Source organism: Allobosea spartocytisi (assembly GCF_014764685.1).
In the GTDB taxonomy this organism is placed as follows: Bacteria; Pseudomonadota; Alphaproteobacteria; order Rhizobiales; family Beijerinckiaceae; genus Allobosea; species Allobosea spartocytisi.
In genome coordinates this window covers 222,461-280,131 of record NZ_JACXWY010000006.1, presented here as the reverse complement: position 1 = coordinate 280,131, position 57,671 = coordinate 222,461, and the positions used below count along the sequence as shown (strand labels likewise).

Below are 57,671 nucleotides of genomic sequence, written 5' to 3'. Positions count from 1 at the left end.
TCAACATCCCGGCGCTGATCGCCGCCTGCGAGATCACCGGCGCCGACGCCGTCCATCCCGGCTACGGCTTCCTGTCCGAGAACGCCCGCTTCGCCGAGATCCTGGATCGTCACAACATCACCTTCATCGGCCCGAAGGCGGAGCATATCCGCAGCATGGGCGACAAGATCGAGGCCAAGCGCACGGCCAAGCGCCTCGGCATCCCCTGCGTGCCGGGCTCAGAGGGCGGCGTCTCCGACGATGCCGAGGCCCTGCGCATCATCCGCGAGATCGGCCTGCCCGTGATCATCAAGGCCGCGTCCGGCGGCGGCGGCAAGGGCATGAAGGTCGTGCGCAACGAGGACGAGCTCTCCGTCCTGCTCTCGACCGCCCGCAGCGAGGCGAAGGCGAATTTCGGCGACGATGCCGTCTATATCGAGAAATATCTCGAGAAGCCGCGCCATATCGAGATCCAGGTGCTCGGCGACGGTCGCGGCCACGCCATCCATCTCGGCGAGCGCGACTGCTCGCTTCAGCGCCGCCACCAGAAGGTCTGGGAGGAAGGCCCCTCGCCCGCCCTCAACGCCGGCGAGCGCGACCGCATCGGCGAGATCTGCGCCAAGGCGATGCGCGAGCTCCAGTACCGCGGCGCCGGCACGATCGAATTCCTCTACGAGGACGGCGAGTTCTACTTCATCGAGATGAACACCCGCATCCAGGTCGAGCATCCCGTGACCGAGATGATCACCGGGATCGACCTCGTCAACGAGCAGATCCGGATCGCGGCCGGCGCACCGCTCTCGCTCAAGCAGTCGGACATCGTCCTCGAGGGCCATGCCATCGAATGCCGGGTCAATGCCGAGCACCCGGCAACCTTCCGCCCCTCGCCCGGCAAGCTCGCCTCGTTCCATACGCCGGGTGGCCTCGGCGTGCGCGTCGATTCGGCGGCTTACCAAGGCTATACGATCCCGCCGCATTACGATTCGCTGGTCGGCAAGCTCATCGTGCATGGCCGCAACCGCGACGAATGCCTGATGCGGCTGCGCCGCTCGCTCGACGAGTTCGTCGTCGACGGCATCGATACGACGCTGCCCCTGTTCCGCACGCTGGTGCGCAACCCGGACATTCTCAACGGCGACTACAACATCCACTGGCTGGAGAAATTCCTCGCGGCCGGCGGCATGGGTGAGCCCGAGGCCTGAGAGTTCCGGTCACCGGAAACGGAAAAGCCCCTCGCAATGCGAGGGGCTTTTTGTTTTCCGGTGACTGCGACCTCGCTTCGCCCGTCATCCCGGGCGGAGCGAAGCGCAGACCCGGGATCCATGCCGGAGCCGGGATGACACCGATGGTTCCTCAAAGGGCCTTTCGTCAGGCGGGCAGACCTCAGATCGTCTCCAGCAGGCCCTTCATCAGCGCGCGGCGCGGCGCGATCGAAGAGATCAGCGCGTATTCCTGCAGCGTGTGAGCACCGTCGCCGTCGATGCCGAGGCCGTCGAGCGTCGGCACGCCGAGCGCGGCGGTGAAGTTGCCGTCGGAACCGCCGCCCGTCATCGGGCAATCCTGCAGGTCGAGCCCGATCCCGGCCGCGACGCCGCGCGCCGTCTCGAACAGCTCCGCCACGGCGGCGGATTTCTCGTAAGGCGGGCGGTTCATGCCGCCGGTGATGCGGATCGTCACCTCCGGATCATGAGCCTTCAGGCCGAGGATGCGTTGCTCCATCATCGCCCCGTCGGCAAGCGTCGTGACGCGGCAGTCGACGCTGAACCAGGCATGCTGCGGAATGACGTTCGCCGCCGTGCCGCCGCCGATCAGCGCGACGCTGGTGGTGATGCCGCGGGCATAGTCGGTCATGGCCTCGATGGCGAGGATCTGGTGCGCCGCCTCGCGTATGGCGCTGCGCCCGTCGGCGTGGCGCGAGCCGGAATGGGCCGGCCGGCCCTCCAAGCGGACCTCGAAGCGGCCGACGCCCTTGCGCGCCGTCACGATCCTGCCGCCCTGCCGCGCTGGCTCCGTGACCAGCACAGCCGCCGATCCCCGGCCGATCTCCTCGATCAGCCCCCGGCTCGTCGGAGAGCCTATCTCCTCGTCCGGCGTGAACAGGAACATCATCGGCCGCTTCGCGGAACCGGCCCTCGCCACGTCCTTGAAGGCTTGCAGGGCGAGCCAGGCCCCACCCTTCATGTCGTAGACGCCCGGCCCATAGAGCCTGTCGCCCTCGATGCGAACCGGCAGGTCCTTGCTGCTCGTCCCGACCGGATGCACCGTATCGAGATGCGACATCACCGCGACGGCCGGCTGGCCGTTGTCGAGCCCCGCCCGCAGCATCACCATGTCGCCGAGCCCGTCGCGGCCGGCGATCCGTTCGACCGCGATCGGCAGGCCAGCGACCTCCTTCGCGACCAGATCCATCATGCCGTTCACGCCGGCGGGATGACTGGTGGGACTCTCGAGCGCAACCCAGACGGAGAGCGCGGCGGCGGCATCGGCATGTGTCATGCCCGATCTATCGCCAAGAGGCCGGAACGGGACAAGTGAATTCGCAAGCGCGCCGCCGAGCCATGAGCGCATGACGGAACCCAGGCCCGGTTTCGACCCCTGCCCGCTCCCTGAGCTTGCTCAGGGGCAGGCCATTGACGGGCGCCGGAACGGAAGGTCCGGCCCCCCTCGACGCGGCGCTTATCGCCCCGTCTTCTGACGCCAGGCCGCGAAATCGATCTTCGACTGCTCGTCGGTCGGCGGATAGAGCCCGAGGATCGAGCGGCCCTCCAGCACCTTCTCCGTGACGAAATCCTCGAAGGCCGTCATCTCGATAGCCTCCTCCGCGATCTCGTCGGCGAGATGCGCCGGGATGACGACGACGCCCTCCCCGTCCCCGACGACGATGTCACCCGGAAAGACCGGCGCGTCGCCGCAGCCGATCGGCCCGTTGATCTCGATCGCCTGATGCGAGGTCAGGTTGGTCGGCGCCGAGGGGCGCTGGTGATAGGCGGGAATCGCGAGCTCCGCGATCTCCGGGCTGTCGCGGAAGCCGCCATCGGTCACGATGCCGGCAACACCGCGCACCATCAATCGCGACACCAGGATCGAGCCGGCGGACGCGGCGCGCGCATTCTGGCGGCTGTCGACGACGAAGACGGCGCCGGGCGGGCATTCCTCGACCGCCTTGCGCTGCGGATGCGACCTGTCCTGGAAGACGCTGAGCTGGTTCAGGTCTTCCCGCGCCGGGATGTAGCGCAGGGTGAAGGCCGGCCCGACCATGTTCTCGCCCTTGAAGCCGAGCGGGTGCACGTTCTGGATGAACTGGTTGCGCAAGCCGCGCTTGAACAGCGCCGTACAAAGCGTCGCGGTGCTGACGCGCTTCAGCTTCTCGCGCGTTTCGGTGGAAAGCATGATCATCGCTCCGGTCTAGAAAATAACGGGCTCGGGAACCGGCGCCCCGAAATCGGTGCGCAGGAAATCGAAGTCGCAGCCTTCGTCGGCCTGGCCGATATGGCGCGAGAACATCCAGCCATAGCCGCGCTCGTAGCGTGCAGGCTCGGGCTTCAGCGCGGCCTTGCGCCGTGCCAGTTCCTCGTCGGAAACCTCCATCGAAATCCTGCGGTTAGGCACATCGACAGTGATGATGTCCCCCGTCTTCACCAGCGCCAGCGGCCCGCCGACATAGGATTCCGGCGAGACATGCAGGATGCAGGCGCCGTAGGAGGTGCCGCTCATGCGCGCATCCGAGATGCGCACCATGTCGCGCACGCCCTGCTTCACCAGCTTCTTGGGGATCGGCAGCATGCCCCATTCCGGCATGCCGGGGCCGCCGAGCGGGCCGGCATTGCGCAGCACCAGAACGGTATCGGCTGTCACGTCGAGATCATCGCGGTCGATATTCGCCTTCAGCATCGGATAATCGTCGAAGACGAGCGCCGGCCCGGAATGCGTCAGCAGTTTCGGCGAGGCGGCGGAAGGCTTCATCACGCAGCCGCGCGGCGCGAGATTGCCCTTGAGCAGCGCGATCGCACCCTCGGCATAGATCGGGTTGTCGAGCGGGCGGATGACGTCGTCATTGTAGATCTCGGCCCCGACGAGGCTCTCGCGCCAGCTCTTGCCGGAGGCGTTGATCTGGTCGAGGTCGAGGAAGGGCGTCAACCGCGTCAGCAGGCCGAGCAGCCCGCCAGCATAGTAGAAATCTTCCATCAGATATGTGTCGCCGCTCGGCCGGACATTGGCGATGACCGGCACCTTGCGGCTCGCCGCGTCGAAATCCTCGAGCCCGATGGCATGGCCGGCGCGGCGCGCCATGGCGACGACATGGATCACCGCATTGGTCGAGCAGCCCATCGCCATGGCCACGTTGATCACATTGCGGAAGGCGGCTTCGGTCTGGATCTTCTCCGGCGTCAGCCCTTCCCAGACCATCTCGACAATGCGCCGCCCGGTCGCGGTCGCCATGCGGATATGGTTCGAATCGGCGGCGGGGATCGAGGAGGCGCCGGGCAGCGTCATGCCGAGCGTGTCGGCCAGCGCCGTCATGGTCGAGGCCGTGCCCATGGTCATGCAGACGCCGTAGGAGCGCGCGATGCCGACCTCCATCTCCGACCAGTCCTTGTCGGAGATGTTGCCGGCCCGGCGCTCATCCCAGTACTTGAAGGCGTCCGAGCCGGAGCCCAGCACCTTGCCGTGCCAGTTGCCGCGCAGCATCGGCCCGGCCGGTACGAAGATCGCCGGCACGCCCGCGCTGGTCGCGCCGAGCAACAGGCCGGGCGTGGTCTTGTCGCACCCCCCCATCAGCACGGCACCGTCGACCGGGTGGGAGCGGATCAGCTCTTCGGTCTCCATCGCCAGGAAGTTGCGATAGAGCATGGTCGTGGGCTTCACCTTGCTCTCGGAAAGCGAGATCGCCGGCAATTCGACCGGGAAGCCGCCGGCCTGCAGGATGCCGCGCTTCACATCCTCCGCACGCTGCCTGAAATGCGCATGGCACTGGTTGAGGTCGGACCAGGTGTTGATGATCGCGATCACCGGCTTGCCGCGATACTCCTCCGGCGCGTAGCCCATCTGGCTCATCCGCGAGCGGTGGCCGAAGGAGCGGAAATCATCCGGCTCGAAATAGCGCGCGCTGCGCAGGTTTTCCGGTGTCTTCGTCATTGTCAGCTTTCGCTTCCGCAGTGTCGCCAGGGTGTCACCGATCTTCGCCCGATCAGGTCAGCGGCGTAAATCCGCACCAGAACATCGGCCCCTTCGCCGTGTCCACCGCCCGCTCTGCGGTAAAGCTCAGCTTGCCATCGGCTCCGATCGCGAAGGCGGTGAGCTTGGCCGGGACGGTCGAGACGGTGCCGCCCGAGGCGACGTCCATCGGAGCGACACTCGCGGCGAGGAGTGTCTTGCCCGAGGGATCGATGGCGAAGGTACGGACATGGCAGCTGCGCGTGTCGACGGCCTGGATCAGGTTGGGCTCACCCGTCTTCGGGTCGACCGCGAACACGGCGATGCTGTTCTCGCCGCCGACGAAGACCTTCCTGCCATCCAGCTCGGTCTTGCCGTCGGCACGGTTGGAGACATAGACGAAGCGGCCGTCGCGCGAAACATGGATCGCGCCGACCACCTGTCCCGGGCGGACCTTGCCGGGCTCGGCCAGCGTGGTCTTCACGAAGGCGGGCGCGGGGCCGATGCGATCTTCGGCTCCGAGCGTGAACATCTGGAGTTGGTTTTCCCGCTCCATCGTCACATAGAACCAGGGCCTGGTCGGGTGAAAATCGGCATGACGCGGGCCGAACCCGTAGCCGCTGCCTGGCGCAACCGACTGCTTCTCGGCGAGCTTGCCCTGGTTGAAGGAGAAGACCTTCAGCGCGCCCGGATCTTCCGGCTTGCCGCCGGCCGGATCGTTGCCGCGCGTCACCAGAAGGACGGTGCGATTGGACGGCAGCATCCGCACCTGATGCGCATAGATGCCGGCATCGAGCTTGCCGTCCTGCTTGATCGCTTCGCCGACGCTGCCGTCGGCCGCGATCGGGTGGACGGTCAGCGAGGCCGGGTCGTTATAGGCGACCAGGAGGAAGCGCCCGTCACGGTCGGTCGAGATGTTGATCGGCCGCGACGTCAACAGCCGTGGGGCTCCGATCAGGCTCAGCTTGCCCGAGCCCGGTGCCATGGCGAAGGCGCTGAGGTGGTGAAGATCGGCCGGCTTTGCCGCGAAGCGATCGCTCGACGCGACATAGGCGATCGGCTTGCCCGGATGCTGCCAGACATATTGGATCGGTGCCGGAACGCTTACCATGCTGCCGGGCACGGGGCTGATCGTCGTCCCGTCGACCGCATATTGCGTCAGCTCCGGGCCGACCGCGACATAAGCGGTCGAGACGTTGGCGGCCGTGGTCGTGCCGGTCTCGGCCGTGCGGGTCTTGGCGGATTGCGCCATCGCTTCGGTTCCTCCGGACCAGGGTGACGCAGCGATGCCCGCCAGGGTCATCGCCCCGAACTGCCTTCTGCTCCACTTTGCCATGTCAATCCCCTCGCGCCATCGTGGTCGATCTGCCGGCCGGATTAATGCTGGAGGCCCCATTTCAGGACGGTCCGGGCCTCGATGGTCCGGAAGATCAGGTTCTCGACGACGAGCCCGATCAGGATGACCGTCAGCAGGCCGGCGAAGACCGCCGGGATTTCGAGCAAATTGCGGTTCTCGAAGATGAACCAGCCGAGACCGCCCTGCCCCGACGAGACGCCGAAGACGAGCTCGGCCGCAACCAGCGTGCGCCAGGCGAAGGCCCAGCCGATCTTGAGGCCGGTCAGGATCGAGGGAAAGGCCGCCGGGATCAGGATCTTGCGGATGTAGCGGAAGCCACGGAGATCGTAGTTCCGCCCGACCATGCGCAGCGTCTCCGAGACCGCTCGGAAGCCGGAATGCGTGTTGAGCGCAACCGGCCACAGCACCGAATGGATCAGGATGAAGACGAGGCTGCCATTGCCGAGCCCGAACCAGATCAGCGCCAGCGGCAGGAGCGCGATCGCCGGCAGCGGGCTCAGCATCGCCGTGACGGTCTCGAGGAAATCGGAGCCGATGCGCGTGTTGATCGCCACGATCGTCAGCACGCCGGCAAAGGCGACGCCGACGACATAGCCCATCAGCAAAACCTTGAGCGAGGCCCAGGCGCGGGCCGGCAGCACGCCGCTGGCGATGTTCTCGGAGAGCGAGCGCAGCGTCTCGGTCAGGCTCGGGAACAGCAGGGGATTATCGAGATAGGCGCCATAGGCCTGCCAGATCGCGGCGAGGACGAGGATGATCGCCGTCTTGCGGACGGCACCGACATCCCAGAGCGCCTCGATGAGGCCGACCTTTCGCTCCACCTCGGCGCTGGCCGGGCCGGACGAGGGACGCATCTCGATGCGGGCGGTCGAAGACGATGTTTCTGGGGCCATGACCATCGTCCCGGTTCTAATGCGCCGCCACGCCGTCATCGGCGAAGAGCAGGTCGTGGATCTCACGCTCCAGGCGGCCGGCGCTGCCGTCGGCGACCGAGGTGGTGTCCACATCGACGACCTCGGCCTTGACGCGGCCGGGATGCGGCGAGAGCAGCAGGATGCGGTTGCCGATCCTGATCGCCTCGGCGATGGAATGCGTGACGAACATCACCGTGAAGCGCGTATCCTCCCAGAGCTGGATCAGCTCGTCCTGACAGGTGCGGCGCGTCAGCGCGTCGAGCGCAGCGAAAGGCTCGTCCATCAGCAGGATGTCGGGCTCCATCGCCATGCCGCGCGCGATCGCGACGCGCTGCTTCATGCCGCCCGAGAGCGTATGCGGATAGGAATCGAGCGCCCGCGTCAGGTTGACCTTCTCGATATAGAGCTTGGCCTTCTCGGCCGCCTCCTTGCGCGACAGGCCGCGCGCCTCCACCAGCGGGAACATCACGTTCTCCAGAACGGTCTTCCAGGGCAGGAGCTGGTCGAATTCCTGGAAGACCATCATGCGGTCGGGCCCGGGCGCCGTCACGGTGCGGCCTTTGATCGTCATGCTGCCTTCGCTCGGCTTCAGATAGCCGCCGACCGCCTTGAGCAGGGTCGACTTGCCGCAGCCCGACGGCCCCAGCAGCACGAAGCGGTCGGAGGTGTTGACCTGGAAGGAGACGCGCTCCGTCGCCGTGATCACCCGTCCCGGCAGCTTGTAGCGCAAGGTGACCGAGGACACGTCGAGCAAGGGCTCGGCCACGGCCGCAACCTGCGACGTCGGCACGTCCGTGACCGGCACGGGCGGGCGCGGCGAAGCCAACTCAGCTCCCTGAGAGGTCATGCGCCACCGGCAGATAATAGTCCTTCCACGAGGCCGGAGTCGTCTTGACGCCGCCGGTGCGGACGAGGTGCTCGGCGAACTTCATCGTGCCTTGCGGGTAGATGTTCCACTCCATCATGCCGGGCTGCTTCAGCATCGTCAGGATCTGGTCGGAGGGGGTCTTGTCGCCCGTGACCTCGCGATAGATCTCGACGGCCTCCGGCGTCTTCGTCTCGATGAAGCCCTTCGCCTCCTCGGCCGCATTGCGCAGCGCCTGGACGATCTTCGGATTGGCCTCCGCGAAGCCCGTCGTCGTCATGAACTGGCCCTGGCTCAGCGGCGAGCCCATGATGTCGGCGGAGCTGGCGACGACCCGCACCTCCGGAATCTGCTGCTGTTCGTAGAACTGGAAGGGCGGCGCCGCGAAATGGCTCTTCACCTCGTGGCTCGGGTTCTTCATCGCAATCAGCGCATCGGGATGGCCAAGCTGCACCGTCATCGCATCGAAATGGTTCCATTTATCGGGGCCGAACAGGTCGGAGGCCGCGATCTGGAGCAGGATCGCCTGCGTCGAGACGCGGATGGTCGGCACCGCGATCTTGTCGCCTTCCTTGTAGTCCTTGAGCGTCTTGATCCGCGGGTCGCGCGTCAGCAGCAGCGCGGGCTGGGCGGAACTGGCGCAGATCCCCTTCACCCGGCCGCGCGATTTGTCCCAGAGCACCAGCAGCGGCCCGGTGCCGGTGTTGATGATGTCGACGCTGCCGGAGAGCAACGCGTCCTGCTGCGCCCCGCCATTCGAGAAGTTCACCCATTTCGTGGTGACGCCGGCAACGCCGAGCTTCTCGGCATGTTTCTCGATCAGCTTCTGCTTCTCGATGACATGGGTCGGCATGTAGAGGATGCCGGGCTGGCGGCTCAGCGAGATCTCGGTCTTCGCCTGCGCCCTTGCGCCGGAATGAGCGCCGATTGCCGCCGCCGCACCGAGCGCGAGCGTTTGCCTGCGTGTGAGCATGAGGTCCCTCCCTGATGATTCTTGTTCGCGTCCTTGGCCGATGGCCATGCGCCTTGATTGGCATCAGTCAAACCACTAATGCATTAGTGCGTCAACCCTTCGGCCATGCTAAAATCCGAACGGCACAACGGCGGTCCAGCCCGTGGGCATCGGCGCTTGCTAAAATGCGAAACACGGCAAGGAGCTGTCACGCCGCGCCGAATGCGGTATTCGGTCCGGTGCGGTAGAGGCGAACAGGATGAGCGACCTTCTCGAAAGATTTGCGGCAGCGCCCAAGCCGGCGACCAAGGGCGGTGCCGGCATCGTCTTCGACCTGTTGCGCGAGGAGATCATCTCGATGGCGCTGGCGCCGGGCACGATGCTGTCGCGGCAGGAATTGCAGGAGCGCTTCGGCTTCTCCTCGACGCCGATCCGCGACGCGCTGATGAAGCTGCAGGAAGAGCGGCTGGTCGATGTCTTCCCCCAGCACGCCACCGTCGTCAGCGCGATCGACCTCGATCTCGCCCGGCAAGGCCAGTTCCTGCGCCGCTCGGTGGAGCTCGAGCTGGTGCGGGCGCTTGCGCTCGCGCCGCAGCCGACGGTGCTGGCGAGAATGCGAAGCCTCGTCCGGCAGCAGACGGCCTTTGCCGATCTCGGCGAGCATGAGGCCTTCGCCGCCGCCGACCACGCCTTCCATCGCTGCTTGTACGATGCGGCGCATATGGCGGTTCTCTGGGAGCTTGTCCGGCGCCAGAGCGGCCATATCGACCGGCTGCGGCGCCTGCATCTGCCCAAGGAAGGCAAGATGCGCGAGATCCTGGCGGCGCACACCGCCATCCTCGATGCGGTCGAGGCGGAAGATCCGGCCGCGGCCCAGGACGCGCTGCGCGATCACCTCTCCCGCTCACTCGACTTCGTGCCCTCGCTGCGCGAGCTGCACCCGACCTATTTCAGGAACTGACGCGCCGAAAGTGCCGGGAATCGGAACGATGCCCGTTGAATCGGAGTCTCAGCCTCAGAATGCCGCCTTTCAGAGCGAAGCGCCGCCGCAGACGACGATCTGCTGCCCGGTGATGCTCGCGGCCCCTTCCGAGAGCAGGAAAGCGGCAGTCGCGGCGACCTCCTCCGGCTTCACCAGCCGGCCCATCGGCGGCATCTTGGGCGCGACGGAGGCCCGGTTCGGGTCCCTCAGCATCGGCGTATCGGTCGCGCCCGGCGCCACCACGTTCACCGTGATCCGACGCGGCGCGAGCTCGATCGCGAAGGAGCGGGCCATGCCGACGAGCGCAGCCTTCGTCGCGGCATATTGCGCGCGTCCGGCCGAGCCCGCCGCCGTGCGGCTGCCGATGAAGACGATGCGCGCGCCCTCCGGCAGCGATGCGGCCAGCGCCTCGACGATCTGCTCAGCCGCGTCCACATGCAGCCGCCACATCTCCTGACCATTCGCGGGGTCGAGCGAGCCGAGCATGCCGACGCGCAGGATGCCGGCGGCGTGGACGATGGCGTCGACGCCGGCCAGACCCGCAAGCGCCCCGCCCAGCGCGGCCCGGTCGGCGATGTCGACCGGCACATGGGCGAGCCGCTCATGCGAGAAGGCCGGAGCGCTGCGGCTGAAGCCGGTCACGGCCCAGCCCTCGCCGAGCAGTTGCTGCGCGATCGCTGCGCCGATGCCCGAGCTGACGCCGGTGACGAGCGCATGTTTCACGCGCCCGTCGGTTTCGGAGAAGGCCTCGTTCATCCGGTATAGGCGCGCGCCTGCGCCCGGATCTTCTCGGCATCGAAATTGTTGATCTCGCCGATCAGATCATTGGTGTAGATCTTGGAGAAGTCCTTGATGTCCCAGTCGTTCATCTTGGCTTCCGTGACGAATTCGTCGACCCGGATCGAGCCCATCTTGGCGCCCTGATAGGGCGGCTCGTAGAGCTTGATGCGCCGGCTGATCGCCTCCAGCACCGACTTCACCGCCTGCTCCTCGGTGGAGCCGCGCGGGGCGGTTTCCGGATAGAGCTTGAGGAAGGCCTTGGCGCCGGCCGTCGGGTTTTCGAGGATGAACTGCGAAGCCTTGGCCGTCGAGCGGCCGAAACCGACGAAGGTGGCGCGCTCGGCCTGGATGCGCGGCCGCAGACCCATCAGGAACTGGCCGCCGATCATCGGCAGATTGTCGGGTCGCTTCACCAATTCGAGCGGGATGCCCGCGCCATCGATGATGCCGAAGCCCGTATCGTAATAGGCGAGTGCATCGATCGCGCCGCGCTGGAGTGCGACGCCGGCCGGCACGCCGGCGCCGACCGCCGTCCACTTCACGTCCTTGTCGGGGTCGATGCCGAGCGACTTCAGCACGTTGCGGGTGACGGGATATTCGGTGCCGCCGAAATCGGAGACGCCGATATTCTTGCCCTTCAGGTCGGCATAGGCCTTCACCGCCGAGCCCGGCTTCACCGCCACGTCCCATTTATAGGGATAGGTGTACTGGTAGAACCATTGCGACTGGCCCCATTCGCCCCGGGCGAGGATGGGCAGGGCGTAGGATGGCACGCCGATACCGACATCGACATCGCCCTTGTCGGTCGCGACCTGGACGTTGGCGTTGCCGCCGAGCGCCAGCCCCTGCACCTTGAAGCCTTCCTCGGCATTGTAGCCCAGCGCCTCGCCGACCAGCAGGTTGATGACGCTGGCGTTGATCGATTTGAGGCCGACACCGACCTTCACCGTCTTGGCCGGCTGCGCGAAAGCGGAGCGCGGGCCAAGCGCCAGCGCGGTTGCGAAGACGCTGCTGGCCTGGAGCCATTGTCTGCGGGTGATCATGACGTTCTCCCTTGCTTGCTTATGGTTGTGGTCGTTTCACTTGCGGCCGCGATCGCCCCAATGGACGATGCGTGCCTCCAGCCCGCGGACGATGCCGTGGAGCAGGATTCCCATCGCGCCCAGGATGACGAGCGCGGCGAAGACGCCGGCGACGTCGGTCACCGCCTGGGCCTGCGTGATGACGACGCCCATGCCCTGCTGGGCGCCGAGGAACTCGGCGACGATGGTGCCGAGCAGCGCGTAGACCACCGCCATGTCGAGCCCGGCGAAGATATAGGGAGCGGCGTTGGGCAGCTTGACGATGCGATAGGTCTCGAAGCGCGAGGCCGAGAGCGAGCGCATCAGGTCGATGCGCTCCGGCTCGACGGCGCGCAGGCCGGTGAAGCTGTTGATCAGCATCGGGAAGAAGGCGAGCAACGCCGAGATCGCGATCTTCGAGCCGTCGCCGAAGCCGAACCAGATCACGACCAGCGGCGCGATCGCCACCTTCGGCAGCGATTGCAGCGCGAAGGCATAGGGCATCACCAGCTTCTCGATCAGCCGGCTCTCGGCCATCAGCGAGCCGAGCGTGAGGCCTAGGCCCGAACCGATGGCAAGCCCGATTGCGGCGTTCTTCAGCGTGCCCCAGAGCGGCAGGTAATAGCCGAGCGGGCTCGACGGGCTGACCGCGAGTCCCGACCAGAGCGCCTTCCACACCGCGAGCGGCGTCGGCAGGATGTAGGACGGGACGTCGAGATACTTCACCGCCGCCGCCCAGCCGGCGAAGAGGATGACGAGGCCGACGAGCGTGATCGCGGTGCCGTTGACGCCCTTCTTCCGCTGGCGCCTGCCGGCGGCGGCCTTGGGCCGGGGCGCGGCGTTCTCGATCGCGGCGGAATCGGCGATGATGGTGGTCTGTGCCTGGCTCATCATTCGTCTCCCTGGGCGTTGAGCAGGCCCCGGATTTCCTTGGCGAGCGCCGGATAGGCCGGGTGGCTGATGATGCTGTCGTTGGAGCGCGGGCGCGGGATCGGCACCTCGAGTTCGCGGATGACGCGGCCGGGGCGCGCCGACATCACCACGACGCGGTCGGCGAGGAAGATCGCTTCCGAGATCGAATGCGTGATCAGCATCACGGTCTTGCGGCTCGCCTGCCAGATGCGCTGGAGTTCGAGGTTCATCCGCTCGCGGGTCAGCGCGTCGAGCGCGCCGAAGGGCTCGTCCATCAGCAGGACGCGGGGGCTGCGCACGAGCGCCCGGCAGATGCCGGCGCGCTGCTGCATGCCGCCCGAAAGCTCATAGGGGTAGCGGTGCCCGAAATCCTTGAGGCCGGTGACATCGAGCAGCCGGTCGACATCCTCCGCCTGCCCCACCTGCTTGCCGCCGACCCGCAAGGGCAGCGCGACATTCTCGCGCACGGTGAGCCAGGGCAGCAGGTTCGCCGCCTGGAAGACGACGCCGACATCGCGCGACGGGCCGGTGATGGCCTTCCCGTCAAGCGCGGCCTCGCCGCTGTCGTAATCGTCGAGCCCGGCGAGGATGCGCAGCAAGGTCGACTTGCCGCAGCCCGAAGGGCCGACGACGCAGACGAACTCGCCGTCCTTGATGCTGAGATCGATGTTCGACAGCGCGTGGACCGAGCCGTCGGCATAGGTCTTTTCGAGCCCGCTGATCCGGATGAGGTCGCGCGGCATCTGGGCCTTTGCCTCCGAGATGGGGTGGACTTGAGCGAGGGCGGCCATGGGCGTCTCCCTGTTCGTGCTTCTTCTGATGTCGCTCAGCCGCGTTCCGCCCAGGCGGGCGTGACACGGACATGCTTGATGGCGCGGCGCCAATAGGTGAAGGCGATCTGGAGCTCGCCGTCCGGCGTCTGCGTGATCGAGGGATAGGAGAATTCGCGGTTCAGCCCGTCCTTCGAGTTGTTGGTCATGCAGTAGCCGTCGCCCTCTTCCAGATTGCGCTGCACCGGCCAGGTCCGGCCGCCATCAGCGGAGATCGCGAGTGTCATCGGCGCGCGCGGCGCGCCCCAGAAGGCGGTGCGCCCGGAGGCCGAGAGTGCGGGCGCCTCGGCGGCCGCGACGACCGGCTCGCTTTCGTCCTCGATGTCGTCATAGAGGCCGGTGCGGCGATCGGTGGCGTCGAGCCGGCTCGCCTTGTTGAAGACCAGCGCGATGCGCCCATCGGCCAGCACCGTCGCCTGCACGGAGGAGTTGTTGTTGGGCAGTTCGGTCGGCTCCGGGGCGGACCAGTCGCGACCGTCGGCCGAACGGCTGATATAGACATGGTCGGCCCAGCGGCTGCGATAGAGCGCGACGAGCCCCTCTTTCGTCTTCAGCACGTTCATATGCACGCAGCCGAGCGAGCCCGGTACGACATGTTCGCTCCAGCTCTTGCCTTCGTCGGTCGAGACCCGCACGGCGCTGACGTCGCGGTCGCCGACCCATTTCCGGCCGGGCACGCTGACGCAGTGGAAGACCGGGATCACCCAGGCGCCGTCGTCGAGCACCACCGGCGGCTGGCGCACGAACAGCCCATGGCCCTCGGGCGCCTCGAACAGCGTCTCGATCGGCCCCCACGTCACGCCGTGATCGCGCGAGACGCGCTTGCGGACGAGCGAGGTGTCCTGATTGCCCGAGATTTGCGCGGTCCAGATCAGCCAGAGCTCGCCCTTCGGCGTGGTGAACAGGACGGGGTTCTGCTCGGAGCGGCCGGGATCATCGGAGAGCTTCTCCGGCGCGCTCCAGCGCGAGCTTCCCTTCGTCAGCCGCGAGACATACACCGAGATGTCCGGAATGCCCTCCTGCGTGCCGCCGAACCAGACGCAGGCGAGATCGCCATTGCCGAGCACGGCGAGATTGGCGGCATGGTTCTGTACGCAAGGGCTCGGCAGATAAGCCTCGACGCGGGCGGCATCGCCCTCGCGCGGATGCAAGGCTCCACTGCGCTCGGCGAGGCCGGCCGGCTCGATGACGGTAGAATGAGCGCCCATCAATAGGCCTCCTGATAGATCGCGAGGATCTCCTCGCAGCTGATGTCGCGGGGGTTGTTGTCGAGCAGGCGGCGGATGGCGTGGGCCTCGCTCGCCATGGCCGGCAGGTCGTCGCGCGGCACCTTCAGCGCGGAGAGCGTCATCTCGCAGCCGAGATCGGCGCAGTAGCGATGCGCAGCCGCAAAGACGTCCTCCTCGCGTGCGCCTCCCTTCAGGCCGAGCGCAGCGAGGATCGCCGCCGTCTTCTCCGGCACGGCCGGGGTGTTGAAGGCGAGCGTGTGCGGGAAGATCAGCGCATTGGCCGCGCCATGGGCGATATGGTGGCGCGTGCCGAGCGGATAGGCGACCGCATGGCCGGCGGCCGTGTTGACCGGACCGAGGCAGAAGCCGCCATAGAGCGAGGCGAGCGAGAGCCCTGCCCGCGCCTCGACATCCGAGCCGTCCGCGATCGCCCGCGCCAGGAAGCGGCCGACCAGCGCCACGCCCTCCAGAGCATACATGTCGATCAGCGGGTGGGCCTTCTTGCTGGTGAAGGCCTCGACGCAATGGGCCATCGCATCGACGCCGGTCGCCGCGGTCACCGCCGGCGGCAGGGTCAGCGTCAACACGGGGTCGATGATGGCGATGTCGGCGAGCATATGCAGGCTCTGCACCGCGAGCTTGTTCTGCGTCGCCGGATCGGTGACGAGCGCGCGCGTCCCGGCTTCCGAGCCGGTGCCGGAGGTCGTCGGCACCTGCATCAGCGCCGCGCCCTTCCGCGCAACCTTCTCGGGACCGACGACCTCGTGCAGCGTCTGGCCGGAACCGGGCAAGACCGCGATGAGCTTGGCGAGGTCCATGGCGCTGCCCCCGCCGAAGCCGATGACGAGATCGGGCTTCACCTGACCGGCCAGCGCCAGGGCGGCTTCGAGGTTGGGCACATCGGGCTCGGGACGGACATCGCCGAAGATCGTGACCTCGCCCTGCAGCTCCAGCACGCCGACGCGGTTCGCGTTGAAGGCGTCGGCGACGACGAGAATGCGCGTGAAGCCTTGCGCGGCGGCCCAGCGGCCGGCCAGCGGCGCGGTCCCGGCGCCGAATTCGATGATGTGCGGACGCTGGATCGTGATCGGCGTCGCCAGGCTCATGGTCGCCAGCGGCCTGGGGCTGTGGATGTTCATGGGAGCCTCCCTCACGCTGCTGTGTCGACGGTGTTCGTCGGGGCGGCGGTGCTGCGCGCCGCAGCCAGTTTCTCGGCGTATTCAATGGCCTCGATCAGGCTGAGCTGGTTGGCGATGCCCTTGCCGGCGATGTCGAAGGCCGTGCCGTGATCGACCGAGACGCGCACGATCGGCAGGCCGAGCGTGATGTTGACGCCCGACAGCGCATCCCATGTCCCGGTCTCGGGATTGACGTTGAAGCCGAGCAGCTTGACCGGGATGTGCCCCTGATCGTGATACATCGCGACCACGGCGTCGTACTGCCCGGCGCGCAGCTTCACGAAGACGGTGTCGCCCGGCACGGGGCCGACCACGTCGAAACCGTCCGCCACCGCCCTGGCGATGGTCGGGGCCGAGACCTCGTCGTCCTCCTTGCCGAACAGGCCGCCCTCGCCCGCATGGGGGTTGAGCGCGGCGACGGCGATCTTGCGCCGTCCGAGGTCGAGCGCCCTGAGCGCCTCGTCGGTGCGCTCGATGACATAGCGCAGCCGCTCCGGCGTGAGCTTGCCCGGCACATCCTTGAGCGCGACATGGGTGGTGACGTGGCTGACGCGCATATTGCCATGGGCGAGCATCATCACCGAGCCTTTCGAGGCGGTCAGGCTCGCCAGCATGTCCGTATGGCCCGCGAATTTGTAGCCGGCCTTGTTCAGCGCCTCCTTGTTCAGCGGCGCCGTGACGATGCCCTGGATGCGGCCCGCCTGCGCCAGGCGCACCCCCGTCTCGACGGCGAGATAAGCGAAGCGCCCGCCATCGGCGCTGAGTACGCCGGGCTTGATCGGCTCGCCCTCCGGCCCCGCCTGGAGGCAGGCGAGGTTCGGCCATGCATCGGTCTCGTTGACCTCGGGAATCGCGATCTCGGCGCCGAGCATCTCGCGCGCTGCGTGAAGCGCCGGATTGCTGCCGATGACGAGCAGGCGCAGATCGCCCCTGGCGATCCGCTCCTTCAGCTCGAGACAGGCCTTGACGATGATCTCGGGGCCGATGCCGGCCGGATCGCCCATGGTGATGGCGAGATGGGGTTTCATGCTGCCGCTCCGGCCAGTGCCGCGGATCTGCCCGCGAAGATATCGTTGAGAAGATCGGGACCGCCGAAGGCCCCGGATTTCGAGACGACCGTGACACCGTCCCAGCGCCCGCCACGCAGGATCGAGCGTGGCACACCCGGCGCGACCTCGCCGACGGCGTCGAGACGCTCGGCGCCCAGCGCCTCGCAGAGACCGCGCAGCGTCTCGCCACCGGCGGCGAAGAGCGTGCCCGGCCGGTCGAGTTCCGCCAAGAGCGCGCCGAACCGGGCCTCGATCGCCCTTGCAGCCTCGTCCCGGGAGATGCCTGCAGGAAGGTCGACGCTGGCGAGGACGACACCGTCGGCAGCCAGCCGCCGGCCGATCTCGGCAGCCTCTCCGCACATCTGTGCGGAGAGGCGCAAATGCCGCGCCCCTATCGCCGCGAGCTGGGTGCGCATCGTCTCGTGCTCCGAGCCGACGAAGCCAACGACCGGCGCCGGCAAAGCCGCGGCCCGCCCCTCGCCCTGGAAACCCATCGCCCGCGCCAGCGCCGAGGCCAGGCCGGCGCTGCCGATCCAGAGAATCTCCTCGGCCCCACGAGCCGCCGCGACGATCGCGTCGAGATCGGCATCGCTCTCGGCGTCCCACAGGCTCAACCCCGCTGGAACCGCGTCGCCCGGCCGGGCCCGCATGACCTCATGGCCGGCCCGCCGCAGCTCGTCGCCGAGATCGGCCGGCACAGGCCGCGCCGCGCCCTCGATCAGCACGCATTGACGGCCCCCGCGCGTGATGCGCCCCTGCGCCGGGAAGGCTGGCGCGACGACGCAACGCGAAGGCTTCAGCACCTCGAGGATTGCCGCGATCTCGGCCCCCTGCGGCCCGCGCAGCAGGCTGTCGATCTTCTTGAAGGCCAGGCCGGAGCCGGGAGAGAACAGCCGCCCCGCCACGGCCGCGACAGCGGCGCACGCCTCCTCGGCCGAGGCTTCGCGCGTCCGGCTGTCGAGCGCGACGGCGCCAGCCGTCGGCACTGCCTCGCGCCAGCAGACCGGAACCGGCTCGGACGGCGACGCGAAGGCGGCGGCCGCGTCGAGCGCGCCCGTCAGGTCGTCGGCGAGCAGGCGCAGGGGCTGCCGGCGTATCGCCATCTCAGCCGCCCTTGACCGCGGAAAGCAGCGAGCGGGCGCCGCGCGCGACGATGGTGGTGTCATTGGCGACGCCGACGAAGTCGATGCCCTGAGCGACGCGGCGCACGGCCTCGCCTTCATTGTTGGTGAGATAGCCGGCGGGCTTACCGATCGCCTTCAGGCGCCTGAAGCCGTCATCGATCGCAGCCTGCACCGCGGGCGCCTGCGTGTTGCCGAGATGGCCCATCGAGGCGGCAAGGTCGGCGGGGCCGATGAAGACCGCATCGACGCCGTCGACCTGCGCGATCTCATCGATCTGCGCCAGCGCTTCGGCCGTCTCGATCTGCACGATGACGCAGATCTCCTTCTGGACCTTGGCGAAATAATCCGGGATCAGCCCGTAGGCGGCCGCCCGCGACGAGCCCGAGACGCCGCGCACGCCATGCGGCGGATAGCGCGTATAGCTGACGGCGCGGGCCGCCTCCTCGGCATTCTGGACGTAAGGGAAGAGCAGGGTCTGCGCGCCGAAATCGAGCCAGCGCTTGACCATGACCATGTCGTTCCAGGCCGGCCGCACGATCGGCTCGGCCGGCAGCGCCGCCATGACCTGAAGTTGCGCCACGATCTCGGAGGGCTCGTTGGGGCTGTGCTCGGTGTCCAGCAGCAGCCAGTCGAAGCCGAGCTGGGCGAACATCTCGGTGAGCGCCGGGCTCGCGAAGGTCGAGAAGATGCCGAGCTGCTGTCGCTTGCCCAGATCGCGCTTGAAACGATTCGTTCTGATTTCGGCCATCATCCACCTGCTGCTCGGATCCGGGGAGCGAGGCAGGAGCACGTCGGATGCGAAGCCGCCGAGACGAACGGCACCAGAGCGTTTCCTGTCGCTGGCCTCTTCGGACCTTGGCTCCATCGAAGCGCAACCCGGACAACATGTCAACATGTTGTAATTATCAGCGCACAGATCGCCAAAAACCTAGAAAATATCGCCGCCCGCAATAGCCCTTGACCAAGTTGTAATTGCTTGTAAACATCGCGGCATGGACCAGTTCGCAAGATCGCAGGATCACGCAAGCGCCCCGCCCTCCCCGCTGGTGCAGCGCGTGCATCATCAGTTGCGCGCGCGCATCGCCTCGGGTGAGTACGCGGCGAACACCCGCTTGCCAGGCGAACATGATCTCGCCGCGCTCTACGGCGTCTCCCGCCCCGTCATCCGCGAGGCACTGCGGCGCCTGCGCGACGACGGGCTGGTGTTCTCGCGGCAGGGAGCCGGCACCTTCGTCCGCGGCGGCGAGCCTGAGCCCGGAAAGGCGCTGGCCTTCGCGCCCGTCGGCACCATCGCCGACGTGCAGCGCTGCTACGAGTTCCGGCTCGAGGTCGAGCCCGCCAACGCCTTCTACGCCGCCAAGCGGCACAACGAGGCGGCGCTGGCGGCCATCGGCAACGCGCTCGAGCTGATGCGCGACACGACGCGCGCCCACGGCCATCGTGAGGATGCCGACTACGCCTTCCACATCGCCATCGCCGAGGCGGCGAACAACTATTTCTTCCTGTCCTCGATGCAGGCGCTGAAGGACCACATCAATGTCGGCATGAAGCTGCACGGCCTGTCGCTGCTAGGGCCGTCGGGCGGGCTGATCGGCGTGCTCGACGAGCACGACGCGATCTTCGCCGCCATACGCGACCGCAAGGAGGACGACGCGCGCGACGCGATGCGCCGGCACATCCAGGGCTCCTACGATCGTCTCTTCGAGGGCAAGGTGCTCGATCTATCCTTGTAAAGGCCCCTTCGCGGGCGCCCACGCCGGCAAGATGCCGACGAGGAGCAGCGCGGCATCATCAGAGGAAACGGGCGGTTCTCGCCCGGTCACGTCGACCCGCGCACTACGGACAAGGCTTCCCGCAAAGCATGGCTCAGCCTGTTGCGCGCCCGCACGGCATCGACAGCCGCGAAACGGCCCTCGTCGCCCTCGGGGGCCGAAGCCAGGCGCCTGATCGCATCCAGAACCGGCCAGGGCGAAAGCGCGAGCGCGGGATCGTGAACGAAGCGATCGCCGGCCGTGTAATCCAGCGGCACCAGAACGCGGCTCAGGCGCATCAGGACCTGATCATGCGTCGCCGGGTCCAGCTCTCCCCGCCTCAATCGCACGAGAGCATCGGCGAGCGATCCCGCCGCCTCCAAGGTCTCGCCAAGATCGAAGCGACCGCCCAAGCGGCCCGAGAGATCCTCCAGTTCCTGCGCGAGCTTGGAGATCTGGGCGGAGTAATCCAGCGGCAGCCGGGACTGGGTAAGCAGGTTCAGGACCACCCGGAGCACGACCCGAGTGTCGCGAACGAGGAAATCCGGGTCGATCTTGTCGATGAGATCGTGCTCGGTGTGCCACCACCAGCCGAGATCGTTCCGCATCTTGACCTCGCCCGGCTCCTGCAGACTGAGGCTGCCGAAGACGGAGGGGATCCCGACCCCGGGAAAGGAATCGTCGGCGGAACGGGCCTTGCGCCGTCCGGCCAGTTTCTGGCCGGTTTCGGCCGCGATCGCCGCCGCCGCGATGTCGTAGAGACCGCCGGCCGAACCGGTCCGGGTCAGGTCCTGCCCGCCGATGCCGCCGGGGCTGTCGAGATTGACATGGGCAGCGCAGCGGGCGTCGAGCTCCGTCCAGTGGTTGTCGGCATACCAGGCCGAGCCCGAATAGCGCCCCTGCGAATGGCCCGACCAGAAGCAGATGCGCAGGCCGCGCTTCCAGTCCCGCCGCGCCTCCATGCACAGGCGCACGACTTCCAGCATCGCGATATTGGCGGAGCCGTTGTCCATGACGCCCTGGAACCAGGTGTCGACATGGCAGGAGAGCAGAATGAAGGGCTCTTCGGGTTTCCCGGAAGACGGCATGTCGCCGACGAGAAGGGGCGTCTTGCGCCAGCCGGTATCGACCTCGGCGTAGAGCGTCACCTCGCTCGCGCCTGCGCTCAGCCCCTCGCGCAAGGCGCGGCCATCGTCGTTGCTGACAGTGACGGCGACCACCTGCGGCAGGGCCGCGCGCGTCTGTGTGGACGGGCTCCCCCAGATCGGCGAGATGCACATCTCATGCAGGAGATGATGCGGGCTGATTTGGACCACCCCGATCGCGCCGGCCGCTGAAGCCAGCGCAGCGACGGCCGGGCTGGCGATACCGTCGACCAGAACGATCCGCCCAGCGACTTCCCTCCCCGCGAAGGCTTTGCGCGAACCGTCGCCGAGATCGACGAGGAGGCCCGTCAGGCCGCCTTGCGGCGAGGACAGCGACATCGCATGCGTGATGGCAGGAACCGTTCGCTCGCCGATAACGAGCCGGGCCGGCCCGGGAATGCTGATATAGGCGTCGTGAGAGATCAGGCGGGTCTTCAACCCGATCTCGTCGAGCTGCTGCTTGAGCCAAGCGAAGCTCGAGGCTTCGCCCGGGGTCGTCGCGACCTTCGACCATTGGGCGAGCGTCTTCAGCCCGGCCATCATGCGTTGCGCGGAGACCGCGCCCGGAACCGCGCTTTCGACGGCGCCATCGGATTGTGTTGCCAGGGCCATGTCGATGGCATCCTTGTCGTTGTAAGCGGGTTCGATCGTGGAAATCGCTGGTTTCAGCCGCATCAAACTGCAGTCCGTGCCCCGCCGAGCAGGGCGGAAAGCTCGCGCGCGGCGCTGCGCACGGTTTCGATGTGGTTCGGCAGCAGGCTGTCGCTGACGCGTCCGGTCGGCGCCCCGATATGGATGGTGGCGATGATTTTGCCGTCGCGCCCCATCACGGGCGCCGAGATCGAGATCAGGTCCGGGCTGACCTCGCCATGGCTGACGTAATAGCCCTGCTCGCGGACCGCCGCGAGAATCTGCCTGAGACGTTCGGGATCCACGCAGGTCCGCTCGGTGAACGCCTTCAGCGGCTCGCCGAGCACCGATTCGCGAAACGCTTCGTCCTGAAACGCCAGGAGAACGACACCTGAACCGGCATGCATCGGCCGGCTGCCGCCGATATTCGCCAGAACCTTGACCGCCCTGTCGGGCTCCCAACCGGCGACGCAGAGACTGTTCCGGCCGTCCCGGACGCGAAGCTGAACCGTCTCGCCGGTATCGCTGCCGAGCCTGGCGACGATCGGGGCCGCCACTCTGGCGATGTCGATCTGCCGTTCCGCCGCATTGCCGACGGCCACGGCCGCGAGGCCCAATCGGTAGCTGCGCTTTTCGGTCGAACAGCTGACGAAGCCATTGGCCTCGAGGCTGCACAGGAGTCGATACACGCGAGCCTTGCTATGGCCGGATCTGCGCGTGATCTCCGACAATCCGAGATCCGGCGTTTCCGCGATCAGCATCAGCAGTCCGAGCGCCGCGTCGACGGCATCGACCCGGTACTGCTCGATCTCCCTGGGCGGTGCCGCGCTCGTCATCGGCTCTCCTCTTGCTCGGCTTGCCCGGCCTCCGGGCCGGCGGATTCAACGAATCCGGCCATAACACAGTTCGATTGGTTCACTCAATGAACCATCGGTTCAATAATTTGACATCAGCGCTTCACCGACGCAAGGTCTCGCGAACTCGACCTTTGGCGGCAGCCCGAACATGGCCGCAGTCAAAGGGATCGGAGGGGAACGAAAGCCGATGGCTTCACACGCAACAGAACCCGTCCGCGGGATCGAATGGCCTGACCGGGCCCGCGCGATCGTCTGCGTCACAATCCATGTCGACGGCCCGGCGGTCGAAGCCGGTCGCGGGCAGAACGATTTGGGCGTCAACAGCCGCGGCCGCTACGCGCTGCGGCGCGGTATCCGCCGCTATCTCGACATGCTCGACCGCCATGCGATCAAGGCGACCTTCTTCTGCTGCGGCTACGACGCCGAGCATTGGCCGGAACCGTTTCACGAGATCCACCGGGCCGGTCACGAGATCGCGGCGCATGGCTACCAGCATGAGGGCTTCGACCTCGGCGAGCGCGAGCCCGAGCTTCTCGAAAAGACCCACGACATCCTCGCGGCCCTCGGTCAGGCCCCGGTGGGTTGGTGCTCGCCCTCGGGACGCAAGAGCCGCCTGACGCTGCCGACGCTGCGCCGCCTCGGCTACATCTACGATGCGAGCGAGAAGGACGAGGACATCCCCTATCTGCTGGAGGATGGCTTCATGATCCTGCCGAACAACACCGTCTCGCTCGACGATTTCCCGATGTATTTCTCGGGCGGCGCCTCGGCGGCGGAAGTCGAGCGCAATTTCGTCCAGGAGCTCGACGCCGCGCTCGGCCGCGACGGTTACGTCCACCTGACGGTCCATCCGCGCGCAGGCGGTGGTTCCGGAACCCCGGCACGGGCAGCTGCCGTCGACCGCTTCCTCGCCTATGCCAAGGCGACGCCCGGCGTGCGTTTCATGACCTGCCGCGAACTGGCGGAATATTGCCTGGGCGATGCCGCGCGCTGGCAGGATGCGCGCTCATGAGCGGCGCCCTCCTGATCACCGTGAACGTGCACGGCATCGGGCCGGAGGCGGCCGGCGCGCCCGAGGCCGAGCTGTTCGGCCGCGATGCGCATGGTCGCTACACCTATCGGATCGGCCTTGCGCGGGTGCTCGACGCGCTCGGCGAATACCGTCTGCCCGCCACCCTCTTCTGGCCGGCCATGGAGGCCGAAAGACTGCCTCGGCTGGTCGAGCGCTGCCTCCGCGAGGGTCATGAGATCGCCAGCCATGGCCGGGCCTTCGAGGATCACGCCAAGCTCGGGCGCGACGAGGAGATGTCGATCATCGGCGAGGCGCATGAAACGCTCAGGCGCCTGAGCGGCGTCGCTCCGCGCGGCTTTCGGGCCCCGACCGGCACGCTCTCGCAGAACACGATCCCGATCCTGCAAGCCCTTGGATATCATTACGATTCGAGCTTCCTCGACGACGATAGCCCCTATGCGCTCACCCAATATGGCGGGCATGGCATGGTCGAGCTTCCGGTCTCGGAAGGCCTGACCGACGCGACGCATTTCCGCCGGCGCGTCACGCAGGACCGGGCGGAAGACCTCATGCGCGAGGAGCTCGCGGCGCTTCTCGCGGTCGATGGCTATGCCTGCCTCACCTTCCATCCGCGCGCCGATATCGGGGTCGGCCGGCTTGCCCGCCTGCCCCTGATCGAACGCCTCGCCAGACTGGCCGAAAAGCAGGGTGCCCGACCCGGCCTCTGCGGTCAGCTGGCGGAGCAAATCCACGCCGGACGCGCGGCAAACCAGATCGAGAACGTCGGAGACTGAGATGCGAGCTATTGCGGTTCTGACCCTCGGATTGAGCGCCTTCGCGGCAGCCGGAAGCGGGGCGCATGCCCAGACGCTGCGGACGATGCTCACCTCCGACATTCGCGGCGTCATGCCGGGACGCAGCCCGGACACCGCGACCGGCAGCGTCCTTCAGAACATCTATGAGGGGCTGGTCGCCTGGCGGGCCGACGGCAGCGTCGCTCCGATGCTGGCTGAGAAGATCGAGACCTCGGACGACGGCAAGACCTACACCTTCACTCTCCGCGAGGGCGTGAAATTCCATAACGGCGCCCCGCTGACGGCCAAGGAAGTGGTCTGGACCTGGGAACGCTTTCTCGATCCCAAATCCGCGTGGCCCTGCCGTGGCGCCTTCAACGGAACCAACGCGACCAAGATCGAGTCGGTGAAGGCGCTCGATGATCGCCGCGTCGCGTTCCAGCTCGCCGAACGAAGCGGATCCTTCCTGAGCGCGATGGCGCGCGCCGACTGCGACTCCGCCGGCATCGCCCATCCGGACGCGGTCGACGCGAACGGCAACTGGACGACGGCGATCGGCACCGGCCCGTTCAAGATGACGGAATGGCGCAAGGGCCAATATGTCGAGCTCAGCCGTTTCGCCGATTACAAATCCCGCAGCGAGCCGTCGGACGGGCTCGCCGGCGCCAAGGAAGCCAAGGTCGAAAAGGTCAGGATCAATCTGGTTCCCGACGCGCAGGTCGCCAAGCTCGGCATCCTGCAGGGCCAGCTCGACCTCTGGACCGATGTCGACGCGGCCTCGATCAAGGATTTCGCCAACGACAAGAACGTCACCGTGACGACCACGCCGGTCGCCGGCATCTATACGATCCCGCTCCAGTCGCGCGATCCGGTGCTTGCCGATCCTCGGATCCGCCAGGCGATCAGCCACGCCATCGACCGGAAAAGCCTGGCAAAGGCCGTTCTGGACGATGAAAGCATTGCTTCCCCCTCGCTGATCCCGCTGACCAGCCGCTTCTATGGCCAGGTCGAGCGAGACGGCGCCGAATACGATCCCGACAAGGCGCGCGCCCTGATCAAGGCCTCCGGCTACAAGGGCGATCGCATCGTCCTGATCACGAGCAAGGCCTCGCCGATCATGAGCGATACGGCGATCTATCTCCAGTCGATGCTGCAGGCCGTCGGCCTCAACGTCGATGTCGAGATCATGGAGTTCGCCACCCAGTTCGAGCGCTTCTACAGCGGGCGCTACCAGATGATGGTCTGGAACCTCACGCCCTATCTCGACCCGCTTTTCATCGTCGAGCGCTTCACCGGCGACAAGGCGCGCCAGCCCGACAAGGTCTGGGACAGCCCGGCCTCGAAGGAGCTGCTGAAGAAGCTCGTCCTCGCCGACGACCAGCAGGACAAGCAGGCGCTTTATGACGAGGTGCATCGCCTGCAGATGAGCGAGGCGCCGCTGATCGTCTGGGGCACGCGCGCCACGACGATCGCCGTCCGCAAGAACGTCTCCGGCTTCCAGCCCTGGCCCGGTCAGAAGCCGCGCTACTGGAACGTCTCCGTCACCCCCTGACGGCCGCCGAAGCCGAGGTCGCGGCAAGGCCGTGACCTCGCGGATCGATCACGATACCGGCCGAGGGCCACATGACGAGCACGATACTGACCGACCCGGCGACTGCTGGAATTTCATCCGAGCGATTGCAGCGGATCGTCGTCAATCTGGCCGCGCTGGGCCGGAAACTACCCGGTTCCGAGCGCGCCGATGCGGCCTGCCGCTATATCAGCGCGCAACTGGCGTCGTCCGACATCACGCAGGACGTCCTGGAATTCGATGCTTTCATCAGTTGGCCGGAGAAGGCATCGCTGACCGTCGGCGGCCAGACGCTTCCCGCCAATGGCGCGGCCTTCACGGCCTCGACGCAACCCGGAGGCCTCACCGGCCGTGTCACCCGCTCGCTCGAGCCCGGCGAACTGCAAGGTGCCTTCCTGCTGATCGACGGTTTGCCGCGCTACGACGCCTGCATGAGCGCGCAGCGAGCCGGCGCGCTCGGCGTCATAGCGCTATCGCACGGTCCGCAGCGTCACTACGTCCAGGCCTCGCCGCTCTGGGGAGCCCCGACAGGTCCGGCCGATCTTGCGCTGCTGCCCACCGTTCCTGCGATTCAGGTATCCCGCGACGCGGCGGAGATTATTGAGCGTGCTGTCGCGGCAGGCACGCCCGTCACGATGGACAGCGAGATCCGCACGGAATGGCGCCCGGTGAAGCAGCCGGTGGCGGAGATCGAAGGCCGCGAGCCCGGCTACATCCTGCTCGGCGCGCATTACTGCACCTGGGGCGATGGCGCGACCGACAACACGGCCGGCGTCGCCCTGCTGATCGAGCTCGCGCGTCTCCTGAAGCAGCAGCCGAAACCCCGCTACGGCGTGAAATTCGCGTTCTGGACCGGGCATGAGCAGGGCGGCTATGCAGGCTCGTCCTGGTATGCGGATGCGTTCCGCGACTCCCTCTACAACGACGCCATCGCCTATCTGAACGTCGACATCGTCGGCAGCCGCGGCGGCACGACCAAGGCGCTGCGGAACACCACGGCCGAGCTCGCCGCCTATGTCCGGCAGGTGCTCGATGCGACCATCGGCAAGCAGACGCCGGAGGAAGAGGAATTCGTCGACCGTTCGGTCAAGCGCCTCGACCCCTATATCGACCCGCGTCGTTCGGCCCGCAATTCCGACCAGAGCTTCAGTGGCATCGGCCTGGCGACCGCCCAGGTCAGCGCCTTCCTGCCCGCCGCCAGCCCCGAGCACCTGCACGGCAGCGGGCTGGCCTGGTGGTGGCATACCGATCAGGACACGATCGAGCATATGGATGCCGAGATCCTGGCGGTCGACACGCTGATCTATCGCAATCTCGTCGCAGGGCTGGTGGACGCGCCCGCGCTCCCCTTCAGGCCCGCGGCCATGGCCGAGGACGTGCTCGCGGGCCTGCGCGCCTATCATGAAGCCGCGCCGAATTGCGAGGACATCACGCGCCTGACCGGCCTCGCCGAGCGGCTGGCGGATGTGCTGCGCGGCTGGCAGCCGACCGGCGCCGATGATCCGCTGCTGCTGCGGCTCGGGCGCCATCTCAACCCGGTGCTTTATCATGCGCGCAGCGCCTTCGAGTTCGATCTCGGCCGGGCCAGCCGCATCCTGCCGGGACTGGCGCCGGCCCTGACGCTCGCTCGTCTGGAGCCCGACGCCGCGCGGATGGCACGGGCGCAACTGCGGCAACGCGCGAACCGCATCGCCCATGGGCTCTCGCGCGCCATCGAGCTGATCGAAGGCAGGGCCGCCAAAGCGCTCTGATGTTCCGATTTTGATCCAATGACAGCCGCGTTCGACGCGGTGCGACACGAAAAGGGGACCATCATGGACCGACGCAGTTTCATGAAGGCCGGCGCCGCCGCGGCTCTGGCGGGGATCAGCGCGCCTGCGCTTTCGCAGTCATCCCGGCAGAAGGTGCTGCGCTTCGTGCCCTACACGGACCTGACCATCTTCGATCCGATGTGGTCGACCGTCGATATCACCCGCGACTACGGCTACATGATCTACGACACGCTGTTCGGGCTGGACGCGAATTTCCAGCCGCAGCCGCAGCTCGCCGAAGGCTTCCTGTGGGGCGATGACGGCCGCAGCTGCACGATCACCCTGCGCAGCGACATCACCTTCCATGACGGCGAGCCGATCCGGGCCCGCGATTGCGTCGCGAGCCTGAAACGCTGGTCGCAGGCCGCCCCGATGGGTGCGACGCTGTTTGCGCTGACCGACGAGCTCGTCGCGATCGACGACCGCACCTTGCGCTTCCGGTTGAAGCGTCCCTTCCCGATCCTCCCGGCGATCCTCGGACAGCTCAGCGCGCCGGTGCCCTTGATCATGCCCGAGCGCGTCGCGCAGACGGATGTGAAGACGCAGATCACCGACAGGACCGGATCGGGGCCCTTCAGGTTCAAGGCCGATGAGTTCCAGCTCGGCAATCTCGCCGTCTTCGAGAAATTCCAGGGCTACAAGCCGACGCCGAACACCGCGAGCGGCCTCACCGCCGGACCCAAGATGGTCCATTTCGACAGGGTGGAATGGCGCCGCATCCCCGATGCGGCGACGGCCGCCGCAGCCCTCCAGACGGGCGATGTCGACTGGATCGGCGGCCCGACCTCCGAGACGGTCGAGCTGCTTGCAGGCTTCAAGGATATCGACCTGCCACGGCTCGAGGACATCCCCTCGATGGCGATGATGCGGCTCAACGCCCTCAACGCTCCGTTCGACAACAAGAAGATCCGTCAGGCGCTGCTTCCGGCCATCGACCAGGCGGAATTCTGCATGGCGGTGGCCGGCACCAATCCGCAGAACTTCGCGACGGGCACCGGCTTTTTCCCGCCCGGAACCGCACTGGCCAGCGAAGCCGGGCTCGACCCTCTGAAAGGGCCGCGCAGCATCGAGAAGGCCAGGCAACTGCTGAAGGAGGCCGGCTACGCCAATGAGCGTGTCAGGCTGCTCGGCGCCGCCGACAGCCCGGCCTCGACCACGCCCCTGGCCCAGGTTGCGGCGGACATGTTGGGCAAGCTCGGCCTGAACCTCGATATCGCGCTGCTCGACAACGCCTCGGTCGCGCAGCGCCGTCGCTCGGAGGAGCCGGTCGACAAGGGCGGCTGGTCGATGAGCTGCTGGCTCTTCCCGGGCAGCTGGTTCGTCGATCCCGGTACGAACATCATGCTGCGCGGCAACGGCCGCAACGCCTGGTTCGGCTGGCCGACGATCCCCAAGCTGGAGGAGCTCCGCGACGCCTGGCTGAATTCGCCCTCGCCCGACGAGCGCAAGCGCATCGCCCAGGAGATGCAGGTCGTGGGCATGGACGAGCTGCCGGCGATCCCGCTCGGCGCCATCTATCGGCAGACCGCGCTGAAGAAAGACCTCGTCGATCGCGTGCGCACCGCCACCGTGTTCTGGAACATCCGTCGTGGCTGACGCGGTCACTCTCCCCGGCGTGCAGCAGGTGATCCAATGCTCGCCTATATCGTGAAGCGCATCCTGGCGACGATTCCGGTCATGCTGGTCGTCGCCCTGACGGTGTTCTCGTTGCTGTTCCTGGCGCCCGGCGACCCCGCCACGATGATCGCCGGCGACCAGGCCTCGGCCGCCGATATCGACCGCATCCGGCAGAGCCTGGGGCTGGATCAGTCTTTCCTGGTCCAGTTCGGCAGCTGGCTCTGGCGCCTCGTCCATTTCGATCTCGGCAACTCGGTCTTCACCGGCCAGCCGGTGACGTCGCTGATGGCGGAGCGGGTCGGCCCGACGCTGTCGGTGATGCTGCTGACCCTCATCCTGTCGATCGCGATCGCCGTCCCGCTCGGTGTCGTCGCGGCCTGGAAGAGCGGAAGCTGGATCGACCGCGCGATCATGAGCGTCTCCGTCGTCGGCTTTTCGGTGCCGCTCTTCGTGGTCGGATACATCCTCGCCTGGGTCTTCGCCCTGAAGCTGCAATGGCTGCCACCGCAGGGCTACACGCCGCTTTCCGAGGGCGTCTGGCCCTGGCTGCAGCGATTGATCCTGCCCGCGATCACGCTCGGCTTCGTCTATATCGTCCTGATCGCCCGGATCACGCGGGCATCCATGCTCGAAGTGCTGCAGCAGGACTATGTCCGGACGGCCCGCGCCAAGGGGCTGGGACCTCGCAAGGTCCTCTTCCTCCACGCGCTCAAGAATGGCGCGGTCCCGGTGATCACCGTCATCGGCATCGGCTTCGCCGCCCTGATCGGCGGCACGGTAGTCACCGAAACCGTTTTCACCATCCCCGGAATGGGGCGATTGACCGTCGATGCCATCCTCCGCCGCGACTACCCGGTCATCCAGGGGCTCGTGCTGGTGTTCTCCTTCGTCTACGTGCTCGTCAACCTGGCCGTGGACCTCATCTACACGCTCGTCGATCCGAGGATCCGCTATTGAGCTCGTCCACATTTCACGCCGGGGCCGCATCCATGCGCGCGGAGGGCTCGCGGCTTTCGGCGGCCCTCAAGCAGATGCAGCGGCACCCGACGATCCCGTTCGGCGCGACCGTGCTCGTAGCCATGGTCGCGATGGCGATCTTCGCTCCCCTGCTCGGCACGATCGACCCGACCGCGACGTCGCTGGCGCGCCGGCTGCGCGAGCCCTCGGCCCAGTTCCTCTTCGGCACCGACATGCTCGGGCGCGATCTCTATTCGCGCGTTCTGTATGGCGCCCGCATCTCGCTGCTGGTCGGGTTCTCCGTCGCGGTGCTCTCCTCGATCGGAGGGCTCTTTCTGGGTTTGATCGCGGGCTTCATCAAGCGGGTCGACGTCGTCGTCATGCGGATCATGGACGGCCTGATGTCGATCCCCTCCATGCTCCTGGCGATCGCGCTGATGGCTTTGACGAAAGGCTCGGTCATCAACGTGATCGTCGCCCTGACCATCGTCGAGATCCCGCGCGTGACCCGGCTCGTCCGCTCGACGGTGCTCTCCTTGCGCGAACAGCCCTATGTCGAGGCCGCGATCGCCGCCGGGGCGAGCACGCCGAGAATCATCGTCCGCCACATCCTGCCGAACTCCCTGTCGCCGCTGATCGTCCAGGCGACCTATATCTGCGCGGCCGCCATGGTCACGGAGGCTGTGCTCTCCTTCATCGGCGCCGGCACACCGCCGATCACGCCCTCCTGGGGTAACATCATGGCCGAGGGGCGCACACTCTGGCAGCTCAAGTTCTATATCGTCCTGATCCCGGCGGCGTTTCTCTCGGCAACGGTCCTCGCCGTCAATCTGCTCGGGGACGGCTTGCGCGACGCTCTTGATCCCCGGCGGATCTATTGAGAGCTCTCAGGCATTCCGGCCAATTTCCGGATCGCGGACACTGTTCCGGTCGAATCCCCCACCTCTAGTCGGCCGCGCGCAGTCGCAGGCGCGAACATGAAGAGAAATTCACTTTCTCTTGTCGGCCGTTCAAACTAGAAGCAGCGTCTGTTGCGTCGTGTTCCGCGTTCTTTTTGATCGAGGCTGGAGAAGAGCGGAATGGTGCCGGGCTACAGGCGTGATCTTGCGGGACACGCGGTCGGACGTTCCCTCTCCCGCCTCGCCTGCGCCGCTGCCGCCGCCATCGGCCTGGGAGCCTGCCTGCCGGCAGATCAGCGCCCGGAACTGGGCGTCGCCGTCACGCCCGGTTACGCCGCGGGAGAGCGCCGTGCCGCGCCGGCCGTTTCGCCGGACTGGCCGCGCCTGTTCCGGTCGAGCGAGCTGAACAGGCTGGTCGATCGAACGCTCGGGGAGAATTTCGACATCGCCATCGCCATGACGCGAATCAGGCAGGCCGATGCGCAGTCACGCATTTCGGCCGCAGCGCTCTACCCCACGCTGAGCGGCTCGGTCGACGGCTCGCGCAGCCTGCGGCCGGGTACGCTGAGCTCCAAGCGCGGACCGTTCAGCGAGAGCGTCGGCAATCAGTTCAGCCTCGGCCTCTCGGCGAGCTATGAACTCGACTTCTGGGGCAAGAACCGCGCGACCGCCGATGCGGGCCGCTTCGCCGCCGAGGCGACGCGCTTCGACCGCGACGTGGTGGCGCTCACTGCCGTCGCCAGCGTAGCGAGCACCTATTTCCAGGTTCTGGCGGCGCAGGACCGGCTGACCATCGCCCGCGAGAACATCGCGGCCGCTGAGCGGACGCTCGCCGTCATCCGCGCCCGGCTCGCTGTGGGCACCGCCACCCAGCTCGACATCGCCCAGCAGGAGAGCGTCGTCGCGCAGCAGAAGGCCTCGGTGCCCCCGCTGGAACTCTCCCTGCGCCAGGCCAAGGTCACGCTTGCCGTGCTGGTCGGCGAGACGCCGGCCGCCGTCGCGATCAAGGGCGGCAGCCTGAACGCGGTCGCTGTGCCCTCCGTGCGCGCCGGCCTGCCCTCGCAGCTGCTGCAGCGCCGGCCGGACATCGCCGAGGCCGAGGCGCGCCTGACCTCGCAGGAAGCGACGCTCCACGCCGCCCGCGCGGCTCTGTTCCCGAGCATTAGCCTGACCGGACAGGGCGGCCTCGAAAGCGCATTGCTGAAGAACCTGCTGCGCCCCGACGCGGCCTTCGCCTCGGCCGCGGCGGGGCTGGTGCAGCCGATTCTCGATGGCGGCAATCTCAAAGCCAGGGTGGAACTGGAGCGGGGCACGGCCGACGAGCTGATCGCGACCTATCGCAAGACCATCGTCAGCGCCTTCGCCGATGTCGAAAATGCCCTGATCGCCATCCAGGAGAACACCCGCCACGAACGCCTGCAGGCGGACACGGTCGCCTCCGCCCGGCGCGCCTACACCATCACGGAGCAGAGGCTGCGCGAGGGCACCATCGACATCGTCACGCTGCTGAACACCCAGCAGACCCTGTTCCAGGCGCAGGACCAGCTCTCGCAGATCAAGCTCCAGAAGCTGATCTCCTATGTCGACCTGTTCAAGGCGCTGGGCGGCGGCTGGACCGACGCCGACCGCAAGGCCGCCATCGCCGCCACCGAGACCGCGCCATGAAACGGCTTCTGCTCATCCTGCTGCTCGCCGCGGCCGCCTGGGGGTGGCACAGCTACAATGGCGGCTGGCTGCCTTCCAGCGGGGACAGCGAGGCGGCCCAGGGCCAGCGCGGCGGGCGGCGTGGCGCTCGTCTGGGCGGCAACGAAGGAGCCATCCCCGTCATCGCGACCCCTGCCCGCCGTGACGACGTTCCGGTCACCGCCGATGCGGTCGGCACGATCCAGGCCCTGAACACCGTGACCGCCCGCACGCAGGTCGACGGCCGGCTGCTCGAAATCGCCTTCAAGGACGGGCAGGACGTCAAGAAGGGCGACGTGCTGGCGAAGATCGACCCTGCGACCTATCAGGCGCAGTACGACCAGGCCATGGCCAAGAAGGCGCAGGACGAGGCGCAGCTCGCCAATGCCCGCGCCGATCTCGAACGCTACGCCAAGCTCGCCCAGACCGATTATGGCTCGCGCCAGCAGGCCGACACCCAGCGCGCCACGGTGGCGCAGCTCGAGGCGCAGGTTCGCTCCGACCAGGGCGCGATCGACAACGCCAAGGCCATTCTCGACTACACCACGATCCGCGCGCCGATCGACGGCCGCCTCGGCATCCGGCAGGTCGACCAGGGCAATATCGTGCGCGCTTCGGACACGAACGGCCTCGTCGTCATCACCCAGCTCAAACCGATCGCCATGATCTTCAACCTGCCGCAGCAGCAGCTTCGCGCCGTCAGCGCGGCCGTCGCGCGCGGGCCGGTCGAGGTCGATGCTCTCGACTCCGACGGCACGACGATCATCGACAGGGGCGTCGTCGAGGTCATCGACAACGTCGTCGACCAGACCACCGGCACCATCAAGGTCAAGGCGCGCTTCCCGAACGACCGGCTCCAGCTCTGGCCCGGCCAGTTCGTCAATGTCCGGGTCTTCGTCGACATGCTGAAGAACGTCGTCGTCGCGCCGACCGCCGCAGTCCAGCGCGGGCCGAACGGAGCTTACGTCTTCGTGGTCAACGACGACGAGACGGTCCGCCTCGTCAATGTCACGGTCGGCCAGCAGAATGAGACGACGGCCGTGATCGCCTCGGGCGTCGAGCCGCCGGCGAAGCTCGTCACCACTGGCTTCGCACGCCTGACCGACAAGGCCAAGGTCCGCGTCACCACCCCCGAGGACGCCGCCCAGCCGCCGGCCACCGCGCCCGGCCGACGCGGCGTGCGCGAGCCCGGGCAAGGACAGGGGCAGCGCCGGCAAGGCGATCAGGCCGGCGGCAATGCGGCGGGCGCGGGAGCGGGTTCCGCGGCTCCGGCGCCGGAGGCGCCGTCCGCACCGGCTACTGCGCCCTCGGCCGACGGTCAGCCGCGGCCGCGGCGGGACGGGGCGGCGCCAGGAGCCACGCGCCGCGAGGGCGGCCGGCCGAACGGCGAGGCTTCCCCCGGCGGCGGATCCGGGGCACAAAGACCGCAAGCGCAGCCATGACGGGGCAGCCGCGATGAGCGTGTCCGCGCCTTTCATCAGCCGGCCCATCGCGACCTCCCTGCTCGGCGTCGCCGTGCTGCTGTGCGGCATCCTCGGCTATCTGCGCCTGCCGGTCTCGGCCCTGCCGCAGGTCGATTTCCCGACGATCCAGATCACCACGCAATTGCCGGGCGCGAACCCTGAGACCATCGCCTCGCTGGTCACAGCCCCGCTGGAGCGCCAGTTCGGACAGATCCCCTCGCTCTCGACGATGTATTCGCAGAGCTCCTTCGGCCTCAGCCAGATCACGCTGCAATTCGATCTCGACCGCGACATCGACGCCGCCGCGCAGGACGTGCAATCGGCGATCAACGCAGCGGGCTCGACGCTGCCGCGCACCCTGCCCTACCCGCCGACCTACGCGAAGATCAATCCGGCCGATGCGCCGATCATGGTGCTGGCGCTGACTTCGGACACCGTCTCGCTGCGCCAGCTCAGCGACCTCGCCGACACGCTGCTGTCGCCGCGGCTCTCCGAGGTTTCCGGCGTCGGCCATGTCTCGATCGAGGGCGGCGTGCGTCCCGCCATCCGCATCCAGGCCGACCTTGCCAGGCTCGCCTCCTACGGGCTCGGCATGGAGGATCTACGCACCGCCATCGTCAACGCCAATGTCGCCGGCGCCAAGGGCGCGCTCGACGGCAACCATCAGGCCTACACGATCAGCGCCAACGACCAGATCGGCAGCGCCGCGGCCTATCGCGACATCGTCGTCGCCTATCGCAGCGGCGCCCCGGTCTTCCTGCGCGATGTGGCGGTGGTGCTGGAGGACCTCGAGAACAGCCGCATCGGCGCCTGGTTCCGCGGCAAGACGGCGGTGGTGATCGACGTCATGCGCCAGCCCGGCGCCAACATCGTCGCCACGGTCGCGCAGGTGAAGCAGGAAATTCCGCGCCTGAAGAACGGCATGCCGGCCGGCGTCGATCTGCAGGTGGTCAGCGACCGCACCGAGACGATCCGCGCCTCGATCGCCGACGTGCAGTTCACGCTGGTGCTCGCCTGCGCGCTGGTGGTGCTGGTCGTGCTGCTGTTCCTGCGGACGGTCCGGGGGACGATCATCGCCGGCGTCGCCCTGCCGCTGTCGCTGATCGCGACCTTCGCGGTGATGTGGCTTGCCGGCTTCAGCCTCGACAACCTCTCGCTGATGGCGCTGACCATCGGCACCGGCTTCGTGGTCGACGATGCGATCGTGATGATCGAGAACATCGTGCGCAATATGGAGCAGGGCAAGAAGCCGCTGCAGGCCGCCTATGACGGCGCGCGCGAGATCGGCTTCACCGTCATCTCGCTCACCGTCTCGCTCGTCGCGGTCTTCATCCCACTGCTGTTCATGACCGGTCTCGTCGGCCGGATGTTCCGCGAATTCGCCCTGACGCTGACCATCGCGGTGGTGGTCTCGGCAGTGGTCTCGCTGACGCTGACGCCGATGATGTGCGCCCGCCTGCTGCGCCATACCGGGCATGAGCGCGAGAACTGGCTCATGCGCGCGGCCGAATGGCCGGTCTCGGCGATGGCCCGGCTCTACGACGTGACGCTCGGCTGGGCGCTGAAGGCGCGCGGCCTCGTGTTGCTGGCGACCGTCGCGACCCTCGCGCTGACGGTGTGGATGTACATCGTCATTCCCAAGGGCTTCCTGCCGAGCCAGGATACCGGCCAGCTCAGCGTCGTCCTCGAAGCCTCACCCGACGTCTCCTTCAACGAGATGAAGCGGCTGCAGGAGCAGGTGACACAGACCTTCGAGCGGGACCCCGACGTCACCGGCATCGTCTCCGTGCTCGGCATCGGCCAGGCCAACGCCACGCTGAACACCGCCCGCCTGACCGTGACGCTGCGCCCCAAGGACGAGCGCCGCGACGACGCCGTGACGATCGCCGAACGGCTGCGGGCCGCGGCCGCCGCGATCCCCGGTGCCGTGACCTATGTCCAGCCGGTCCAGGACATCCAGATCACGACGCGCGCCAGCCGCTCGCAATATCAGTACACGCTGACCGGCGCCGACCAGGCGCAGGTGATGGAATGGGCACGCAAGCTCTCGGAAGCGCTGCGCCGCGAGCCGCTGGTGCGCAACGTTGCCAACGAGACGCAGGACGGGGGCTTGCGCGCCCATGTCGAGATCGACCGGGCCAAGGCGGGGCGGCTCGGCATCTCCATTCAGGCGGTGAACGACACGCTCTACGACGCCTTCGGCCAGCGCCAGATCGCGACGATCTACGAGCAGTCGAACCAGTACCGCGTGATCCTGGAGGCCGCGCCGCAATATCTGCGCGATCCCTCGTCGCTGACGAAGCTCTACGTCACCGGCAACACCAACACGCAGGGGCAGACCAACAGCGCTGGCAACACCACGGTGACGCAGAACAGCGTGCAGGTGCCGCTTTCCTCCTTCACACGCCTGATCCGCGAGACGGCGCCGCTCTCGATCGCCCATCAGGAGCAGTTTCCGGCCGCTACCGTCAGCTTCGACCTCGCGGCGGGCGCGGCTTTGGGCGATGCGGTCACGATGATCGCCGCCGTCGAGCGGGAAATCGGCATGCCGACCTCGATCTCGGGCAGCTTCAGCGCCGACGCGGCCGAGTTCAACCGCTCGCTCGCCAACCAGCCCTGGCTGATCCTGGCCGCCATCGTGACGATCTACCTGGTGCTCGGCGTGCTCTACGAGAGCTATGTCCACCCCTTCACGATCCTGACGACCCTGCCCTCGGCGGGCGTCGGCGCCCTGCTCGCGCTCATCGTGACCGGCCGCGAGCTCTCGATCGTGGCGCTGATCGGCATCATCCTGCTGATGGGCATCGTCAAGAAGAACGCGATCATGATGATCGACTTCGCGCTCGACGCCGAGCGCAACGAGGGCCTTTCGCCGGAAGACGCCATCGTCAAGGCCTGCCGGCTGCGCTTCCGCCCGATCATGATGACGACGCTCGCGGCTCTTTTCGGCGCCCTGCCCCTGGCGCTGGCGACCGGAACCGGCAGCGAATTGCGCCAGCCACTCGGCATCACCATCATCGGCGGCCTGCTGCTCAGCCAGTTGCTGACGCTCTACACGACGCCCGTGATCTACCTGGCATTGGAACGGCTGCGCCGGCGCCTCGGCGGCGGCCGTGACGGCGTCGTGCCATATCCGGGGCCGGAGGCGGCCGAATGAGCGCGGCGCCCGAGGAGGACAAGGGCTGGAAGACGGTGCGGGGTCTCTCCGACGCCTTCATCCTGCGCCCGGTCGGCACCGCGCTGATGGCGATCGGCCTCTTCCTCGTCGGCATGGTCGCCTACATGTTCCTGCCGGTGGCGAGCCTGCCGAGCGTCGACTTCCCGACGATCCGCGTCTTCGCCGGCCGCCCCGGCGCCGACCCCGCGACCATGGCCGGCAGCGTCGCCGCGCCGCTGGAGCGGCGGCTCGGCTCGATCCCCGGCGTCACCGAGATCACCTCGACGAGTTCGCTCGGCTCGACTCAGATCGTGCTGCAATTCGACCTGACGCGAAACACCGACAGCGCCGCCCGTGACGTGCAGGCGGCGCTCAACGCCGCCGCGACCGACCTGCCGGGCGACCTGCCGACACTGCCGCAATTCCGCAAGGCCAATCCCAACGCCGCCCCGATCCTGATCCTGGCGCTGACCTCGGACACGATGACGCCAAGCGCGATGTACGACGCGGCCGACACCGTCATCGCCCAGCGCATTTCCCAGGTCGAAGGCGTCGGCGAGGTCACGGTCGCCGGTGCCGAGCAGCCGGCGATCCGCGTGCGCCTCGACCCGGCCCAGCTTGCCGCCATGGGCCTGAGCCTCGACACGATCCGCACCGCCATCGTCAACGCCAATACGGTGTCCGCGGTCGGCTCCTTCGACGGGACGCACCAGAGCGAGACGCTCTCCGCCAACAACCAGATCCGGCAGCCGGAGGATTACGGCGACATCGTCGTGCGCTCGGCCAAGGGCACCGTGGTCCGGCTCGCCGATGTCGCGACGGTGGAGCGCGGCGTGCGCAACAGCCGCGCCGCCGGCTGGTACAACGGCAAGCCGGCCATCCTCATCACCATGACCAAGCAGGCCGACGCCAACGTCATCGACACGGTCGACCGGGTGAAGGCGCTGCTGCCCGAGATCCAGAAATGGGTGCCCGCCGGCATCCAGTTCTCGATCATGTCGGACCGCACGGTGACGATCCGCGCCTCGATCGCGGATATCCAGCACACGCTGCTGATCTCCATTGCCCTGGTGATGCTGGTCGTCTTCCTGTTCCTGCGGCGCACGACACTGACCGTCGCTGCCGGCGTCACCGTGCCGCTCTCGATCGCCGGCACCTTCGCGGCGATGTGGCTCGCCGGCTTCACGCTCGACAATCTCTCGCTGATGGCGGTGACGATCTCGGTCGGCTTCGTCGTGGACGACGCCATCGTCATGATCGAGAACATCGAGCGCAACGTCGCCCGCGGCCTGTCGCCCCTGCGCGCCGCCCTGCTTGGCGCCGGCCAGATCGGCTTCACCGTCGTCTCGATCAGCCTGTCGCTGATCGCGGCCTTCATTCCGCTCTTCTTCATGGACGGAGTGGCCGGCCGCTTCTTCCGCGAATTCACCCTGACGCTGACCTTCGCCATCCTGGTCTCGACGGCGGTCTCGCTCAGCGTCACGCCGATGATCTGCGCGCATTTCCTCAAGACCGGGCCGCATGTGCCGAGCCGCTTCGACCGGGCGGTGGAGAGCGTGCTCTCGGCGATGACGCGCTTCTATGCCAGCACGCTCAGGGTCGTGCTGCAGCATAGCTGGTTCATGCTGATCGTGATGATCGCGACGGTCGCGCTGACCGTGCAGATGTTCCGCAGCGCGCCGAAGGGCTATTTCCCTCAGGACGACACCGGCCTGATCATCGGCTTCACCCAGGCCTCGACCGACATCTCCTTCCCGGCGATGGCGCAGCTCCAGCAGCGGGGCGCGGCCGTCGTTGCATCGGATCCCGCGGTGCTCGGCGTCGCCTCCTTCATCGGCGGCGGCAGCGGCTCGGTCAATACCGGGCGCTTCTTCGTCAGCCTGAAGCCGCTGGAGGAGCGCGGCCTGAGCTCGGCGCAGGTGGTCAACCGCCTGCGCGGGCGCCTGGGCTCGATTCCGGGCCTGCGCATCTTCCTGACGCCGATCCAGGACGTCCGCGCCGGCGGGCGGCAGGGCCGCTCGCAATACCAGTTCACGCTCTGGGACCCGAACCTGCCCGAGCTGGAAGAATGGGTGCCCAAGGTGCTGGAGCGCCTGCGCACGCTGCCGGAGATCGTCGACGTCGCGACCGATCGCGAACAGGGCGGTCTGCAGGCCAATGTCGTGATCGACCGCAACAAGGCGTCGCAGCTCGGCGTCGCGATCCAGGACATCGACAACGTCCTGTCGGACGCCTTCAGCCAGCGCCAGATCTCGACGATCTACGGCGCGCGCAACCAGTACCGGGTCGTCCTCGAGGTCGCGCCCTCACGCAGCCGCGATCCGGGCGACATCCTCGATCTCTACGTGCCCGGCCGCAACGGCGCGCAGGTGCCGCTTCGCAGCCTCGTCAAGGTCGAGCGCGGCACGGCGCCGCTGGTCATCAACCATCAGGGCCAGTTCCCGGCGGTGACGATCACCTATGATCTCGCCCCCGGCGTCGGTTTGCAGGAGGCGAGCGACGCCGTGGTCGCCGCGGTCGAGGCGCTGCATATGCCGGCTTCGCTGCGCGCCGAATTCGCTGGCGACGCCAAGGCTTTCGCGCAAGGAGCCGGCAGCCAGGGCATGATGATCCTGGTCGCGATCCTCGCCGTCTACATCATCCTCGGCGTGCTCTATGAGAGCCTGATCCACCCGGTGACGATCCTCTCCACCCTGCCCTCCGCGGGCCTGGGGGCGCTGATCGCGCTGCGGATCGCCGGCGCCGATCTCACCATCATCGCCTTCATCGGCATCATCCTGCTGATCGGCATCGTCAAGAAGAACGGCATCATGCTGGTCGATTTCGCGATCAGCGCCGAGCGGCAGCGCGGCGAGACCCCGCGCGAGGCGATCTTCGACGCCTGCCTGGAACGCTTCCGGCCGATCCTGATGACGACGCTCTCGGCCATGCTCGGCGCGGTCCCTCTGATGATCGCAACAGGCCCCGGCGCGGAGCTGCGCCGCCCGCTCGGCATCACCATCGTCGGCGGCCTGATCCTCAGCCAGATCCTCACGCTCTACACGACCCCGATCATCTATCTCTGGATGAGCAAGCTGAGTGCCCGCCGGCGTCCGTCGGAGCAGGGATCGGCGGGGAGCCGCACCGACCAGGTCGAGGCGACCTGATCGACCATCCATTGCCCGGGCCCGTCATGTCGAGCCGGCTGCCGAAACCGGAAGGCTTTCCGTCTCATGTCGATTTTTTCCTCGCCAGCGCGGCCGCCCAAGGTGGCCCGGCAAGGTGAGCCCAAGCTGGGCCCAAGTCGGCCTCGAATCCTTCGATTGACAAGGCGCCCGATCGGCGTTTTTATTGGCATACAAATGAATTTCAGACCCGCGGAAACGTCAAAAGGCGGCCGCGGATGAGCCGGGAGAGAGCCATGAAATTCGTATCCGACCGGAAGGTGCGGAGTGCCCTGGTCGCCCTGGCGACACTCTTTATTCAGTCCAGTGCGAATTCAGAAGAGATCTCGGTGACGCAATGGGGCGCGAGCCTCTACGGCGCCCCCTATGCGGTCTCCATGGAGAAGGGCCTGTTCAAGCAGGCCGGCATCGACATCACCGGCATTCTCGGCTCCGGCGGTGGCGGCACCACGGTCCGCAACATCCTCGCCAGCGACACACCCTATGGCGAAGTCGCGGTCTCAGCGGCGCTCGCCGCCAAGGCACAAGGCCTCGACGTCGTCATCGTCAACACGGGCACGCGCAGCGTGGCCGAGGCCTCGATGGTGACGATGCCCGATTCCGGCATCAGGAGCCTCGAGGATCTGATCGGCAAGAAGGTCGCGATCACTTCGCCGAAATCCGTTTCGGAAATGCTCTTCCTGATGGTCCTTCGCGAGAAGGGCATCGATCCGGGCAAGGTTCAGCGGGTCGCCGCCGGCGGCTATGTCCCGGCCCTGACGATGATGGAACAGGGCGGCGTTGCCGCTTCCGTGCTCATCGAGCCGCTGTCGATCATCCGCAAGGACAAGTATCGCACGGTCTACAAGGCCGGCGAGGTGCTCAAGCCGATGACGACGTCGGTGGGGATCACCACACGCAAATTCGCGCAGGAGCAGCCGGCGAAGCTGAGGGCCATCATCGCGGGCCGCAGGGCCGGCGTGCAGGCCGTCTACCAGGACCCTGCGGGCACTGCGAAGATCATCGAAAAGATCTACAAGCTCGACCCGCCGATCGCCAGGGAGGCCGTCGACAACATGATCGGCCCGCATATGTGGAGCGAGGGCGAGTTCAGTGTCGAGGAGCTCAACCGCATGGTCGAGGGCCTGAAGCTGATCGGCGAGGTCAAGAGCGATATCGACTGGTCCACGATCCTGGACAAATCCTACCTGCCGCCCGATCTGCAGGCGAAGTCATGATCGGCGCGGCGGTGAAGGCACGGAGCGACTCTTTGGCGATATCCGAGGTTCCCGCCGCCGTTCACGCCCGGCTCCGCGGCGTCACCCGGGTCTTCGACCTTCCCAAGGGCAAGCTGCATGCGCTCGGCCCCGTGGACCTCGACTTGGGCAGGGGCGAGTTCTTCTCCGTCGTCGGTCCTTCCGGCTGCGGCAAATCCACCTTGCTCGACATTCTCGCGGGGTTGAGCCGGCCGCAGGCGGGCGTCGCCGAATTCGAGGGCGCGCCCATCCGGGACGTGCCGGACGGCGTCGGCGTGGTCTTCCAGGAAGATGCCTCCTTCCCCTGGCTCAGCGTTCGCGACAACGTCGCCTTCGGCCTGCGTCGTGCCGGCATCGACCCGGCGGAAATCGCCCGGCGCGTCGATTACGCCGTCGGCTTCATGGGGTTGCGCGACTTCGCCGCCTCATATCCGGCACAGCTGTCCGGCGGCATGCGCCAGCGCGTCTGCATCGCACGGACACTCGTGATGCAGCCCCGGCTGATCCTGCTCGACGAGCCCTTCGGCGCCCTCGACCAGCAGACGCGGCTGCTGATGGGCGACGAATTGCTGCGGCTCTGGCGCGAGACCGGCGCGACGGTGCTGCTCATCACCCACGCGCTGGACGAGGCGGCGATGCTGTCCGACCGGGTCGGCGTGATGTCGACGCGGCCGGGAACCTTCATCGATTTCGTCGAGACCGGCTGGGAGCGGGACCGCGACAGCCGCGTCGTCTCGACCCCGCATTTCGGCGACATCACCGCCCGCCTCTGGGACAAGCTGCGGGTCGAGGCACTGAAGATCATGTCGTCGGGACAGGCCTGAGCCATGTCGGAGAAGCGCCTGCGGTTCCTGGTCGTCGCTCTGCTGATCGGCGCCGTCGAGCTGATGTGCCGGCTGGGCATCATTCCGCTCGCGGTCATGATCCCGCCGTCGCAGATGGTGGTGGAGCTCGGCCGGATTCTCGCCTCGGGCGAATACGCCTCCGACATTGCGGTGAGCCTGACGAATGTCGTCGTCGCGGCGGTGCTCTCGGTGATCCTCGGCTTCGTGGCGGGGCTGGCGATCCACGCCTGGCCTGGCCTGCGCGACGCGCTCGAGCCCCTACTGGCGAGCTATTACGCCATCCCGACCTTCGTGTTCTATCCGGTGTTCATCACCCTTTTCGGCGTCGGCTCGGCCTCCATCATCGCCATCGCCGTGCTGCTGGCGATCGTTTCGATGATCACGGCCACCTTGAACGGCATCGACAGGATCCCGCGTGTCCTGCGCAAGACCGCCCGGATCTATCGCATGCCGCGCTGGAAGACGGCGCTGCTCATCGAATTGCCGGCCGCGGCCCCTTACCTCTTCACCGGCGTCAAGCTGTCGGTCGCCTATGCCTTCATCGGCGTGATCGCCTCGGAATTCATCCTGTCGGGCTCGGGGCTCGGCTATGCGATCGCCTATGCCTACAACAACTTCGAGAACCGGCACATGTACGCGCTGATGCTGCTGATCCTCGTGACCGTCACGATCGTCAACACGGCGCTCAACCATGTCGACAAGCGCCTTCAGGCGCGCAGGCAGCGGTGATCGCCATGCCGAGGATCACCGGTACCGCCCTCGTCCTGCTCTTCTGCCTGCTGCTCTGGCAGACGCTCCATCTCCTCGTCGGCGCCTCCTCGCTGGCCTCTCCTTTCCAGACCGTCGTGAAGCTGGGCTCGCTGCTGGCGACCGCCGAATTCTGGCAGAACGTCGCGGAGACCATGCGCGCCTTCGCCGCCGCCTTCCTGATCTCGCTGGTCGGCGGCATCGCGCTCGGCATCCTGCTCGGGGTGCGCCGGCTTGCCGGCAACGTCGCTGAGCCCATCCTCGTCAACCTCTATTCCATCCCCAAGGTGGTGCTCTACCCGCTGGTGCTGCTCTGCTTCGGCCTCGGCATCTCGGCCAAGATCGCCTTCGGCGTGATGCACGGGCTGATCCCGATCACCCTGTTCTCGATGAACGCGATCCGGCAGATGAAGCCGGTCTATCGGCGCACCGCGCAGGTGCTGCGGCTGTCCTCGGCGCAATCGGCCTTCACGGTCATCCTGCCCGCGATCCTTCCCGAGGTGATCTCCGGCGTGCGGCTGGGGTTCTCGCTCACGCTGCTGGGCGTGCTGATCGGCGAGATGTTCGCCTCCCAGCGCGGTCTCGGCTTCATGTTGATCAGCGCCATCAACATCGGCCAGATCGACACGATCATGGCGGTGGCGCTGCTGCTGACCATCGTCGCGGTGACGTGCAACAGCCTGCTCCTCCTGCTCAACCGGAGAATGGGCTATCGCTAACGCATGTGTCGGTCAGGCTGGTTCAACCTGACCGGATCCGGAACCGGACGCCTTCCGCGGACACTCCCGTCTCGATGCCGCGTGCGGCGCCAATGGATCGAGACAGGCCAAGGTCGAATGTCCAACAAGGCGGAATCGGGCTATCGATTCACGGTCGAGGTCGTGGCGCGGAGGCCACCGCCGGAAATGTGATACGCAAGAGTTTTTGGGAGGCAGCCCCGATGTCGACGCGGAAGCGTTCAGCCGTGGCGGAAAACGCGTCGCTTCAGTCGAAAGAAAACGCGAAATATGTCCTCGACGAGCAGGTCGGCTTTCTCATGCGGAAGGCGCAGCAGCGCCATATCGCAATCTTCCAGCAGACGATCGGGCCCGGAGGCCCGACCCCGACCCAGTTCGCCGCGTTGAGCAGGCTCGCCGCGAGCAAGGAGATCTCCCAGAACCAGCTCGGTCGCCTGACCGCGATGGACCCCGCCACGATCAAGGGTGTGATCACCCGGCTGGCCGAGCGCGGCCTGGTCGAGCGCCTGCCCGATCCCAACGACCAGCGGCGCGTCCTGATCCGGCTGAGCGACCAGGGACGCGCACTCATGCCGGAGCTTTTCGCCCGGGCGGCGGCGATCACGGCCGCGACCTTGCAGCCCCTGACCGAGAAGGAAGCGCAGCAGCTCTCGCTGCTGCTGGCGAAGCTCTGCTGACGCTGTAAATCCGGACGGCCGCTCAGACCGACAGGTACTGCGCCCGGATCGCCTCATCCGCTTTGAGCTCGGCCATCGTGCCGGTGAAACGGATGATGCCCTTCTCGATGATCGCGGCGCGATCCGCGACATTGCCGGCGAAATGCAGGTTCTGCTCGGAGAGCAGGATGCTCAGCCCCTCCCCCTTCAGCGCCAGGATGGTCTTCGCCATCTCCTCGACGATGACCGGGGCCAGCCCTTCCGAGGGTTCGTCCAGCAGCACGAGCCGCGGATTGCCCATCAGCGTGCGGGCAATGGTCAGCATCTGCTGCTCGCCGCCCGACATCGCCCCGCCCGGCCGGTCGCGCATGCGCCCGAGATTGGGGAAGAGCGCGAAGAGCCGTTCGGGCGTCCAGTGCGGCACGCCCTCGCGCGGCGGGCGCTGGCCGACGGAGAGGTTCTCCATCACCGAAAGCTCGGAGAAGATGCGCCGCTCCTCCGGCACGTAGCCGATGCCGATGCGCGCGATCTCGAAGGGCTCGCGACCCTCGATGCGCTGGCCGTCGAAGCGGATCTCGCCGCGCGCCGGGGGCACCAGCCCCATCACCGCCTTCATCGTCGTCGACTTGCCGGCGCCGTTGCGCCCCATCAGGGCCAGCACCTCGCCCCGGCCCATGCCGAAGCCGACGCCTTGCAGGATATGGGCGCGGCCGTAATAGGCGTCGAGCCCGGAGATTTCGAGAAGGGCGCTCATCAATGGCCTCCCGAGGTGGCGCCGGAGCCGAGATAGACCGCCCGCACCTGCGGGTCCTGGCGCACCGCCTCGGCGGCGCCGTCGGCGATCAGCCGGCCGCGATCGAGCACGATCACCCGGTCGGAATGGGCGAAGACGACGTCCATGTCGTGCTCGGTGAACAGCACCGCGATGTGCTCCTGCGCCGCGATCCGCGCCGTCAGCGCCATCAGCTCGACGCGCTCGCGCGGGGCCATCCCGGCGGTCGGCTCGTCCATCAGCAGGAGCTTCGGCCGGTTGGCGAGCGCGACGGCCAGCTCGACGCGCTTCAGGTCGCCATAAGCGAGCACGCCGCAGGCCCGCTCCGCCTGCTCGCGCATGCCGACCTGTGCGAGCAGGGCGTCCGCCGCGGCGACATAGCGCGTCCGGGCGGGCCGGAACGGATTCCAGACGCCATCCTCCTGCGAGATCAGCGCCATCTGCACGTTCTCGCGCACGGTCATCGAGGTGAAGGTCGCGGTGATCTGGAAGGTGCGGCCGACACCCAGGCGCCAGACCCGGCGGGGCTTGAGCCCCGTGATCGCCTGCCCGGCGAGGATGACCTCGCCGCGATCCGGCTTGAGCTGGCCGCCCAGCATGTTGAAGCAGGTGGTCTTGCCGGCGCCGTTCGGGCCGATCAGCGCGACCATGCGGCCGGCCTCGACCGAGAAGGAGACGCCTTGCACCGCATGGACGCCGCCGAAGGACTTGGCGAGATCGCGCGCGACCAGCACGGCCTCGTCGGCGACTGCCGCCCGGGGAGAAACGACGGCGCTCATGGCGCGCCCTCCGTCGCGAGCCGGGTTACGACGGCACCGTCCTTGTCGCTTCGATCGCGCCGCTCGCGCAGGGCGAGGAAGCCGCCGACGAGTCCGCGCGGGAAGAGCACGACGAGGAGCACGATCGAAAGCCCCAGCGTGAAGCGCCAGTACATCGTCATCTTCATCAGCTGTTCGCTGAGCCCTGCATAGGCGAAGGCGCCGACGATCGGCCCCGACACGGTCTGCACGCCGCCGAGCAGCACCATCAGCAGCGCATCGACCGAACGCGGGATCGCCATATAGGTCGGGAAGACAGAGCCCTTGAAGAAGGCGAAGAGCGCTCCCGCGATGCCGGCCGCGAAGGCGGCGATGGTGAAGGCGACCCATTGCACGCGCATGGTGTCGATGCCGATCGCTTCGGTCCTGAGCGGGTTGTCGCGCGCGGCGCGGAGCGCATAGCCCAGCGGCGAGAACACCATGACCCTGAGCAGGACCACGCAGGCCGCGCAGATAGCGAGCGCGAGATAGTAGAACGCCGTCTTCGACACCGCCCAATGCGACGGCCAGACGCCGAGGATGCCGTTGTCGCCGCCGGTGAGCTCGACCCATTGGAAGGCCGTCGCCCAGGCGATCTGCGCAAAGGCGAGCGTCAGCATGGCGAGATAGACGCCGGACAGCCTGACACAGAACCAGCCGAACACCACGCCCGCGATGCCGGCCAGGAAGGGCGCGAAGATCAGCGCCGGCTCCATCGGCGCGCCCAGCCATTTCACGGCGAGCGCAGCGCCATAGGCGCCGAGGCCGAAATAGGCGGCGTGGCCGAAAGAGGCCATGCCGCCCGGCCCCATCATGAAATGCAGCGAGGCGGCAAACAGCGCAAAGATCACGAGCTCCGTCAGCGTCAGCAGCAGGTAGTCCGGCGTCACCAGCGGCGCGGCGGCGAGCAGGATGAGCGCAACGAGGCCGGCGAGCTTGGCCGGCCTATCGGCCGGCCGCAGCAGCGGCTCGGCCGTCGCCGTCCCGCGTGCGGCGCCGACGGGGCGCCTGCCCATCAGCCCATAGGGCTTGACCACCAGCACCACGGCCATGACCAGGAAGACGAGGACGAGCGTGATCTTCGGGAAGATCAGGATGCCGAAGGCGTGCAGGATGCCGATCAGCACCGCCGCGAGATAAGCCCCGGTCACGCTGCCGAGCCCGCCGACGACCACGACCACGAAGGCCTCCGAGATCATCGACAGGTCCATATGCAAGGTTGCCGCCTCGCGCGGGAGCTGCAGCGCCCCGCCCAGCCCGGCGAGGCCGGCTCCGAAGGCGAAGACAGAGGTGAAGAGCAGGCGCTGGTTGACGCCGAGCGCCGCGACCATCTCGCGATCCTGCGTCGCCGCTCGCACCAATGTGCCCCAGCGCGTCTTCTGGAACAGGAACCAGAGCAGCGCGAGCACCAGCGGGCCGATTGCGATCAGCAGGAGTTCATAAGTGGGGAAGCGGTTGTCGAACAGGATGACGAAGCTCTTGAAGCCGGGCGCGCGGGGCCCGAGCTTGTCTTCTGCGCCCCATGTCGCCAGCGCGATGTCCTGGATCATCAGCACCACGCCGAAGGTGGCGAGAAGCTGGAACAGCTCCGGCGCCTGATAGATCCGCCTGAGGATCGCGACCTCGATCACCACGCCGATGACGGCGACGAGCAGCGCCGCTAGCCCGACACCACCCCAGAAACCGAGCCCGCTCGTCGGCCCAAGCCAGGTGACCAGCGTCCAGCCGATATAGGCGCCCAGCATGTAGAGCGAGCCATGGGCGAAATTCACGATCCGGGTGACGCCGAAGATGATCGACAGCCCGGAGGCGACGAGGAACAGCGAGGAGGCCGAAGCCAGCCCGTTCAATGTCTGCGTGAGAATGAGGTCGAACATTCTGCCGATGTCCAGGTCAAAGCTCTGCCGTCATCCCGGACGACCGCAGGTCGATCCGGGATCCATTGTAGAGCACGGCCCCCTCCGATGGATCCCGGATCAGCGCCGCTTCGCGGCTTGTCCGGGATGACGGAGGTTCATATGCCGGAAACGCGATGAACTCAGCCTGCCGGCCGCATCGTCTTCACGACGTCGTCCGATGGCAGGTACTTGGCACCGTCGGCATAGCGCCAGTCGACCATCACGCCCTTGCCGTCCTTGAGGGCGGTCTTGCCGACGAAGGCGCCGAGCGTCGATTGATGGTCGATGGCGCGATATTCGGCCGAACCGAAAGCGGAGGGGAATTTCAGCCCTTCCATCGCGTCGATCAGCTTCTCGTTGTCGGTGGTGCCGGCCTTGGCCAGGGCCGCCGCGATCGAGTTCATCGTGTCGAAGCCGACCACCGAGCCCAGGCGCGGATAGTCGTTGTACTTGGCCTTGTAGGCGTCGCGGAATTTGACGTGCTCCGGCGTCGCCAGATCGGCATGGGGATAGCCGGTGACGATCCAGCCCGTCGGCGTCTCCGCCCCGAGCGGGTCGAGATATTCAGGCTCGCCGGTCAGCATCGAGACGACGTCGCGCCCCTCGAACAGGCCGCGCGTATTGCCCTGGCGCACGAGATTGGTCAGGTCGACGGCGAAGGTGACGTTGAAGATCGCCTCGGGCTTGGAGGCCTCGAGCGCCTGCACGGTCGCGCCGGCATCGATGCGGCCAAGCGCCGGATATTGCTCGGCCACGAACTCGACATCGGGCCTGGCCTTCTTCAGCAGTTCCTTGAACCACTTGATGCTCGACTGGCCGTATTCGTAGTTCGGCGCGACCAGCGCCCATTTCCGCGCCTTGAGCTTGGCCGCTTCCTCGACCAGCATCGCCGCCTGCATATAGGTCGAGGGTCGCAAGCGGAAGGTGTAGCGGTTGCCCTTCGCCCAGACCAGCGCATCCGACAGCGGCTCGGAAGCCGCGTAGAGCCGCTTGTTCTGCAGCGCGAAATCGGTGAGCGCGAGACCGACATTCGAGAGGAAGCCGCCCGAGAGCAGGTCGACCTTCTCGGCGTTGATCAGGTCGCCGGCATGGCGCACGGCATCCTCTGGCTTGCCGGCATCGTCGCGGAAGATCGTCTCGATCTTGCGGCCAAGCACGCCGCCGCCGGCGTTGACCTGTTCCAGCGCCAGCTCCCAGCCCTGGCGATAGGGCTTCAGGAAGGCGGGCTGGGCGGTATAGCTGTTGATCTCGCCGATCTTGATCGGGCCGCTCCCCTGCGCCCGAACCAGCGAGGGAGCGGCGAGCGCGGCCGCGCCTCCCGAGGCGGCAACCAGAAAACGCCTGCGGTCCATGTCCATGCCAATCTCCCCCGTTCGCGATCCGGCTGCCGGGACTCGGCGTTGTCGCCGAGGGTCAGCCGTTCGTCATTAGCCGTTGCGCCGTTCCGTTCCAAGTTTTATGGTTTTAATGTTTGTATACCTACGAAGTTGATGAGTTCGAAGCAGCGTGTCAACTCGGTTTCGCGGCTTGTGAAGGCAGGGCGTGATTAAAATCGCCGCATTATTGCCGCGCCCGGTATTCCGCGCACTTTGCGCGGCGAAAGCCCCGCTCTTCCCGCGCAGCGATCGTGTTGACGGGCGCGGGCTTGCAGGGCTAAATTGTTTGCATACAAATAATGTAGCGGCGCGTTTCCGGCGCCAGGAGTGCGAGCATGAGCTCCGACGCGACGACATTGGCCGTTGACGACAAGATTCGCTGCGATGCCTGCCCGGTGATGTGCTTCATCAAACCCGGCGCGGTCGGCGCCTGCGACCGCTACGGCAATGTCGACGGCACGTTGGTGCGGGTCGATCCGCATGTCGTGCTCGACCGCAGGATCGGCCAGGGCGGCGACGTCGTGTCTTTCGCGGGCGAGCGCGAATGGAGCGGCGACATCCTCAACCCGCAGGGCACCTTCGTCACCGCCATCGGCGCTGGCACGACCTATCCCGACTACAAGCCGGCGCCCTTCATCGTCTCTTCCGAGGTCGACGGCGTCGATATGGTCACGGTCGTGACCGAGGGAATCTTCAGCTATTGCGGCGTGAAGATCAAAATCGACACCGACCGCTTCCTGGGCCCGGAAACCGCGACGGTGCGGGTCGAGGGCGAGGCCGTCGGCCATGTCACGACGGGGGAGTACGGCTCGCAGATGCTCTCGCTCGGCGGCGTGCATCATCTCACCGGTGGCTCCAAGAAGGAGGGCCGCGTCACCTGCGACGCGCTGCTGTCGCTCTGCAACGGCAAGCCGGTGGAGATGGCGATCGACGGCGGCGAGACGGTCGTCGTCCAGGCCGGCAAGGCCCCGATCGTCAACGGCGTGGCCGAGAGCCGGATGCGCGTCGGCTGCGGCTCGGCCACCATCGGCATCTTCGCCAAGCAATGGCATGGCAAGGTCGACGAGGTCGTCGTCGTCGACGACCACATCACGGGCGTGCTCTCCGAGCATCAGGCCGGCAAGTTGCTGGGCATGGAGCCGACCGGGATCAAGCTCAAGGGGCGGCGCTCGACGCCCGGCCGCTATTTCCAGGTCGCCGAACCGGGCACCGGCTGGGGCGGCACCAATATCAGCGACCCGCTCGCCATCCTCGGCCCCTTCGATCCGAAGACCGCCCGGCCGGGCCTGCGCCTGCTGATGGTTTCGACCACGGGCGAGCACGCCGCCTATTACGAGCTGGACGACAATCTGCGGCCGATCGAGATGGACATCCCGGTGCCGCTGCGCGAGCCGGTCGAGCGCATCGCGGAGAATTGCGAGCCCGCCTTGTCGACCGTGCTGTTCATCGGCGGCGCCGGCGGCTCGCTGCGGGCGGGCGTGACCGAGAACCCGGTCCGGCTGACGCGCTCGGTCAAGGATTCGCTGACCTATGTCACCTGCGGCGGCGCGCCGGTCTATATCTGGCCAGGCGGCGGCATTACTTTCATGGTGGATGTCACGCGCCTGCCCGAGAATGCCTTCGGCTATGTGCCGACACCGGCGCTGGTCGCACCGCTGGAGTTCACGATGAAGCTTTCGGACTATCGCGAGCTCGGCGGCCATATGGACCATGTCCAGCCGCTGAGCGAGCTCAAGCGCGGCGGGCGCCTCCAGCTGCCGCAGCACCAGGACAATCCCTGGCCGTTCGCACCGCATTCCACGCGGCACTCGCACGGGTAGCGCGATGTTCGAGCGGCCCTCAGCGCGCTTCCTGCCGGACGGCAAGCGCCTGCTGCTCCAGCAGGGGCCGATCGATCTGGTTGTTCAGGCGGAGGGCAGCACCGACGCCGTGCGAATGGCCCATGAGGCCGCCCTGCATCGTTTCGATGGGCTTCTGGCGGAACTCTGCGGCGAGCTCACTCTGCTGCGCACGCCCGTGACGGAGGCAAGCCCCACGCCGGAGGGCGTGGTCGCGCAGCGCATGCACGCGGCTGTGGCTCCGTTCGCCGGAGCCGGCTTCATCACGCCGATGGCCGCCGTGGCCGGGTCCGTCGCCGAGGAGATTCTCGGCGCCATGCTCGCGGCCGCGCCGCTGAATCGCGCCTTCGTCAACAATGGCGGCGACATCGCGCTGCATCTGGCGCAAGGCGAGCATTTCCGCATCGGTCTCGTCGACCGGCCCGACCGGCCGAACCTGTTCGGAACCACGACGATCTCGGCCGCCGACGGCATCGGCGGCGTCGCGACCAGCGGTTATCCCGGCCGCAGCTTCTCGCGCGGCATCGCCGAAGCGGTGACGGTGCTGGCGCCCACTGCCGCCATAGCTGATGCGGCGGCGACCGTCATCGCCAATGCCGTCGATCTTCCGGGCCATCCGGCCATCGTCCGGGTCCCGGCCGACACGATCCAGTCGGACAGCGACCTCGGCGACATTCCCGTGACGCGCCATGTTGGCCGGCTCACCGAAGCGGAGATCGCGGAAGCGCTCGCCGCCGGGCTGGATCAGGCCGTCGAATTGCAGGCGCGCCGGCTCATCGGCTCCTGCGCCATCCATCTCCAGGGCAGGACCCGCACGCTCGCTTTGCCCGCCTTGGCCGATATCACCCGGAGGAAACTGGCTCATGCCTGAGATCGCCATTCGCAAGCTCGCCATCGTCGTCGAGACGATCTTCCATGAGGGCGGCCCTGCCCCGGCCACGCCGCTGCGACGCGGCGCGGCGCTCGCCGTCATCGCCAACCCCTTCGCCGGGCGTTACGTCGCGGATATCCAGGGCTTCATGGATGATCTGAAGCCGTTCGGCCTCTCGCTGGCGAAGCAGCTTCTCGAAGCGCTCGGCGGCGATCCGAAGGCGATCGAGGGTTACGGCAAGGGCGCCATCGTCGGCGCGGCCGGCGAGCTGGAGCACGGCGCGCTCTGGCACGTGCCGGGCGGCTATGCGATGCGCGAGATCCTCGGCGACGCCAAGGCGATCGTCGCCTCGACCAAGAAGGTTGGCGGGCCCGGCACGCGCCTCGACATCCCCGTCACCCATATCAATGCTTCCTATGTCCGCAGCCATTTCGACGCCTTCGAGGTCGGGCTGACCGACGCGCCGAAGGCGGATGAAATGCTGCTCGCGCTGGTGATGACGACGGGCGCGCGCATCCATGCCCGCGTCGGCGGCCTGAAGGCTTCCGAGATCAAGGGGGAGGACGGCCTGCGATGAGCGCCAGAATCCGCAAGCTCGTCACCATCCTCGACGAGACCCGCTCCGAGATGGGCCGCCCGGTGGAACCGGCCGTGCGCCGGGCCGCCGCCGTCGCGGTGATCGCCAACCCCTTCGCCGGACGCTATGAGGCGGACCTCGCGCCGCTGATCGAGATCGGCGAGGAATTGGGCGATTTGCTCGGCCGCCATGCGCTGGCGGCGCTCGGCATTCCGGGCGAGCAGGTCGAAGGCTATGGCAAGGCCGCCGCCGTCGGCGAGGACGGCGAGCTCGAGCATGCCGCCGCGATCCTGCATCCCAAGCTCGGCGCGCCGCTGCGCAAGCTCCTCGGCAAGGCCCCTGCCCTGATCCCGTCCAGCAAGAAGCGCGGCTCGCTCGGCGTGGTGCTGGACGTGCCGCTCGGCCACAAGGCGGCGGCCTATGTCCGCAGCCATTTCGACGGCATGGAGGTGCGCATTCCCGACGCGCCGCGCGCCAACGAGATCATGGTCGCGATCGTGCTGACCAGCGCCGGGCGCCCGCTGCCACGCGTCGGCGGCCTGAAGACCGACGAGATCAAGGGCGAGGACGGGCTGCGCTGAGCGCAGGACGCCTATCCCCCTCTCCCCTTGGGGGGAGAGGGTTGGGGTGTGGGGTTGCGGTCCCCTAAGGGGCCTTGCGTGCCCTTGCGATAGCCGCTTCCACCCCGTTCCACGCAGGCTTCTCCGGCGCGAAGCGGCTGCGCAGATAGCTCGCGAGTTCAGCGACCTGCCCATCGTCGAGCGAGTTTCCGAAGGCTGGCATCTGGCCCATGCCGTGACTTCCGCCCTGCAGCAGCAGGTTGACGAGATTGGCCGGCGTCGCGGCGTGAAGCTTCGAGCTCAACCCCAGCGCCGGCCCCTGATTGGCCAGCGGCGCGATCCGCCCGGTTTCATGACAGGCGGCGCAGGCCCCCTCATAGAGTCGCGCGGCCCGCGACGTGCCGGGATTGGCGGCCGATGCCGTCGCCTTCAGGATTGCCTCGGTGCGCGCCGCGATCTCGGGCTCCGGAGGCGAGGCGCCGAGCGAGGCGAGATAGATGGCCATGGCGCGGATATCGGCATCCGGCAACTCCTTGAGTTCCGCGATGACGGGCGCCATCGGCCCGGATGCCGTGCCGTGGTTCGCGGCATGACCGCTGCGCAGATAGGTGTAGAAATCCGCCTCGCTCCACGGGATCGGAGAATGCGAGGCGCCCGTCAGCGCCGGCGCCTCCCAGCCCTCGGCCTCGCCGCCGGCGAGATAGGCCATGCCGCCCTTCTCGGCGCCGAGCGCGTTGCGCGGCGAATGGCAGGCGCCGCAATGGCCGAGCCCGTCGACGAGATAGCGCCCCCGGTTCCATTCGGCCGTGCGGGCGGGTTCCGGCTTCGCTTCCTTGCCCCGGTTGAACAGCAGGTTCCAGCCGGCCATCAGCGGGCGCAGGTTGAAGGGAAAGATGAGCCGGCTCGGTTCATTCACCCGCATGACCGGCGGCTGCGACATCAGGAAGGCGTAGAGCGCCTGCAGATCGGCATCGCTCGTCTTCGCGAAGTTCGCATAGGGAAAGGCGGGGTAGAGATGGCGCCCGTCGCGATGGATGCCGGCGCGCATCGCCCGCTCGAAAGCGGGATAGGACCAGTTGCCGATGCCTGTCTCGGGATCGGGCGTGATGTTGGTGCTCGTCACCGTGCCGAAGGGCGTCTCCAGCGCCAGCCCGCCGGCATAGGGCACGCCGTCCCTGCCCGTATGGCAGACGGCGCAGGCTCCGAGCGCGGCGAGCTGGCGCCCCTTCTCGATGGTGGCTGCGGACCATGTCGCGGGGTCTGGCCGGGCAATGGGCGCGATCTCCGGCGCAAGCGACAGCGAGACGGCCGCAAACGTCGCGGCGGCCGCAGCCATGCCGCCGATTCTGGCCCAGAAGCCGAGGCCGCGTCGGCCTCCCCGCGCGGGCGGCGGGGCCAGTGCCGGGCGCCCGTTGAGCCCGGCCAGCACACGCTCGGGCGTCAGCGGCAATTCGCGGAAGCGCACTCCCGTCGCATCATAGACCGCGTTGACGATGGCCGCCGCACTCGGCACCGAGGCGGATTCACCGGCACCGAGCGGCGGCTCCTGCTGCCGATCCATCAGCATCACATCGATGGCCGGCAGCTCCGGGAAGCTCAGCACCGGATAGGCGCCCCAGTCGCGCGCAGCGACGGCCGTGGTCTCCGAGAAGGTCACCTCCTCGCGCAGCACGCGGCTGGTCGATTGCAGCACATTGCCGTGGATCTGGTGCTGCACGCCAGCCGGGTTGACCATCATCCCGGTATCCTGGCCGACCACGACGCGGCTGACCGTCACCTCCCCGGTCGCGCGATTGACCGCGACATCCGCGACCCAGGCCGACCAGGCGGCCCCCACGCCCGGCCAGTTGCCATGGACATAGCGGGCCTGGGCGAAGCCGCGCCCGTGCAGGACATCTCCCTCGGCCCGTAGGCGCGGCCCGACATGCGGCTCCCAGCCGGCGCGGGCGGCCGTTGCCTCGACCAGCTCGGCGGCACGCGCATCGGTGATATGGCGCAGGCGGAACTCGACCGGATCGACGCCCGCCTCATGCGCCAGCTCGTCGACATAGCTTTCATGCGCGAAGACGTTGGGCATGGCCGAGACGCCGCGCAGCCAGGAGGCACGCACGATCGGCGGCATGTCATAGGCCGTGATCCGCATGTTCTCATAGGCATAGGAGGGGATCGCGGTGCGGTCGCCCATCTTCAGCGTCGCCGGCGTGTTCGGGATGCGCCCGGTCAGCAGCAGCGCCAGCGTCGGCGCCGCATTGGAGGGGTAGCGCGTATGGAAGTCATAGGCCGCGAGCGAAGCGCCCGGCCCGAGCCCGCCAGCGATGTCGATGAGCTGGGCGGCGCCCTTCGGCTCCCAGAGATGCTCCTGCTCGCGGGTGAGCTGCACCCGTACCGGCGCGCCCACGGCCCGCGACAGCAGAACCGCATCGGCCGCCACGTCGTCGGCGCAGTTGCGGCCATAGCAGCCCGCCGCCTCGTGGCGGACGATCTCGATCCGCTCCGCCGGCAGGCCGGTCAGCAAGGCGATGTCGGCCCGCAGCGGATAGGGATTCTGACTGCCGGCCCAAACGGTGATGCCGTCTTCCCGCACATCGGCGACGGCGCAGGACGGCCCGATCGAGCCATGCATCTGATAGGGCCAGACATAGGTCCGATCGAGCCGCTTCTCGAGGGTCAGCAACGCCGCCTCGACATCGCCTTCGTCGACCAGCTTGCGGGGCGTCGCCGGATGCGCGCGGAGCGCGTTCTCGACGTCGCGCAGATCGGCCGGCGCCGGCCAGTGCTTCCAATGCGTCCTGAGGGACTGCGCCGCTGCCGCCGCCTGCTCCTCGCGTTCGGCGACGATGCCGATGAAATCGCCCTCGACCACCACGGCGCGAATGCCGGGGATATCGGCGATGGATTCGTGCTCGACCGCTTCGAGGCTGTGCCCGACGAAATCCCCGCCATCGAGGCCGGCATAGGGCGGGCGCACGACCCGGCCATGCAGCATGCCCGGCACGCGTACGTCATGCACATAGGTAAAACGCCCGGTGAGCTTGGCCGGAATATCGACCCGCTCGACCGGCTTGCCGACGATGGCGTGGCGCTCGACCGGCTTGAAGGCCGCGCTTTCGGCCAGCGGCAGCAGGATGCGCCGGTTTCCGAGCAGCGCGTCGAGACTAAGCGAAGAGCCCGCCTCGCCGCGCCGGGCAAGCGTGCCGGCACGGATGTCGATCTCCTCTTCCGGGCAGTCGAGGGCGGCAGCCGCAAGCGACAGGAGCTGCCGGCGGATCTGCACCGCGGCGATCCGCATCGGCATCGAGGTGACCTGGATCGTTTCGCTCGCGATCGTCGCGCCCTGGTCGGGCGTCTCGGCCGTATCGCCCAGCACCATCTCGACCGCATCGAAGGGGAAATCGAGCTCCTCGGCAACGATCTGCGCCAAAGCCGTGCTGATGCCGGTGCCGAGATCGACATGGCCACAGAAGGCGAACACCCGCCCTTCCCCGGTCACGCAGACATGCAGGTCCAGCCCCTCCTCGGGCCCCGCATCCGAGGGGGCGTCCTTGCGCGGCGAGACGACGGCGATCACGCCGCCACGCTTCAGCAGCTCCCGCCGGGAGGGTGGAGGCGCCCTGCCCGTCACTGCCCGGCCCCATCGGGTCGCCAGCCGCGTTCGGCAGCGAGCATCACCGCCCGCACGATCTCGACATGCGTTCCGCAGCGGCAGAGATTGTAGCGCAGGGCCTCGCGCACCTCCGTCTCGCTCGGCGCAGGCTTCACGTCGAGGAAGGCCTTGGCGGTCATCACCATGCCGTTGATGCAATAGCCGCATTGGGCGGCCTGGGCGTCGATGAAGGCCTGCTGGATCGGATGCGGGGCTTCCGGCGTGCCGAGCCCTTCCAGCGTG

Annotated in this window: 47 protein-coding genes (2 of these 47 running past the window's edge); 23 read left to right on the top strand and 24 right to left on the bottom strand. The window is 67.5% G+C overall.

Going from position 1 to position 57,671, the window contains the following annotated elements:
* Positions 1 to 1,181: the 3' portion of an acetyl-CoA carboxylase biotin carboxylase subunit gene (accC, locus tag IED13_RS12750; RefSeq protein ID WP_038366029.1), read on the top strand. Its footprint begins 181 nt before the window's first position; 1,181 of the gene's 1,362 nt are visible here — the last part of the coding sequence; the start codon falls outside the window, past its left edge; the stop codon is at positions 1,179 to 1,181.
* Between the two features lie 181 nt (positions 1,182 to 1,362).
* Here accC and IED13_RS12745 read toward each other — a convergent pair whose 3' ends face one another.
* From IED13_RS12745 to IED13_RS12715, 7 genes are all read right to left on the bottom strand, one after another.
* Positions 1,363 to 2,475: a M20 family metallopeptidase gene (locus IED13_RS12745; protein ID WP_112762286.1), complete on the bottom strand. Its 1,113-nt coding sequence runs from the start codon at positions 2,473 to 2,475 to the stop codon at positions 1,363 to 1,365.
* 180 nt (positions 2,476 to 2,655) lie between these two features.
* The gene (locus IED13_RS12740) at positions 2,656 to 3,375 is read right to left on the bottom strand and encodes a ribonuclease activity regulator RraA (RefSeq protein WP_191124376.1); all 720 of its coding nucleotides are present in this window, start codon (positions 3,373 to 3,375) and stop codon (positions 2,656 to 2,658) included.
* A gap of 9 nt (positions 3,376 to 3,384) precedes the next feature.
* Positions 3,385 to 5,115 (bottom strand): L-arabinonate dehydratase, encoded by a 1,731-nt coding sequence (gene araD / locus IED13_RS12735; protein ID WP_038365734.1) that lies wholly within the window; start codon positions 5,113 to 5,115, stop codon positions 3,385 to 3,387.
* Positions 5,116 to 5,167: 52 nt separating this feature from the next.
* Positions 5,168 to 6,385 (bottom strand): lactonase family protein, encoded by a 1,218-nt coding sequence (locus IED13_RS12730; protein WP_191124375.1) that lies wholly within the window; start codon positions 6,383 to 6,385, stop codon positions 5,168 to 5,170.
* Positions 6,386 to 6,510: 125 nt separating this feature from the next.
* Positions 6,511 to 7,344, bottom strand: coding sequence for an ABC transporter permease (locus tag IED13_RS12725; RefSeq protein WP_248312569.1), 834 nt, complete (start codon positions 7,342 to 7,344; stop codon positions 6,511 to 6,513).
* Between the two features lie 55 nt (positions 7,345 to 7,399).
* A complete protein-coding gene (locus tag IED13_RS12720; protein ID WP_133564356.1) occupies positions 7,400 to 8,251 on the bottom strand; it encodes an ABC transporter ATP-binding protein in 852 nt (283 codons plus the stop codon).
* The gene (locus IED13_RS12715; protein ID WP_113252268.1) at positions 8,232 to 9,242 is read right to left on the bottom strand and encodes an ABC transporter substrate-binding protein; all 1,011 of its coding nucleotides are present in this window, start codon (positions 9,240 to 9,242) and stop codon (positions 8,232 to 8,234) included. Before IED13_RS12715 ends, IED13_RS12720 begins: the two co-directional genes overlap by 20 nt.
* 238 nt (positions 9,243 to 9,480) lie before the next feature.
* Here IED13_RS12715 and IED13_RS12710 point away from each other — a divergent pair, with 238 nt between their 5' ends.
* On the top strand, positions 9,481 to 10,182 hold the full coding sequence (locus IED13_RS12710; protein WP_191124373.1) for a GntR family transcriptional regulator: 702 nt from the start codon (positions 9,481 to 9,483) through the stop codon (positions 10,180 to 10,182).
* A 69-nt stretch (positions 10,183 to 10,251) separates the two neighbouring features.
* Here the strand turns inward: IED13_RS12710 and IED13_RS12705 are convergent, their stop codons facing one another.
* The 9 genes from IED13_RS12705 to IED13_RS12665 are packed head-to-tail and all read right to left on the bottom strand — an operon-like array spanning position 10,252 to position 19,114.
* A complete protein-coding gene (locus IED13_RS12705; RefSeq protein WP_191124372.1) occupies positions 10,252 to 10,959 on the bottom strand; it encodes an SDR family NAD(P)-dependent oxidoreductase in 708 nt (235 codons plus the stop codon).
* Positions 10,956 to 12,026, bottom strand: coding sequence for an ABC transporter substrate-binding protein (locus IED13_RS12700; protein ID WP_112762294.1), 1,071 nt, complete (start codon positions 12,024 to 12,026; stop codon positions 10,956 to 10,958). The genes IED13_RS12705 and IED13_RS12700 overlap by 4 nt, the downstream gene beginning before the upstream one ends.
* Positions 12,027 to 12,062: 36 nt before the next feature.
* Entirely contained in the window at positions 12,063 to 12,935 is an 873-nt protein-coding gene (locus IED13_RS12695) for an ABC transporter permease (RefSeq protein WP_112762385.1), read from the bottom strand.
* Complete coding sequence (locus tag IED13_RS12690; RefSeq protein ID WP_081925537.1) at positions 12,935 to 13,747, bottom strand: ABC transporter ATP-binding protein; 813 nt, start codon at positions 13,745 to 13,747, stop codon at positions 12,935 to 12,937. Before IED13_RS12690 ends, IED13_RS12695 begins: the two co-directional genes overlap by 1 nt.
* A gap of 35 nt (positions 13,748 to 13,782) precedes the next feature.
* Positions 13,783 to 14,994, bottom strand: a complete 1,212-nt coding sequence (locus tag IED13_RS12685; RefSeq protein ID WP_191124371.1) for a sialidase family protein — start codon at positions 14,992 to 14,994, stop codon at positions 13,783 to 13,785.
* Positions 14,994 to 16,154: an iron-containing alcohol dehydrogenase gene (locus tag IED13_RS12680; protein ID WP_248312562.1), complete on the bottom strand. Its 1,161-nt coding sequence runs from the start codon at positions 16,152 to 16,154 to the stop codon at positions 14,994 to 14,996. The genes IED13_RS12685 and IED13_RS12680 overlap by 1 nt, the downstream gene beginning before the upstream one ends.
* Positions 16,155 to 16,165: 11 nt before the next feature.
* On the bottom strand, positions 16,166 to 17,221 hold the full coding sequence (gene pdxA / locus IED13_RS12675) for a 4-hydroxythreonine-4-phosphate dehydrogenase PdxA (protein ID WP_191124370.1): 1,056 nt from the start codon (positions 17,219 to 17,221) through the stop codon (positions 16,166 to 16,168).
* Entirely contained in the window at positions 17,218 to 18,345 is a 1,128-nt protein-coding gene (locus tag IED13_RS12670; protein WP_038365719.1) for a four-carbon acid sugar kinase family protein, read from the bottom strand. The genes pdxA and IED13_RS12670 overlap by 4 nt, the downstream gene beginning before the upstream one ends.
* Position 18,346: 1 nt before the next feature.
* Positions 18,347 to 19,114 (bottom strand): HpcH/HpaI aldolase family protein, encoded by a 768-nt coding sequence (locus IED13_RS12665; protein ID WP_197062782.1) that lies wholly within the window; start codon positions 19,112 to 19,114, stop codon positions 18,347 to 18,349.
* A 244-nt stretch (positions 19,115 to 19,358) separates the two neighbouring features.
* On the opposite strand from IED13_RS12665, the gene IED13_RS12660 reads away from it, so the two are divergent.
* Positions 19,359 to 20,099, top strand: coding sequence for a FadR/GntR family transcriptional regulator (locus tag IED13_RS12660; RefSeq protein WP_038365715.1), 741 nt, complete (start codon positions 19,359 to 19,361; stop codon positions 20,097 to 20,099).
* Positions 20,100 to 20,185: 86 nt separating this feature from the next.
* Here IED13_RS12660 and IED13_RS12655 read toward each other — a convergent pair whose 3' ends face one another.
* Both IED13_RS12655 and IED13_RS12650 read right to left on the bottom strand, forming a co-directional pair.
* Positions 20,186 to 21,874, bottom strand: coding sequence for a M28 family metallopeptidase (locus tag IED13_RS12655; RefSeq protein WP_191124369.1), 1,689 nt, complete (start codon positions 21,872 to 21,874; stop codon positions 20,186 to 20,188).
* Positions 21,875 to 21,936: 62 nt separating this feature from the next.
* Positions 21,937 to 22,728 carry an IclR family transcriptional regulator gene (locus IED13_RS12650; protein WP_191124368.1) on the bottom strand — a complete coding sequence of 264 codons (792 nt, stop codon included), beginning with the start codon at positions 22,726 to 22,728 and terminating at the stop codon, positions 21,937 to 21,939.
* A gap of 208 nt (positions 22,729 to 22,936) precedes the next feature.
* Between IED13_RS12650 and IED13_RS12645 the strand changes: the two genes are divergently transcribed.
* The 16 genes from IED13_RS12645 (at position 22,937) to IED13_RS12570 (ending at position 45,117) form a co-directional block, all read left to right on the top strand.
* Positions 22,937 to 23,761 (top strand): polysaccharide deacetylase family protein, encoded by an 825-nt coding sequence (locus IED13_RS12645; protein ID WP_210323596.1) that lies wholly within the window; start codon positions 22,937 to 22,939, stop codon positions 23,759 to 23,761.
* Positions 23,758 to 24,555, top strand: a complete 798-nt coding sequence (locus IED13_RS12640) for a polysaccharide deacetylase family protein (protein ID WP_191124366.1) — start codon at positions 23,758 to 23,760, stop codon at positions 24,553 to 24,555. Before IED13_RS12645 ends, IED13_RS12640 begins: the two co-directional genes overlap by 4 nt.
* Position 24,556: 1 nt before the next feature.
* Positions 24,557 to 26,107 carry an ABC transporter substrate-binding protein gene (locus IED13_RS12635; protein WP_191124365.1) on the top strand — a complete coding sequence of 517 codons (1,551 nt, stop codon included), beginning with the start codon at positions 24,557 to 24,559 and terminating at the stop codon, positions 26,105 to 26,107.
* A gap of 71 nt (positions 26,108 to 26,178) precedes the next feature.
* On the top strand, positions 26,179 to 27,876 hold the full coding sequence (locus IED13_RS12630) for a M20/M25/M40 family metallo-hydrolase (RefSeq protein WP_191124364.1): 1,698 nt from the start codon (positions 26,179 to 26,181) through the stop codon (positions 27,874 to 27,876).
* A 63-nt stretch (positions 27,877 to 27,939) separates the two neighbouring features.
* Positions 27,940 to 29,532, top strand: a complete 1,593-nt coding sequence (locus IED13_RS12625) for an ABC transporter substrate-binding protein (RefSeq protein ID WP_191124363.1) — start codon at positions 27,940 to 27,942, stop codon at positions 29,530 to 29,532.
* A 36-nt stretch (positions 29,533 to 29,568) separates the two neighbouring features.
* Positions 29,569 to 30,510, top strand: coding sequence for an ABC transporter permease (locus IED13_RS12620; protein WP_113252252.1), 942 nt, complete (start codon positions 29,569 to 29,571; stop codon positions 30,508 to 30,510).
* 32 nt (positions 30,511 to 30,542) lie between these two features.
* On the top strand, positions 30,543 to 31,391 hold the full coding sequence (locus IED13_RS12615; RefSeq protein ID WP_191124362.1) for an ABC transporter permease: 849 nt from the start codon (positions 30,543 to 30,545) through the stop codon (positions 31,389 to 31,391).
* Between the two features lie 198 nt (positions 31,392 to 31,589).
* Positions 31,590 to 33,074 (top strand): efflux transporter outer membrane subunit, encoded by a 1,485-nt coding sequence (locus IED13_RS12610; RefSeq protein WP_051988302.1) that lies wholly within the window; start codon positions 31,590 to 31,592, stop codon positions 33,072 to 33,074.
* Entirely contained in the window at positions 33,071 to 34,534 is a 1,464-nt protein-coding gene (locus IED13_RS12605; protein WP_191124361.1) for an efflux RND transporter periplasmic adaptor subunit, read from the top strand. The genes IED13_RS12610 and IED13_RS12605 overlap by 4 nt, the downstream gene beginning before the upstream one ends.
* A gap of 13 nt (positions 34,535 to 34,547) precedes the next feature.
* On the top strand, positions 34,548 to 37,712 hold the full coding sequence (locus IED13_RS12600; protein WP_038365703.1) for an efflux RND transporter permease subunit: 3,165 nt from the start codon (positions 34,548 to 34,550) through the stop codon (positions 37,710 to 37,712).
* Positions 37,709 to 40,858, top strand: coding sequence for an efflux RND transporter permease subunit (locus IED13_RS12595; protein WP_191124360.1), 3,150 nt, complete (start codon positions 37,709 to 37,711; stop codon positions 40,856 to 40,858). Before IED13_RS12600 ends, IED13_RS12595 begins: the two co-directional genes overlap by 4 nt.
* Before the next feature lie 254 nt (positions 40,859 to 41,112).
* On the top strand, positions 41,113 to 42,093 hold the full coding sequence (locus tag IED13_RS12590; RefSeq protein ID WP_112762314.1) for an ABC transporter substrate-binding protein: 981 nt from the start codon (positions 41,113 to 41,115) through the stop codon (positions 42,091 to 42,093).
* Between the two features lie 32 nt (positions 42,094 to 42,125).
* Positions 42,126 to 42,935, top strand: a complete 810-nt coding sequence (locus IED13_RS12585) for an ABC transporter ATP-binding protein (RefSeq protein ID WP_248312561.1) — start codon at positions 42,126 to 42,128, stop codon at positions 42,933 to 42,935.
* Between the two features lie 3 nt (positions 42,936 to 42,938).
* Positions 42,939 to 43,685, top strand: a complete 747-nt coding sequence (locus IED13_RS12580; protein WP_191124359.1) for an ABC transporter permease — start codon at positions 42,939 to 42,941, stop codon at positions 43,683 to 43,685.
* A gap of 5 nt (positions 43,686 to 43,690) precedes the next feature.
* On the top strand, positions 43,691 to 44,422 hold the full coding sequence (locus IED13_RS12575) for an ABC transporter permease (RefSeq protein WP_112762387.1): 732 nt from the start codon (positions 43,691 to 43,693) through the stop codon (positions 44,420 to 44,422).
* Between the two features lie 221 nt (positions 44,423 to 44,643).
* Positions 44,644 to 45,117: a MarR family winged helix-turn-helix transcriptional regulator gene (locus IED13_RS12570; RefSeq protein ID WP_142021032.1), complete on the top strand. Its 474-nt coding sequence runs from the start codon at positions 44,644 to 44,646 to the stop codon at positions 45,115 to 45,117.
* Between the two features lie 22 nt (positions 45,118 to 45,139).
* Here IED13_RS12570 and IED13_RS12565 read toward each other — a convergent pair whose 3' ends face one another.
* From IED13_RS12565 to IED13_RS12550, 4 genes are all read right to left on the bottom strand, one after another.
* Positions 45,140 to 45,850, bottom strand: a complete 711-nt coding sequence (locus tag IED13_RS12565; protein ID WP_038365693.1) for an ABC transporter ATP-binding protein — start codon at positions 45,848 to 45,850, stop codon at positions 45,140 to 45,142.
* On the bottom strand, positions 45,850 to 46,647 hold the full coding sequence (locus tag IED13_RS12560; RefSeq protein WP_191124358.1) for an ABC transporter ATP-binding protein: 798 nt from the start codon (positions 46,645 to 46,647) through the stop codon (positions 45,850 to 45,852). Before IED13_RS12560 ends, IED13_RS12565 begins: the two co-directional genes overlap by 1 nt.
* Positions 46,644 to 48,542, bottom strand: coding sequence for an ABC transporter permease (locus tag IED13_RS12555; RefSeq protein ID WP_191124357.1), 1,899 nt, complete (start codon positions 48,540 to 48,542; stop codon positions 46,644 to 46,646). The genes IED13_RS12560 and IED13_RS12555 overlap by 4 nt, the downstream gene beginning before the upstream one ends.
* 161 nt (positions 48,543 to 48,703) lie before the next feature.
* Positions 48,704 to 49,921: an ABC transporter substrate-binding protein gene (locus IED13_RS12550; RefSeq protein WP_210323595.1), complete on the bottom strand. Its 1,218-nt coding sequence runs from the start codon at positions 49,919 to 49,921 to the stop codon at positions 48,704 to 48,706.
* Positions 49,922 to 50,274: 353 nt separating this feature from the next.
* Here IED13_RS12550 and IED13_RS12545 point away from each other — a divergent pair, with 353 nt between their 5' ends.
* The 4 genes from IED13_RS12545 to IED13_RS12530 are packed head-to-tail and all read left to right on the top strand — an operon-like array spanning position 50,275 to position 53,806.
* Positions 50,275 to 51,759, top strand: coding sequence for a 6-hydroxynicotinate reductase (locus IED13_RS12545; RefSeq protein ID WP_191124356.1), 1,485 nt, complete (start codon positions 50,275 to 50,277; stop codon positions 51,757 to 51,759).
* Between the two features lie 4 nt (positions 51,760 to 51,763).
* Positions 51,764 to 52,648, top strand: coding sequence for a UPF0280 family protein (locus IED13_RS12540; RefSeq protein ID WP_191124355.1), 885 nt, complete (start codon positions 51,764 to 51,766; stop codon positions 52,646 to 52,648).
* Positions 52,641 to 53,225 carry an amino acid synthesis family protein gene (locus IED13_RS12535; protein WP_038365684.1) on the top strand — a complete coding sequence of 195 codons (585 nt, stop codon included), beginning with the start codon at positions 52,641 to 52,643 and terminating at the stop codon, positions 53,223 to 53,225. The genes IED13_RS12540 and IED13_RS12535 overlap by 8 nt, the downstream gene beginning before the upstream one ends.
* Positions 53,222 to 53,806, top strand: a complete 585-nt coding sequence (locus tag IED13_RS12530) for an amino acid synthesis family protein (protein WP_112762322.1) — start codon at positions 53,222 to 53,224, stop codon at positions 53,804 to 53,806. Before IED13_RS12535 ends, IED13_RS12530 begins: the two co-directional genes overlap by 4 nt.
* A 64-nt stretch (positions 53,807 to 53,870) precedes the next feature.
* Here the strand turns inward: IED13_RS12530 and IED13_RS12525 are convergent, their stop codons facing one another.
* The gene (locus IED13_RS12525) at positions 53,871 to 57,407 is read right to left on the bottom strand and encodes a molybdopterin cofactor-binding domain-containing protein (protein ID WP_260368360.1); all 3,537 of its coding nucleotides are present in this window, start codon (positions 57,405 to 57,407) and stop codon (positions 53,871 to 53,873) included.
* On the bottom strand, positions 57,404 to 57,671 hold the 3' portion of the coding sequence (locus IED13_RS12520; RefSeq protein WP_112762323.1) for a (2Fe-2S)-binding protein. It continues 230 nt past the right edge of the window; 268 of the gene's 498 nt are visible here — the last part of the coding sequence; its start codon lies beyond the right edge, outside the window — the gene reads right to left on this strand; its stop codon occupies positions 57,404 to 57,406. The genes IED13_RS12525 and IED13_RS12520 overlap by 4 nt, the downstream gene beginning before the upstream one ends.

Bases quoted from the DNA above. Each gene is read 5' to 3' on its own strand.
- IED13_RS12590 (WP_112762314.1), top strand. From the start codon at position 41,113: ATGAAATTCGTATCCGACCGGAAGGTGCGGAGTGCCCTGGTCGCCCTG.
- IED13_RS12700 (WP_112762294.1), bottom strand. From the start codon at position 12,026: ATGATCACCCGCAGACAATGGCTCCAGGCCAGCAGCGTCTTCGCAACC.
- IED13_RS12710 (WP_191124373.1), top strand. From the start codon at position 9,481: ATGAGCGACCTTCTCGAAAGATTTGCGGCAGCGCCCAAGCCGGCGACC.
- IED13_RS12630 (WP_191124364.1), top strand. From the start codon at position 26,179: ATGACGAGCACGATACTGACCGACCCGGCGACTGCTGGAATTTCATCC.
- IED13_RS12650 (WP_191124368.1), bottom strand. From the start codon at position 22,728: ATGACGAGCGCGGCACCGCCCAGGGAGATCGAGCAGTACCGGGTCGAT.
- IED13_RS12625 (WP_191124363.1), top strand. From the start codon at position 27,940: ATGGACCGACGCAGTTTCATGAAGGCCGGCGCCGCCGCGGCTCTGGCG.
- IED13_RS12715 (WP_113252268.1), bottom strand. From the start codon at position 9,242: ATGCTCACACGCAGGCAAACGCTCGCGCTCGGTGCGGCGGCGGCAATC.
- IED13_RS12745 (WP_112762286.1), bottom strand. From the start codon at position 2,475: ATGACACATGCCGATGCCGCCGCCGCGCTCTCCGTCTGGGTTGCGCTC.
- IED13_RS12655 (WP_191124369.1), bottom strand. From the start codon at position 21,874: ATGGCCCTGGCAACACAATCCGATGGCGCCGTCGAAAGCGCGGTTCCG.
- IED13_RS12670 (WP_038365719.1), bottom strand. From the start codon at position 18,345: ATGGCGATACGCCGGCAGCCCCTGCGCCTGCTCGCCGACGACCTGACG.
- IED13_RS12665 (WP_197062782.1), bottom strand. From the start codon at position 19,114: ATGGCCGAAATCAGAACGAATCGTTTCAAGCGCGATCTGGGCAAGCGA.
- IED13_RS12635 (WP_191124365.1), top strand. From the start codon at position 24,557: ATGCGAGCTATTGCGGTTCTGACCCTCGGATTGAGCGCCTTCGCGGCA.
- pdxA (WP_191124370.1), bottom strand. From the start codon at position 17,221: ATGAAACCCCATCTCGCCATCACCATGGGCGATCCGGCCGGCATCGGC.
- IED13_RS12540 (WP_191124355.1), top strand. From the start codon at position 51,764: ATGTTCGAGCGGCCCTCAGCGCGCTTCCTGCCGGACGGCAAGCGCCTG.
- IED13_RS12555 (WP_191124357.1), bottom strand. From the start codon at position 48,542: ATGTTCGACCTCATTCTCACGCAGACATTGAACGGGCTGGCTTCGGCC.
- IED13_RS12695 (WP_112762385.1), bottom strand. From the start codon at position 12,935: ATGAGCCAGGCACAGACCACCATCATCGCCGATTCCGCCGCGATCGAG.
- IED13_RS12645 (WP_210323596.1), top strand. From the start codon at position 22,937: ATGGCTTCACACGCAACAGAACCCGTCCGCGGGATCGAATGGCCTGAC.
- IED13_RS12560 (WP_191124358.1), bottom strand. From the start codon at position 46,647: ATGAGCGCCGTCGTTTCTCCCCGGGCGGCAGTCGCCGACGAGGCCGTG.
- IED13_RS12690 (WP_081925537.1), bottom strand. From the start codon at position 13,747: ATGGCCGCCCTCGCTCAAGTCCACCCCATCTCGGAGGCAAAGGCCCAG.
- IED13_RS12595 (WP_191124360.1), top strand. From the start codon at position 37,709: ATGAGCGCGGCGCCCGAGGAGGACAAGGGCTGGAAGACGGTGCGGGGT.
- IED13_RS12570 (WP_142021032.1), top strand. From the start codon at position 44,644: ATGTCGACGCGGAAGCGTTCAGCCGTGGCGGAAAACGCGTCGCTTCAG.
- IED13_RS12730 (WP_191124375.1), bottom strand. From the start codon at position 6,385: ATGGCGCAATCCGCCAAGACCCGCACGGCCGAGACCGGCACGACCACG.
- IED13_RS12550 (WP_210323595.1), bottom strand. From the start codon at position 49,921: ATGGACATGGACCGCAGGCGTTTTCTGGTTGCCGCCTCGGGAGGCGCG.
- IED13_RS12705 (WP_191124372.1), bottom strand. From the start codon at position 10,959: ATGAACGAGGCCTTCTCCGAAACCGACGGGCGCGTGAAACATGCGCTC.
- IED13_RS12725 (WP_248312569.1), bottom strand. From the start codon at position 7,344: ATGCGTCCCTCGTCCGGCCCGGCCAGCGCCGAGGTGGAGCGAAAGGTC.
- IED13_RS12535 (WP_038365684.1), top strand. From the start codon at position 52,641: ATGCCTGAGATCGCCATTCGCAAGCTCGCCATCGTCGTCGAGACGATC.
- IED13_RS12685 (WP_191124371.1), bottom strand. From the start codon at position 14,994: ATGGGCGCTCATTCTACCGTCATCGAGCCGGCCGGCCTCGCCGAGCGC.
- IED13_RS12740 (WP_191124376.1), bottom strand. From the start codon at position 3,375: ATGATCATGCTTTCCACCGAAACGCGCGAGAAGCTGAAGCGCGTCAGC.
- IED13_RS12610 (WP_051988302.1), top strand. From the start codon at position 31,590: ATGGTGCCGGGCTACAGGCGTGATCTTGCGGGACACGCGGTCGGACGT.
- IED13_RS12615 (WP_191124362.1), top strand. From the start codon at position 30,543: ATGCGCGCGGAGGGCTCGCGGCTTTCGGCGGCCCTCAAGCAGATGCAG.
- IED13_RS12720 (WP_133564356.1), bottom strand. From the start codon at position 8,251: ATGACCTCTCAGGGAGCTGAGTTGGCTTCGCCGCGCCCGCCCGTGCCG.
- IED13_RS12600 (WP_038365703.1), top strand. From the start codon at position 34,548: ATGAGCGTGTCCGCGCCTTTCATCAGCCGGCCCATCGCGACCTCCCTG.
- IED13_RS12530 (WP_112762322.1), top strand. From the start codon at position 53,222: ATGAGCGCCAGAATCCGCAAGCTCGTCACCATCCTCGACGAGACCCGC.
- IED13_RS12640 (WP_191124366.1), top strand. From the start codon at position 23,758: ATGAGCGGCGCCCTCCTGATCACCGTGAACGTGCACGGCATCGGGCCG.
- IED13_RS12605 (WP_191124361.1), top strand. From the start codon at position 33,071: ATGAAACGGCTTCTGCTCATCCTGCTGCTCGCCGCGGCCGCCTGGGGG.
- IED13_RS12575 (WP_112762387.1), top strand. From the start codon at position 43,691: ATGCCGAGGATCACCGGTACCGCCCTCGTCCTGCTCTTCTGCCTGCTG.
- IED13_RS12580 (WP_191124359.1), top strand. From the start codon at position 42,939: ATGTCGGAGAAGCGCCTGCGGTTCCTGGTCGTCGCTCTGCTGATCGGC.
- IED13_RS12545 (WP_191124356.1), top strand. From the start codon at position 50,275: ATGAGCTCCGACGCGACGACATTGGCCGTTGACGACAAGATTCGCTGC.
- IED13_RS12680 (WP_248312562.1), bottom strand. From the start codon at position 16,154: ATGAACATCCACAGCCCCAGGCCGCTGGCGACCATGAGCCTGGCGACG.
- IED13_RS12620 (WP_113252252.1), top strand. From the start codon at position 29,569: ATGCTCGCCTATATCGTGAAGCGCATCCTGGCGACGATTCCGGTCATG.
- araD (WP_038365734.1), bottom strand. From the start codon at position 5,115: ATGACGAAGACACCGGAAAACCTGCGCAGCGCGCGCTATTTCGAGCCG.
- IED13_RS12660 (WP_038365715.1), top strand. From the start codon at position 19,359: ATGGACCAGTTCGCAAGATCGCAGGATCACGCAAGCGCCCCGCCCTCC.
- IED13_RS12565 (WP_038365693.1), bottom strand. From the start codon at position 45,850: ATGAGCGCCCTTCTCGAAATCTCCGGGCTCGACGCCTATTACGGCCGC.